We start from the raw sequence: 57,671 nt of genomic DNA, 5'->3' as shown, positions 1-57,671 counted from the left end.
TGTGGGTCCCAATGACACTTTCGTATGTGATGGGAGTATAACCATAGGCAAAAGAACCATACACTGCTGGAAGACTTCAGGACATGGAGTACAGACTTTTGAAGATATACTGAAAAATTCCTGCAATGTGGGGTTTGCTGAACTGGGAAAGAAAATAGGAAAAGAAAAGCTGAATGATTATATACACAAATTTGGTTTTGGTGAAAAAACCGGTATAGATCTGCCTGGTGAAGCAAAAGGAATAGTTAAGAAAACTCAGGACATAAGCGATGTGGATCTGGCCACTATTTCATTTGGTCAGGCCAATACGGTAACTGCAGTCCAATATCTGAGAGCTTTTAATGCAGTGGCAAACGGAGGAAATCTAATTACTCCACATGTGATGAAGGAGATAAAACATTATGATGAAAACAGCGGCAAAGAAATTGTAGATAAAACCTATGATGTTAAAGCCAATACCAAGAAGATATTGGATTCAAGTAAAGCCGCACAGCTCAGAGGGTACCTGGAAACGGTAGTTTCCAAGGGAGGTGGAAAAAACGCATTTATAGATGGATATCATATAGCCGGCAAAACAGGAACAGCGCAGAAAGCCGGAGTTGGAGGGTATCAGCCGGGAAAATATGTGTCCTCCTTTGTGGGCATGGCACCGGCAAATGATCCTCAGATAACAGTTCTGGTATCTATAGATGAGCCGGATCCGTCCAATTACTATGCTGCACAGACGGCTGCCCCAACGGCAAAACAGGTTTTTACAGATTTATTTAATTATCTTGCAATAAAAGGTGATCCAGTACCTCAGGATACCACTCAAAGTGGTGCTCAAGATACATATGATGTAAATCAGGATGATTAAATTTTACTTTACATCGGATATCTTAAAAATTATAATAGAATAAGTAAAATTGATTGTTGGTAAAAATTTAACCCAGGGCATGCAATATTATTATGGATTTATGGTGTTGCATGCCAATGCTATGTGTAGAACCTGTGTATTTTGTATATAATTTATAGCTAGGGAGTTGATATTGTGAATTTAAAAGAATTATTGAACAATGTAGAATATAGAACTTTAAGAGGAAATGATCAGCTGGACATAAGGGAAGTGCAGTATGATTCGAGAGAAGTGAAAAAAGGGGATGTTTTTGTATGTATACAGGGGTATGTTACCGATGGCCACAAATATATAGACAGTGCCTGTAAAAACGGAGCTTCGGCAATTGTATTGAGTGAAGATGTAAAGCATGTTCCTGAATGTACAATTATAAAGGTAAAAGACACCAGGAAGGCACTGGCTGTAATGGCTTCAAATTATTATGGCAATCCTTCAAAGAAGATGAAAGTGATAGGTATAACAGGCACCAACGGCAAGACTACATCTGCCTTTATGATAAAATCCATATTGGAAACTGCAGGCTACAAGGTGGGGCTTATAGGAACTATATCCAATTACATAGGAAATAAAAAGATACCTTCCCACAGAACTACTCCGGAATCTCTGGAACTTCAGAAGTTATTCGGAAAAATGGCGGATGAATCCGTGGACTGTTGTGTTATGGAGACTTCTTCCCATTCCCTCTATCTGGATAGAACTTATGGAATAAAATTTTCTCAGGCGGTATTTACCAATTTGACAAGGGATCATCTAGATTTTCATAAAACTTTCGAAAATTACTATAAAGCTAAGCTTATTTTATTCCAAAATACTCTCAATTCCGTGGTGAACATGGATGATAAATACGGAGAGAAAATATACAGGGATGCTCCGGGAACCAAGGTGACATATGCAGTAGACAGAGAGGCCGATGTGAGAGGCAGCGGATTGAATGTTCACTCCAGGGGAATAAATTTCAATATAAGTTATGAGGGAAAAACGGAATCCGTGAACCTGGGTATACCCGGCAAATACAATGCCATGAATGCGTTGGGAAGTGCGGCAGCCTGCTTGTGTGAGGGAATAGACCTAAGAACTGTGAAAAAAGGGCTTGAGTCCATGGAAGCTGTGCCTGGACGATGTGAAATAGTTACCAGGGGATATGATCTGGGATATGAAGTGGTGGTGGATTTTGCCCATACTCCTGACGGACTGCAGAATATATTAAAGACTGCCAGGGAATTTACAAAGGGGAGACTCATCTGTGTATTCGGCTGCGGCGGTGACAGGGATAATACCAAAAGGCCCATAATGGGGAAAATAGGTACTGAACTTTCCGATTTTGCAGTCATAACTTCAGACAATCCCAGAACGGAAGAACCCATGTCCATAATAGATGAAATAGTGTCCGGGGTTGAAAAGCATAATTACACCGTAGTTGAGAATAGAAGAGAGGCAATAAAGAAAGCCATGGAAATGGCGGAAAAGGGTGATGTAGTAGTTGTGGCGGGAAAAGGCCATGAAAGCTATCAGATCCTGAAGGATAAAACCATACATTTTGATGAAAGGGAAGTAGTGGCAGACATTATAAGAGAATTGACAATGAACAATTGAGAATTGACAGTGTACAATTGCTGGGATTTGTAAATTGTGTATTATAAAAGAATTGTCAATAGTCAACTGTAAGATGTTCATTGTGAATTGTGAATTGAAAAGAGGGGTGTCGTCTTTGGAGTATATGAGTTTTGAGGAAATAGTAAGTGCTGTAAGGGGCAGGGTCATATTGAAAGGAAAATATGGCGGATATAAAAATGTGAGTACGGATACGAGAAAACTGGAGCAGGGTGATATATTCATTGCCCTAAAAGGAGAAAATTTTAATGGGAATGAATATGCAGCTGCAGCGAGTAAAAAAGGAGCGGCTATTTGCATCGTGGATGAAGTCAAATTCCGCAAAGATGAAATAGATGGATGTACCACTGTAGTTCAGGTGGAAAATGGAGGTAAGGCACTGCTGGATCTGGCTGGATTTTACAGGAGCAAACTCCATGTAAAAATAATAGGGATAACGGGTTCTGCAGGTAAAACCACCACCAAGGATATAATTGCATCTGTGCTGGGTGCCAAATTCAAGGTATTCAAGACGGAGGGAAATTTCAACAACCAGATAGGACTACCTCATATGCTTTTTAAGTTGGACAATGGCTATGAAGTGGCAGTTCTGGAAATGGGAATGAACAGTGCCGGGGAAATACACAATATGGCTGAGGCTGCAAAACCGGATATGGCAGTGATAACCAATGTGCTCAGGGCACACATAGGCATTCTGGGAAGCAGGGAAAATATATTAAAGGCAAAGCTGGAAATAACGGATTTCTTTTCAAGGGACAATATTCTGGTGATAAATTCAGATAATGATCTTCTGGGGAAATTAAAAGGCGGAAGATTTCAGCTAAAGAGAGTCGGACTGGAAAAACCTGCGGATATTTCCGCCTGTGATGTGGTGGTAAATGAAGATTCTGTTGGATTCAAGGTATGTGAAAATGGAGTTGGAACAGGGGAGAGCTTTGTGGTGAATTTACCGGGAAAGTACAACATAGTGAATTCACTGCTGGCGGTTGCCTGTGGAAGACTTTTGAATATGACTTATGAAGAGATAAGAAAGGGATTTAAAAACATAGAAACCACTGCACTCAGAATGGATATATGCAAGGGCGAAAAATACAGCGTGATAGATGACAGCTATAATGCCAATCCTGAATCCATGGAAGCTGCAATAGATGTTTTAAAAAATTTCAAATCCCGCAGAAGGATAGTTGTGTTTGGAACTATGAGAGAACTTGGAGATGCAGCTTGTGAGATGCACGAAGAAGTTGGAAGATATGCGGCTGAAAATAATGTGGATCTTTTTATAGCATTGGGAGAGCACAGCAGGGACTTTGAAAGAGGATTTGATTCCAGAAACAAAAATGGAAAATTTATGTTTTTTAATAAACAAGAAGAAGTTCTGGATTTCCTTTTAAATAAATATATTAAAGTAGGGGATACAATACTTGTAAAAGCTTCAAGGCTTATGAAATTTGAGGTCATAGCAGAAGCACTAAAGAAAAACAGCAGTTACTAGGAGGTGAAAGCTCTGTTGATTCAGAGTGGATATAGTTATGAATAGACTTGTATATTCTGTTCTAATAGCATTTTTAATATCAATTTTAGAAGGTCCGATTTTAATACCAATTCTCCATAAGTTCAAATTTGGACAGAGCATAAGAGAAGAGGGGCCTAAAAGTCATCTAAAAAAAGCAGGAACGCCCACCATGGGGGGGATAATATTTATATTGGCAGCTTTTATTACCATGGCAATACTGGTAAAAAACCCTTCAGATGAAGCCATGATAGCTCTATATGCCTTTGTGGCATTTGGAATAATTGGAGCCGTTGATGATATTTTGAAAATAATAAAAAAAAGGAATCTGGGTCTTAGAGCCTATCAGAAAATGATACTTCTTCTTATAACATCTGCGATATTTGCCTGTTATTCTGCGACTAATCCGGATATAGGTACATCTATAATAGTGCCTTTTTTACATAGAACCTGGGATTTGGGGAAATTTTATATTCCATTTATAATAGTATATTTTGCAGCTACCACCAATGCTGTAAATCTCACGGATGGTCTGGATGGGCTGGCTACCTCTGTCACTTTGCTGGTGATGACTTTTTTGGCATTGGTGAGTTTCGCTATGGGACATATAACTTTAGCTGTATTCTGTGCGGTTTTGGCAGGAGCTCTGCTGGGATTTTTAAGATATAATGCTTTTCCTGCAAAAGTTTTTATGGGGGACACGGGTTCTCTGGCACTGGGAGGGGCAGTAGCTGCTGTGGCCATGATATTAAAACTTCCATTATTGGTTATAATAATTGGTGGAATATATGTGATTGAGGCGTTGTCGGTTATACTTCAGGTAGCTTCCTTCAAGCTTACAGGTAAGAGGATTTTTAAAATGTCACCTATACACCATCATTTTGAACTTTCAGGCTGGCATGAGACTAAGGTGGTTTCTATATTTTGTATAATTACAGTGATATTGTGTTTATTTGGATTTTTAGCTCTGTAGTTAAAAATTATGAGTGATTGAGATATGAAACATGATGTGCTTTTGCCAGCCCCGGCAGTAATAATCTAGGAGGATTTTTATGAAAATTAGCAAGTCAAAGACTAAAATGGGCTCTATAGACTTCATACTGTTCTCGACTATAATGTTATTGGTAGCCATTGGAGTGGTGATGGTCTACAGCGCCAGTTCTTACATGGCATTTTTTGATAAAAGTATACAGGATAGCATGTTTTTTCTGAAAAGACAGGGATTATGGGCGGTAATAGGGACGGTTTTAATGTTCTTTACTATAAAATTTGATTATAGGATTATAAAGAAGTATACGAAACTTCTTATGATAATATCTGTAATATTATTGCTTGCAGTATTTGCCTTTGAGTCAACGAAAGGTGCCCAGAGATGGATAAGAGTAGGTTCTATTGGATTCCAGCCTTCTGAAATAGCTAAGTACATTGTGGTGTTGTATATGGCTAAAAGTATAGAAGTAAAGGGCGGCAGAAAAATAGGAACACTGCTCTATGGAGTTATACCATATCTTCTGGTTTCAGGGTTTTATGCGGGTTTGGTATTTGCAGAGAAAAATTTAAGTATAGCTGCTGTAATAATGATAGTTACGATGATAGTTCTCTATGTTTCCGGAGCCAGAATTACCCATATGATTGGAGTGGTGGGTCTGGTGGCTCTGGCAGGGATAGCGGGAATAATTTTTGAGCCTTATAGAATGGCCAGATTCACAAGTTTCTTAAATCCTTGGGCGGATCCCAAAGACAGCGGCTACCAGCTGATTCAGTCTCTTTTGGCCCTGGGCTCCGGAGGAATATGGGGAGTAGGGCTTGGCAGATCAAGACAAAAGTGCTATTACATTCCAGAACCTCACAATGATTTTATATTTTCCATTATAGGAGAAGAGCTGGGACTTATAGGGTGTACAGTTATTGTTATACTGTTTATAGTTATTGTATGGAGAGGTGTTGTAGTTGCCGTAAAAGCAAGGGATACTTATGGAACACTTCTGGCTACAGGGATAACCTCGGTTATTGCAGTGCAGGCCATAATAAATATAGCAGTTGTAACAGGATCCATGCCGGTAACAGGCGTGCCGCTGCCCTTTATAAGTTATGGCGGATCATCACTTGTAATTAACATGGTGGCAATGGGTGTGCTGCTGAACATATCAAGACAAAGTGAATATGGATAAAACATAGCATTGCATAAGTGTAATGCTATGTTTATTTGGAGATGGATTATTAATATTACTGTAAGAAAAAATATATAAAAAATTAATGATTATTTTAATGAAATTAATTTTGTTAAGTGTTAATATATATATATCTTATAGAATTTTACATTTAAATTAAAAGGTGAGTTGGTAGGGGATGGGTGGAACTTCAACAAAAATGGATAACCAGATGATTGCAGAAAGACGAAAGAAAAGGAGACTGCGAAGAATTCTTATTTTTTTGTTGTTTCTACTGGCACTATTTTTTACACTTTGTTTAAAACTTCCGTATTTCAATATACAGCGTATTGAAGTACATGGAAATAAAAATGTTTTGAGCAGGGATATTATAGACAATTCCAACATACGTGTGGGAAATAATATATTTTATGTTAATCTGAAGGATGCGAGTAACAGGATATTGAGTAATCCATACATAGGAGATGTAGTTATAAGCAGACAACTTCCTACCATTGTCAATATAAATGTTAAAGAAAGGGAAGCAGTATTTTACTGTGAAAGCTATAAAAAGTATTATATCATAGATAAAAATGGTATCTTACTTCAGAAAATAGATAATATAAACAATATGCATCTTATTAAATTGGATGGAATTGATTATACTAAGACGGATATGGGTAAAACCGCAGGCAGCGGGAAAGATGAGAGAAAGGTAAAAATTGTGACTTCTCTGGGAAACATAATTGTTAATAATAATATGCCTCTTCCAATTACTTATGCAGATGTGAGTAATCCGCTGGATATAAAGGTGTATTTTAGCGATATGTGTGTAAAGCTTGGAAGTGGAAAAAATATGGACGTGAAGATGAACAAAGCACTTAATATATTGCTTCAAGAAAAACTAAATGGTGCCAAGGGATACATAGATGTAAGATTTAATGGTAATCCGGTATATAAGGTAGGAGGATAAGATAAAATGCGTAAATTTGCCTCACAGATTAGTGTTGCTCTAGTGTGCTGCATACTCGGATTTATGGTTGCCTATCAATTTAAGGTGTTGATGAAGCAGGAGAATACTTTGAATTTAGGCAATCAAAGCAATACAGATGTTACGGTGACAATAGAACAGTATAAAAAGGAAAAGAAAGCACTGGAGACGAAGGTGAATGAACTTCAAAATAAAGTGAAAGGTTATGAAGATGCGGCAGCAGGCAGAAGCGATTCTACGAAAAATCTTTTGCAGCAGCTGGATGATACCAGGGTACTTACGGGAGCAGTGGATGTAAATGGGCCTGGAATAGTTATATATCTTACCCCTAATAATAAAAACCTTTTTGGAGGAACTGCTGGTGTGGACAATAATATAACCGACAAGGATTTGGTCTACCTGGTGAATGAACTTAAATTTGCAGGAGCCGAAGCCATATCCATAAACGATATAAGGATTGTTTCTAGGACGGGCATAAGAACTGCGGGAAATTATATATTGATAAATGATGAAAAGATATCTCCTTCCAGAAAGATAACCATACAAGCTATAGGAGATAAGAATTTACTGTACAGTGCTATGAGTTTTCCAGAAGTATTTGCAGATATAAAAAATATATGTGATGTCAAATTTGACAAGGTGAATAATATAACTATAAAAAAGTATAATGGAGCATATAAATTTGAGTATGCTAAACCTATAAAGGAATAATTTAAAGGTGTGATAAAAACATGATAGCATTTATCGGTCTTATATTTGGAATAATTATAGGAGTGATTTGGAATGTGAATATTCCAGATAAATTTTCACCCTATATGTCAGTGGCGATTTTAGCTTGCCTGGATTCCGTGTTTGGAGCCATAAGAGCCAATCTGTCAAAAAGTTTTCGAACGGACATTTTTATATCTGGCTTTTTTGGAAATGCAGTACTTGCTGCGGGACTTGCCTATCTGGGTGATAAACTGGGAGTGCCCATATATCTGGCAGCAGTTATAGTTTTTGGCGGGAGAATATTTGATAATTTTGCAATTATAAGGAGACTATTGCTGGAAAAGAACAAATTACATCTATGGGGTGAGAAAAATGAAAAGCAATGAAGCTAATATTTTTGTTTTTATAGCTTCGGTGATTATAGGTGTATTGATATCCATGAATATCAGCCTCGTAGATGACGGCACCAATAAGAGGGTGTTTTTAAGTGCAAAACAATATCAGGATGCCTATAACTATAAAAATCAACTGCATAATCAGATATTGGCACTGTCCCAGCAATATAGTGATAATTACAACAAATTGAAAAAATATGAAGACAATGAAGAAAATGAAGCTCAGGTGGTAGCGGAGATAAAACAGGAGTTAAATCAGAATAACATGGAACTTGGCAAGATGCCTGTACAAGGACAGGGAATAAAAATATTTTTAAATGATGCTGCTATGGAAGATGGATTGAATGCATTTCAATATCAGATGAGACTTGTACATAATACTGACGTGATACAGGTAATGAATGACTTAAAAAATGCAGGAGCAGAGGCTATTTCCATAAATGGACACAGGATGGTTGATACTTCCGAAATCTATTGCAGTGGTCCATTTTTAAGGGTAAATGGGATAAAAATTGCCTCGCCCTTTTCTATTTATGCCATCGGGAATAAAGATGTGCTCTACAATTATATGATGTCGAATGAAAATTATTTAAAAGTGATGATGACAAGAAAAATAGTGGCAGTAGTTACCAAATCCGATAGTATAAAAGTGCCGGCATACAGTGGGGATTACAAAGTGGAGTTTATGAAAAATAAGGATTAGAGTGCTTTTTACAATTTATATCATTAAATTGTATTGAATTAGTTAAATTAATTAAAAAAATAATTAATTTTTGAAGGAATTTTGATTTCTATGAAGAATAATAACTTATATGTATAATTGTGTTTAACAATAAAGGAGACGGTATTATTGTCAATTGAAGAAAATTTAAATAATATAGAAGAGAATTTAAATAGAAAAAAAGTTGTATTAGTAGCCGTTTCAAAGACCAAGCCTGTAAAAGATATACAAAGTGCATATGATGTGGGTATTAGAGATTTTGGCGAAAACAAGGTACAGGAACTTATAAATAAAGAGCCTGAACTTCCCAAGGACATAAGGTGGCATTTGATAGGCCATCTGCAGAGGAACAAGGTAAAATATATAGTTGGCAAGGTTTACCTCATTCATTCATTGGATAGTGTAAGGCTGCTCAATGAGCTGGAGAAGCATTATAGTGCAGAGAAGTTGACTGCAAATACTTTAATTCAGATAAATATAGGGCGTGAGGAAAGCAAAACTGGCATATATGAGGAAAACTTAGAAGGCTTACTGGAGGCCTGTGAAAGCTGTACAAGTGTTGTGGTAAAAGGATTGATGGCTGTAATTCCAAAGGGAAATGAAGAGAGCTGTAGGTTTTATTTTAAAAAAATGAAGTCTATTTTTGACAACTTGAAAAAAAGAGAGTTTAAAAATATAAGCATGGATGTATTGTCTATGGGAATGACTCATGATTATAAAATTGCAGTTGAAGAAGGGGCAAATTTAGTTAGAATTGGAGAAGGCATATTTGGGAAAAGAAATTATAATAAATAGGAGGTATTTTTATGGCTGGCAAAATGATAAACAAGATGATGGGATTTCTAGGTCTTGAAGATGATCTGGAAGAAGATGAAGATTTAGAGGAAATAGAAGATGACAGGGAGAGAAAAAATACGAATAATTTTGAAACAGTGGAACCTATTGTAAATTCTAAAAGGCAGAATAAAGTTGTAAGTATACATACTACTATATCCGCTAAAGTGAGAATAGTTAAGCCGACTACTTATGAAGAGGCAGCAGATATATGTGATGAACTCAAAAATAGAAAAATTGTAGTTATAAATACTACAGGCCTTGAAACCAGAATAGCTCAAAGGCTGCTTGATTTTATGGGCGGTGCTAGTTATGCCCTGGGCGGAGATTTGGAAGAAATAGAAAAAGGTGTATACATACTTTCACCTTCCAGTGTGGAAGTGAGCAGTGATTTAAAAAATGAGCTGTCGGGAAAGGGAATATTTGGCTGGAAGTAGACAATAATATAGATATACCATATTTAAAATAAGTATTTTTGGAGGCAAAAATGATAAGCAATACCTTAGCTTTGGCATTATCTCTCTTATTTAGATTTTTGGAAATTGCTATTATCGCAGATGTTATTTTATCATGGGTTATGCCTGGAAGAGGTAATGCATTGACAGATCTTATACATGTATTTACCGAACCTCTTATGAGGCCTGGAAGAATTCTTCAGCAAAAACTTATGCCGGGGCTTCCCCTGGATTTTTCACCGATAATAGCTTTTGTTATGATAGATATAGTAAGAGGAATTGTATTTTCTATACTTTAAAAATGACATAGATATGAGCAGGGAAGATCATGAAAAAGAAAAATTTTGTAGATAGATTTTATTTTTGTAAGGAAAATAGTGTATTGCCCATATATGACAAGGTAATTTTAGCACAAAAAAGCCATAGGGTCATCTATATGCCGGAATTTTATGCTCCTGTCATATGGAATACCCTGTATGAACTCAGTGAAGAAATCAAATTGAAGGTATATAGTTATGGTATATTTAAGGATGCAGAGAGGAGAATGGTGGCATTTTCAGAATATCCTGTAGAATGTAATTATCCTGTAAAATTACTGGAAATACATTGTAAATCCAAATTTGCAGAGTTACAGCACAGCGATTATCTGGGAAGTCTGATGTCTCTTGGAATCAAAAGAGAAAAATTTGGGGATCTGATACTCAAAAAAGGTGATCTGTGTTATTTAGCTGCTTGTGGAGATATAAGCGATTATGTGAAGATAAATCTGAATAGTGTGGGAAGTTGTCCCTGTGAAGTGAATGAGGTGGATACCCATACAGGTGAAATTCCCAACTACAGCTTTAAAAACTATGTTTTAAATGTCTCTTCTTTTAGAATGGATTGTATGGTAAGTTCCCTGTGCAATTTATCCAGAAACAAATCGGGAGAAGCAATTAAACAGGGAAAAGTTCTTCTTGACTATCTGCCTGTGGACAGAAAGGATAAATTGGCGAAAGACTATTGTACAATAACGGTGAAAGGTCATGGAAAGTTTAAAATTGCGGGAGAGATTGGACTTACTGGAAGCGGTAGGTATAAACTCCTTGTAAAAAAATTTAGTTGATTTGAGGTGTCAGAAATGCATATAAATGCTGTAGAAATAACGAATAAGGAATTTAAAAAAAGCCTTAGAGGGTATAATATAGATGAAGTAGATGAATTTTTGGATAAGATAGCAGAGGATTATGAATCACTGCAAAAGGAGAATTCTTTTATAAAGGAAAAGCTTCAATCTGTAGAGGACAAGATAAATCACTACAATAAAATGGAAAATACCATACAAAATACTCTTTTGTTAGCTCAGAATGCTTCCGAGCAGGCCAAGGAGAATGCTAAAAGGGAAAGTGAATTTATACTTAAAAATGCCAATGATGCAGCTCAGAAGATAATAGACAAAGCCCATAGCGATGTTATTCAAATAAATGATGAATTTGAGAGAGTAAAACAGGAATTTGGCAAATTTAGAACCAAGTTTAGAAATTTCATGAAAACCCAATTGGAAATGTTTGATGATATGGAAAAAGATTTTGTAAAAAGTTATGATATAGGCTATGAATTGAATGAATATGTTTCAAAGGATCGTTCTCCTAAAGCTGATTCCATAAAGGAGAAAGAAATAGAAAAAGCAGATCAAAATGATGGAGATACTTCTTTAGAGATTAAGAAGGATAATCCAGAGGGAAAGAATGAAGAAGAGGATGAGCTGGAGAAACACAAAGATGATATTTTGACGGATGAGAACGAGCTAAATGAAATCAAGAATTTTTTTGTTAAAGGTTAAAAAAAGCCACTCTAAGATATGGAGTGGTTTTTTACATGTAGAAGGTGAGAGTATGCCATGCTGAAAATTGAAAAAGTTGACAATTGTCATTGATTTATATATGCTATTAATATGTGTTATTGAGGTTATATGATTTTACAAAATACAGGAGGTAATTTTTATGACCATAGGAATTATTGGAGCCATGGATGAAGAAGTGGAAATACTTTTATCACAGCTGAAGCTGGAAAGGGTCCAGGTGAAAGCCAATATGAAATTTAATTTCGGACAACTTTATAACAGCAAGGCGGTAGTAGTGAGAAGTGGAATAGGAAAGGTGAATTCAGCTGTTTGTGCACAGATACTCATAGATGACTTCAATGCTGATACTATAATAAATGTAGGAGTTGCAGGAGGTACTGCAGATAATGTATATCCAGGGGACGTGGTTATAGCAGACAGTTTGGTACAACATGATGTGGATACATCTGCCTTTGGTGATAAAATAGGTCAGATACCTAGAATGGATACATATGATTTCAAATGTGATAGAGCTCTTGTGGAAAAGGCTCAAGATGCATGCAAGAAAATAGAAAATATAAATAGTTTTGTAGGAAGAATTGTTACTGGAGATCAGTTTATCTCCAGTGCTGAAAAAATAAAACACCTAAACAGGGATTTCAATGCACTTGCCTGTGAGATGGAAGGTGGAAGCATTGCCCAGGTAGCTTATCTAAATGATATACCTTTTGTAATAATAAGATCCATATCTGATAATGCCAATAATGGCGCCAGCATGGATTATAAAAAATTTGCCCCTATTGCCATTAGAAATTCTACTGAAATATTGAAAAACATGCTCATTAATTTATAATTTATACACCGGGAGGAAATGAATGGAAATATCTATAATACTAGTGGGAATTTTAATAGACAGAATATCTAAGATATGGGCGGCTCAAAATTTGGCTCAGGTTTCCCAGGTTATTATCATAAAAGATGTATTTTCATTTTTTTATCTGGAGAACAGAGGTGCGGCTTTTGGAATACTGCAGAACAAGGTTTATTTCTTGACATTTATTACAGTGCCAGTGGTTGCAGGCATGATATACTATATGTTGAGGTATAGGCCGAAATCTGTTTTAGTCAGGGTGAGCCTTTCACTTATAGTGGGCGGGGCATTGGGAAATTTAATAGACAGACTGTTTTATAAATATGTAGTTGATTTCATTTTAGTTCACTTTAAGGATATCTATTATTTTCCTGTATTCAATGTGGCAGATGTTCTGGTGGTAGTGGGGACTATACTGCTGATATTTTATTTGTTAAAGGAAGAAAAATATGGATGTTAAAGAACTTTTAGTATGCAGTGAAGAGGAAGAGATGAGGCTTGATCTGTTTTTATGCAGGCATTTTCCAGACAAATCCAGAAATCATATTCAAAATATAATAGAGCGTGGACAAGTGCATGTGAATGGAAAGACAAAAAAGAGCAATTATAAAGTGAAATGCAGTGACAATGTGGTCGTTACACTGCCAGATCCGGTGAATGCAAGTATAAGAGCTGAGAATATTCCTATTGATGTTCTGTATGAGGATAAGGATCTGATTGTGGTAAATAAACCCCAGGGAATGATAGTACATCCTGTAGCTGGAATATATACCGGTACACTGGTGAATGCTCTTTTGAATCACTGCAGTGATCTGTCCGGTATAAATGGAGTTATGAGACCGGGCATAGTGCATAGAATAGACAAGGACACCTCCGGTGTACTTGTAGTTGCCAAAAATGATTATGCCCATAATAAGCTGGCAGCACAATTGAAGGATCACTCTATGACCAGAGAATATGTAGCACTGGTGGAACAGATTATAAAAGAAGAAAATGGTACTGTAAACATGCCCCTTGCCAGGCATCCTAAAGACAAGATAAAAATGGCAGTGGTTCCGGGGGGCAGGGAGGCAGTAACTCATTATGAAGTTATTGAAAGGTTTAAGAGCAATACTTTGATTAAATGTGTCCTGGAAACAGGAAGAACGCATCAGATAAGGGTTCACATGGCGTACATCGGTCATCCCGTGGTAGGGGATCCGGTATATGGGTATAAAAAACAGAGATTTAACTTGAAAGGACAGCTGCTTCATGCCAGAAAATTGGGATTTATACATCCTGTGACGGGAAAATACATGGAGTTTGAAACAGAAGTACCGGATTATTTTAAAAGGATAATAGAGATATTGAGAAAAAAATGAAGAATATTTTACATTTTCCCTTTCCGGTACTCTCTTAAACTAGGATTCTATTTCAAGCATGACAGGGCAGTGATCGGAACCTGTAACATCAGTTAATATGACGGATTTTTTTACTCTTTTAAGCATGTTGTTTGAAACAAAGTGGTAATCTATTCTCCAGCCTGCATTTCTTTCCCGGGCCTTGAATCTATAGCTCCACCAGGAGTATTCTATTTTTCCCGGATTCATATATCTGTAGGTATCCGTATATCCGTTTTCTATGAATTTGTCTATCCACTGCCTTTCTATGGGAAGAAATCCTGAGTTCTTTTCATTGGCCTTTGCATTTTTTATATCCATTTCCGTATGTGCAGTGTTGTAGTCACCGCATATTATAAGTTCTTTGTCCTGGGATACAAGAAGGTTGCAGTAATCCAGTATTGCATCATAAAATTTCATCTTGTATTCTAATCTGTCATCACTCATCTGGCCGTTTGGAAAATATATATTTAGTAAGGTGAAATCAGCAAATTCAAGTATCAGTATCCTGCCTTCACTGTCAAAGCTGTCTATGCCGATACCGTGCCCGACATGCAGTGGTTTGAACTTTGTATATACTGCTACGCCGCTGTAACCTTTTTTTTCAGCAAAACTGAAATATGAATGATATTCTTTTATGTTTTTTATTTTATCCTCCAGGGTTGCTTCCTGGAGCTTGGTTTCCTGAAGACATAATATGTCAGGATTTTCTTCCTCTATCCATTTAAAAAAGTTTTTCTTTGCAATGGCTCTCAGGCCATTTACATTCCAAGAATATATTTTCATGTATGAATCCTCCTTTATGGAAAAACATCATCCGCTAATTACATTTAAAAAGGATCTGCGTTTTCAGCAAATGAGTTATTTGACTCGGCAGCACCTTTTTCAGGCAGTATTAAATTCAATACTATTCCTATGATAGATGCCAGGGCAACTCCCGATATCTGTACAGGTGATCCTCCTACGTTGAAGTTCAAGGAAGCGCCTCCAATTCCTATTACTATTATTACAGAAGAAAGTATCAGATTCCTGTTTCTGCTGAAATCTATTTTTTCTTCTACCAATACTCTGAATCCTGAAGAAGCTATTATGCCGAAGAGCAGTATACTTACCCCGCCTATTACGGGAATGGGCATATTTTCAATAATTGAAGCTACAGGACCTATGAAGGAGAGCAGAATGGCTATTATTGCAGCCCCTCCTATAACCCAGACACTGTAGATTTTGGTTATGGCCATAACACCTATATTTTCACCATAAGTTGTAGTTGGAGGGCCGCCGGTAAATCCTGCAAGTATTGTGGCCAATCCATCTCCAAGTATGGATCTGTGGAGACCTGGATCCTTTGTAAAATCACGTCCAACCACATTATTTGTTACATAGATGTGACCTATGTGTTCCGCCAGAGTTACAAAGGAAATCGGAGCCATGAGTATCATGGCATTTAAATTGAATTTCGGAAACATGAAAGAGGGCAGTTTAAAAAAGGAAGTATTTGCGATGGACTTTAAAGCTTGTTCAGGTATAACTCCTAAAATTACTGCAGATATATATCCTACTATAATAGCTATTAATATAGGTATTACTCCAAGGAAACCTTTAAAGTACATACTTCCTATTACGGCCACCGCCAATGTTATTCCGGAAACTGACATCCAGGCCCACCTGGGTACGCTTTGCATCTGATCCGTTGTGTAAGCCGGATTAAATCCGGACCAATTTATTGCCGTGGTGGCAAGACCAAGTCCTATTACAATCACTATGGATCCGACTACTACAGGAGGAAGAGCTCTGTTGAGCCAGTTTACTCCGCAAAATTTTATTATGGCAGCTACTATCACATATACCAGCCCGGCGGCTATTACTCCGGAGAGCATGGCCGAGGGACCATAGCTTTTGGAGGCTATGAGTATGGGGCTTATAAATGCAAAAGAAGAGCCCAGGTAAGCGGGCAGTTTAGCTTTAGTACATATTATGTATAAAATAGTTCCCATACCACTGCAGAACAGTGCTATGGATGGACTCATGCCTGTAAGTATGGGAACCAGTATTGTGGAACCCACCATGGCAAATAAATGCTGAAAACTCAGCGGAAGAGTGGTTGCTACAGGCAATTTATCCTCGACGTCTATAAAATCCTTCATTTATGACACTCCTTTTTTAGTCTCTCAGGACTATTTTAAAAGTTTACAGTTCATATATTTTTACTGAATCACTTTTATCTATTTCTGAAATTTCTACAGATATTATTTCTTCATGGGAAGTAGGTATATTTTTGCCCACATAATCAGCTCTTATGGGAAGTTCCCTGTGACCTCTGTCAATTAAAACCGCCAGTTGTATTAATTTCGGTCTGCCCGAGTGGATAATTGCATCTATGGCTGCTCTGGCTGTCCTCCCGGTATAGATTACATCGTCCACCAGTATGATTTTTTTGTTTTCCACGTCGGTAGCGCCAAATTCTTTTATTACAGGCTGTTCTGAAAGAGTGCTCAAATCGTCTCTATAGAGACTTATGTCCACACATTTGACCTCCAAATTTACACCTTCGATTTTGTAGATATTTTCTGCTATTCTCTTAGCCAGTGGATATCCCCTTCTCTTTATACCTACAAGAATTATGTCTTCTGTACCCTTGTTCTTTTCTATTATCTCGTGGGATATTCTAGTTAAGGTTCTGTCCATGGCTTTTTTATCTAAAATAAGTGCTTTTAGCTTCAAAACGTCACCCCCTTAGTAGCTAAAAGTTAATGGTAAATGAATTTTCCGTATTAAATAACGGATATCAAGTGATTTCTGAGTTCAGATGTAGCTTGGATGAAAAAAAGCCCTTCTCCAGGCGAGAGGGCGTAAAATCATTTACAAGATTACCTTCCTGATCTCACTGGATCACTTTAAAGGATAATAAATTCTAATTTATTATAGAATAGTTCCAACTATATTTCAAGTTTTTTTAAAAAGACTATTCAATCTGTTTTATAGCTGGAAATGAAGAGTCCACATACAGGGTCTTATTGGTGTAGTATATCACCATACCTGGTTTAGCCCCGTTTGGCTTGTGGATGTTTTTCACGGCGGTATAATCAACAGCTACTTTGGGAGAACCTTTGGCTTTGCTGTAATAGGCTGCCAGCATGGCTGCCTCTTCCAGGGTTTTGTCAGAAACACTGCCGAAATTTTTTATTATTACGTGTGAACCCGGAATTTTTTTTGTATGGAGCCACAGGTCCCTCTTATCTGCAAATTTAAGGGTCAGATAGTCATTTTGAAGATTGTTTTTGCCAACATATATCTCTATACCGTCACTGGAGAGAAATTTCATAGGCCTGGAATTCTTTGTTCTATTTTTGGCGCTTGACTTTTTTAATTTAATATATCCTGTGGACATGAGCTCTCTTTTTATTGCTTCAATATCATCATAATTGTCCGAATTCTTTATATTGGTCATCACTGAGTTCAAATACTCCAGCTCCTCCTCTGCCATTTTTAATTGCTCTTTTGCTGCTTTTTCTGTCTTTTTTAATTTGTTGTATTTTTTAAAATATCGCTGAATATTTTCAGAAGGAGTTTTATTTTCATCGATTTTTATATCTATATATTCATTGCTGCTGTAATAGTTCTGGACCTTTATATGGGAACAGCCTTTTTTTATATTGTAGATATTGGAGGTGAGAAGCTCTCCATAAATTCTGTAAATATCTTTATTCTCGGCGTTCTCGATATCCTGATTCAAGATCTTTATCTTTTTATTACAGCGCTCCAGATTTACATTTATAAGTTTTTGCAGATCGGAGCTTCTGCTGTTCAGCCTATCTGCTTTGTCTTTTTCATAGTAGAATTCTTCTACGAGCTTGGAAGGTGAGGGATAATGAGTTTCTGTATAATTGTTTAAATAAGTCAATTTTTCACAGTAGAAATCCTTCACTACAGCATTTTTTTTATAGGAAACAAAATAGAACTCACATTTTTTCAGCTCATCAAAGGTTTTACTGGTAAAACTGTATAAAATTGTTATGCTTGTTTCGTCGAAAATGGTAAGACTGCTGAGCAGATTTAGGTCCTCCAGCCTTTGAAACAGCTCTTTTGAAAAGGAACTGCTTACACCTGTAAATACTGTGGAAAAAAATTTCTTATCTATATATTTCATGCGGTTTTGTATAAAGGTTTTAAATTCATTTTTGGAAAAACAAAAGGGATTGAGCTTGTTTGAAGTTGGCGGAAATATATATTTAATTCCTGGAAACAGGGATCTGACAGTATTTATTTCAGGTGTTATATGTTTTATGCTGTCCATGATTAAATTGTCCCTCTGGCGGATAAGTGTAATATTGCTGTGCCTGCCCATTATCTCCACTACCAGAGTGTACACGCTGTTGAATCCCAATTCATCGGAACTTTCAAAATCTAAAAATACAACCCGGTCCGTGTCCAATTGCCTCAAATCAATCAATTTTGAGGAATTAAGGTATTTTCGCAGCACCATGCAAAATATGGGGGGCTGCAGTGGATTTGATTTGTTTTTATCTGTAATGTGAATTTTGGGATATGTGGAACTGGAGCTTATCAGAAGCTTAAAATTTTGTCTGTTGTTTTTTATATTTATTAATACCTCATCCTTTTCAGGCTGGTTGATCTTTTCAACCCGGCCTCCCAGTAACTTGCATTTCAATTCCTCTAGAATGCTGTATATAAAAATACCGTCTAATGCCATAATATCATCCTTTCTATACAATCTGATAAATGCATATTAATCAATTATATCATCTAAAATTTATTAAATAAAGTCACCTGGCATAAACAGGTAATTGTTTTGGCAGCAGAATTATCATTGATAAAAAATTATTACAGTAGTAAACTAAATTTGAGTATGTAGAATTTTACGAAAGGGTGAAATTTTTAAAATGAAGTTTACCAAAATGCAGGGAAGCGGAAATGATTTTGTAGTAATTGATGATAGAAAAAATGAATTTTTAGGCAGGGAAAATGAGCTTGGAGTCAAGCTTTGCAATAGACATTTCGGTATAGGGGGAGATGGTATATTAATAATTAGGGAAAGTAAAATTGCACAGATTAAGATGGTAATAATCAATTCTGATGGTTCTTATGCATCCATGTGTGGAAATGGAATAAGGTGTTTTGCAAAGTATGTGCGGGAAAATGGCCTGGCAGAAGGTTCCAGGATAAAAATAGAGACGGGGGATGGAATAAAAGAAGCTTTTCTAAATATAGCTGAGGGTGAAGTTACAGAAGTTACTGTGGATATGGGGACTCCATTTTTTAAACCTCAGGAAATTCCAGCTGATTTTAAAGATGAAATTGTAAATGAAAAAATAGAAGTCAACGGGAAAATCTATGAGATTACTTCGCTGCTCATGGGTGTACCTCATACGGTTATATTCGGAGATCTTGAAAAATATCAGGTGAAGGAGGGGAAGAGTATAGAAAAATATGCTGCATTCCCCCAGGGAACAAATGTGAACTTCTGTGAAGTTGTAGATAAAAACAGCGTGAAAGTAAAGACATGGGAGAGAGGGGCTGGTCCTACACTGGCCTGCGGTACTGGAAGCTGTGCCTGCGTGGTAGCTGCAAACAAGCTCCATCTTACAGATAAAAAAGTTAGGGTTACTGTACCGGGAGGAAATATTTTTGTGGAGATAAAAGGGAATAATGTGTTCATGACAGGTCCTGCAGCGGTTTCTTTTAAAGGGGAATACAGTATTTAATGAAAGTTTTCATAAGAATAATATTTTATGCAGCTGCATTTTTGAATATTTTTACTTTAAGCGGGTGCAGTGTCAAGAACAAGTATAAAAATGAAAATATAAAAATGCCCAGTTATGCTCAGGTTACAGCTGTTGAAAACAAGGGGGATAAAGAGGAGATATTTAATGTAAACAGCAGTGGACTGATTCAAAATGAAAGTGTCCATAACCTATGGGAAATGAAATACAATAGTAAAAATTCTGTTTTTGTTTATCTAATGGGTGCAGGTGAAAATTGGGAAAACGGAAGTAAAATAGTGGTATTGCAGAAAAATACTAAAAGTGAAATCAAGGATTTCTTTGCTGCATCGGATGTAAAGATGAATTTTTCAGGAGATAAGATTGCATACAGGACATTTAAAGATTCTTCTATGGGAAGTGCCCAGGGCATGAAAGTATATGACCTGAAAAATAAAAAGCAGATTCAGCTTAAATCCAGGGTTTTGGTGTCAGGAAATTTGTATGAATGGCTGGATGATCACAGAATAATATATTATGGAAGTGTGGAAGGAGAAAAAAATTCTGACAAAATATATCTGTATGATTTCAGTAAGGATAGAGAACAGGTGTATTTGGACGGCATCCGGGGATATTGTACTTATTTTGTTCCTATAGGTAATAATTTACTTATTTTATCCCGGGATCAAGATGAAGTGAATTTGTATTATTATAATTACAGGGCTGGAAAGTTTGTATTTTTAGATGATAAATTTCAGCAAATATATGATCCTATGGTGAACAGAAAAAATGGCAGTGTATTTTTTGTTGGGAAGGATGCTGAAGATAGAAGTTCTCTTTATGAATTCACAGAAAATAATGGCAAGCTCAGCAGGATAACTTACGATTTCCCTGGAGAAATTTCAGAATCCAGTGGTATGGCCCAGGATAAAGCAGGAAATGTGTATTTTGTTGGCATGGAAAATACAGGAGATGGTCAGAATGTATTTATGTATGACATCAATGAAAAGTCCATAAATATCATATCCGATCATCAGGGTAAGTATAATATTTATGGAGAAAACTAGGCAGAAAATTATAGTGTGTGTTGTCAGTAATATAATGATATATCATGGAATTTACATTTAAATGTAGATTTCATGATATTTTTTTACATCTGATGATTAAAAAATACTTGAGCAGGATATAATCTTAGATACCAAAGTTCAGGGTTCAGTTATCAGATAAGGAGAGAAATATAAAATGTTTTCCACTAAACTGCAGGAAATAAACATGGAAGAAATTTCATTGAAACCGGATATAGTAAAAAAAATACCTGAGGAAATAGCCAGAAACAACTGTTTGATTGCAGTTAAACAGGCTCATGGCCGGATTATTATAGCTACTGACAAAACCCCAGGTGTTGCTCTAGTGGAAGATCTAAAATTTTTATTGGGTATCCAGTTGAAATTTGTCAAAACCAGCAGAGAGAAAATATATGAATTGATAAATAAATATTACTGCAGGGAAAATTTAGATCATGCGCTGGAAGATATAAAATTGAATGAGAATATTTTACAGATGACTGCAGAAAACATTTCGGATATGAATAAACTTCAGAGTTCACCGGTGGTAAAAGCGGCCAACTACATAATAGACAAAGCCATAGATGAAAGAGCCAGTGATCTGCACATAGAGCCTTTTCAACAAAATGTTACTATACGTATGAGAATAGACGGTATTATACATGAATACATGAAAATACCTAAAAATATATATCCTCTTCTATGTACAAGAATAAAAATAATGGCCCGGATGGATATAGCCGAGAAAAGGCTGCCTCAGGACGGAAAGATAAAATATGTTAAACGAAATTCTAATTATGACATCAGGGCGTCCACCCTGCCCACTATATACGGCGAAAAAATAGTGCTCAGGATTTTATATAAAGATAATAGAATAAAGGACTTGAATATGCTTGGCTTTTTGAAAAAAGATGAAGAAAAAATAAAAAAAATGTTAAAAAAGAGCGTTGGACTCATATTAATTACCGGTCCGACCGGATCTGGGAAAACCACCACCCTTTATTCCATGATAAGCAATATAAATGCCGCAGAAAAGAACATAGTGAGCATAGAAGATCCCGTGGAATATACCCTGGAAAATGTAAATCAGGTAAACGTAAATGTGAAAATAGGGCTGGATTTTGTCCGGGGGCTTAGAAGTATTCTTCGGCAGGATCCAGATGTCATAATGCTTGGTGAAATAAGAGATGAAGAGACGGCACATATAGCTGTAAGGGCGGCAGTGACAGGTCATCTTGTCATAAGTACACTGCACACAAACAATTCTCTCGAATCCATAGTGAGACTTAAAGATATGGGTCTTCCGGAATATCTGATACAGGATGCACTTATAGGCGTGATATCTCAGAGATTGGTCAGGAAGATATGCCCCTACTGCAGGACCAGGTATAGAGCATCCCCGGAGGAGACTGTAAAATTGAATTTAAATTCCACACAGTTTTTGTATAGAGGTAGAGGGTGTACAAAGTGCAATTATAAGGGATATAGGGGCAGAACTGTTATATATGAAATTGCATACGGGGAGCACAGCAATAAAGATATTTATATGGACAGTAAATCAAGTCTTGAAGACAGTATAAAAAAATCCAATGAAATTTTCATGGAGGAAAACTGTATACAGCTTGTCAAATCAGGTATCACCACATATGAGGAATTTCTGAGAGTATGTTACAGATAGAAGGAGTGATTTGTATAATAAAGTACTGGGCTGTAGATATCAATGGTAAAAAAATTAAGGGTACATGTGAAAAGCACGAATTTGCACAATTGGAAAAATCCTTGAGGGAGAGACGGTACTACATATATAGAGATATCTGTATAAAAAAGTACAGTGAAATATTTCTTAAAAAACCCAATATGATGGATATAAGTATACTGTGCAGCCAGCTCAGCATTATGCTAAGTGCAGGGATAACTGTTTCCAGGGCACTTTATGATTTGGAAAAACAGTGCAGTAAAAACTCGCTTAAAAAGGCTATTGGAATTATAAGAGAAGAAGTGACAAAAGGGAAAGACCTCTATGAAAGTATGAGTATGTTTAAAAATATATTTCCTGAGTTTATGATAGAGATGATCAAAGTAGGGGAGGAAGCAGGAGGGCTGGAAAAAGTATTTGAAAAATTATCTGAATATTATGAAAAGAATTACAAGATCATATCATCCATAAAGATTTCACTTGTATATCCTATAACTGTATTGATAACATCAATATTTGTCATTTTGTTTTTAATGATAAACATAGTACCTCAATTCAACAATATTATAGTTTCAAGCGGAGGGAGAGTTCCTGCACTTACCAAACTGGTTATGTACAGCTGTGAATTTCTTAAAAATAATTTTATACAGATATTGGCAGCAATGATTTTCATGTGGACAATATTTTATAGATTTTGTAAAAAGCATAAAGTCATGAGAATGATGGAGAATATAAAGTTTAAGATACCCTGTTTGAATAAGATTTACAGTGATCTTATGATTTTCAAGATGTGTTCCTCCATGTCAATGCTTGTTAAATCCGGAGTCAATACAATTAGAGCTCTTAAAATTACAGGCAGAGTTGTAGAAAATGAAATCATGCAGGAGAAGATAGAGGAATCCATAAAATATGTAGAAGAAGGTGAAAGTATATGTGAGGCACTGGAAAAGGCAAAGATAAATGACAGATTGTTTTTATCCCTGATCTCCGTCGGAGAAAATACAGGAAATATGGATAATATGTTTTTGAAGCTGGAGCAGTTGTTTGGGAACAAAGTGGATAGATGTTTGAAAAAAATGAGCAAGGTGGTGGAACCTGCCATAATAATATTATTGTCATTGTTTGTGGGAATATTTATTATATCGGCCCTTATGCCGATCTTTACTATAATGGATTCTACATTGTAATATCAAAATAAAAAAATTGAAAGGAAGAATTTAAATATGAAAAAAATATACAGATATAGGAGAAAAAAGGGTTTTACTCTTATAGAGCTCATGCTGGTGGTGGCTATAATTCTTGTACTTTTGGGCTTTATGGTACCAAAATTTTCCGCTTATCAAAATAAAGTCAAGACAACAAAGGCAGTAAATACGGCCAAACAGATAGAGACGGCAGCTATGGCCAGTTACAGCGATAATGGTGGGAAATTCGTTCAGGGGGACGTACAGGACTGCATATCAACATTGACCTCTGCAGAAGCTTCAACTGTAGGGGGAGACAGTGGAGACCAGCTCCTCAATATAAATTATAAAAGTGACGATGATACATACACTGTGGAAATCAATGCTGAAAATAATTCCTGTATAGTAAGAAAAGGAAATGAACAGGTATTTCCTAAAGAATAATTATGGAGGAAAAGAGAGGCCTTATGATCTTCACAGTTAAAAGGAGAGGATTTACTTTATTGGAACTTCTTCTGGTCATAAGTGTGTTTTCTGTACTTTTAAGCTTCAGTTTGATTAACTCAGGGCTTTTCAGCAAAATTGTGAATGATATAGATGTGGACTTGACCAACAATAACATCATAGATTTTATAAATAGATCAAAAATATACTGTAGAGATAATAAAAAGGAGGGAGGGTATATTTATTTTGATGGCAGCAGTGAAAGTATAACTTTTAATATGGGCCTGGATGAGATATTCAGTATGAAACTGCCGGAAGGATTTATTTTAGACAAAGTTAGAGATGATAACAAGATAAAAATAGATAACCGGGGGATAACTGAAGATGCCTGTAGCATAAAGTTTAAAGACAGAAGGGGAAAAATTCACTGCCTCACCATGTGTGTGGGCACTGCTTACGTGGAAATCAAGTATTGATGGTTAAAATGTTGATAAACAATGAGGATAGATCCGGAACTAATAGTAGAGGATTCACTTTAATAGAAGTATTGTGCAGCGTAGCAATTTTTTCAGTGCTTTTTATGTCTGCGTTTTTTATACAGTTAAATGTGCTTAAGGTAAAAGACTATAATGAAGAGATAAACAGGTGTACCTTAATTATGGAACATGTTAAAAACAATATCATATACAATTTTGATTATGAGGATGTATTGAAGCTGTATAAAGACAGCAAAATATATATAAACTGCAGTAATTTGAACATTGAAGATATAGAAAATACAGGAGCAGATGAGTTGTTTTCAGATGTGAAGCCTGCAAAAGAACCTTATGTTATTTTAAATGTAACAGAAGGAAAGGTTTTGAAGATAAATTTGAGGCTTTATAGAAATACATACAGGAGAATTGTGGTGGATGAGTGTGAATTTTATAAAGGGAATTATAGAACACAGAATGAAAATTAAAAGAGGATTTACAATTATAGAAATGCTTATAGTCGTATCAATGGTTGCAGCTATAACCACAATGCAGATAAGGGCTGTCTCAAAATATATGGAACTTCACAGAAAGGAGATAAATTACAGCAGGGAAAGCTTTTATGTAAATGAGGCATTTATGATAATAGAGAATCAGGTGATAAATGCAAAATATATAGATATAAAGGACAATATGATTGTGTTAAAACGATATGACAATAAAGGGTATGATTATATAAAAAAACATAAAAATAATTGTATTGTTATTTCCTATGGTTCCAGTAATTCTTCAACCTTGAATAATATATTGAAGGGAATAAAGGATTTTAAGGTAAAGAGACTGGGCAGGGTGTTTTATGTATCAATAAATATGGAGAAAGGCAATTTGTATAAGAGATGTTTTGCAATAGAAAGAGAAAAGCTGACAGAGGATTTATACTGATATATGTACTTCTTATAGGATGTATATGCATTTTTATTTCCCTTGGATGCTTTAATATGGAAATGAATGTTAGATTCAATAATTTAAACGATTATAAGAAATGTCTTAAAATGGACGTAACTGAAAAGTATAGAGAATACCTTCTAACTGAATTGAATAGGTATTTAAATGAGAATATATCTTTTAAGGAAGGCAAATTAAATGAAAATATGAGTTCTTTGAATAATCTCAGAATATATTTTGAAGAATGCTATATATATTATGATGAAAAAAATGATTGCTTTAAAGCGGAGTATGTGTTTAACGGGAAGTTTTATAAGGAAGAGGTGTACGAATATCAATTCGGAGAAAATGGACTTGTGTACAGCTGCGTGGATTATTCACTTGATGAAGGAGGATAGGTGAAATGCGCAAAAAGGTATTTTTAGAAGTAAAGGGCACAAGTATGGTCTGCAGGGAAAGTTTTAATAAAAATTCTATATTCAATATATTTAATAAGAATGAAATCAATAAAAATGTGACTTCCATAGAGGATATTAAAGTGGAACTGAAAAATAGAAATTTAATTATTTTGGTTCATGGAAAAGAGATATATGTAGTGTATATGGAATTGCCCAGAATGAATAGAAAATCCCTTTATAGAGCCATAAAAGAAGAACTTAAAAATAAATTTAAAGAAATGGACAATATAATGTTTTCATATGAAATAATCAGATATAATAAACACAGCGTGGAAGCAGCGGTATTTTGTATGAAATGGCATAATATGAAACTGCTGGAGAAATGTAATGGACTGGGGGCTCGTGTCAAGGGAATAGTTCCAATTCAATTTTATATGTGGCACTGCTGCAGAACTAAAATAAAAAGTGAAAATCACATGTTTATTTTGGTTGAGGATGACAATTTTTACTTTATAGCAGGTCACAAGGATAAAATTGTATTTAACAATGTATTTAAAAATATGAAAAAACAAGATTTTCTTGATATGTTTGAACAATTCAGGGTCAAATTGAGTATATTGATACCTAATTTCAAATTTGCTCATATATATTTTCTGGATTTTCCCTACAAGGATATAATTGAGAAACTGGCTGAAACCTATGTGTGCAAAGAGCTTAAGGGATTCAGCATGAAATCATGACTGTAGATTAATATGCATTTTACATAAATACGGATAATATTTAATTGAGAGGTAGCTTTATTTTGAAAAATTTATATTTTTTACCTGAGTGGTATATAGAAAAGACAAGTTCAGAAAAAAATAAAAGATTTAAGCTTATAATTATAGTGCTTTTGATAATAAATCTTGTATTTATGAATATGTTTATGTTAAATAAAAGTAAACTCAATGACGCCAGTGATAAATTGGAAAAGTCCACTTCCGTGGAAAAATCGGTTTATCATAAAAGCACTGCATTTGAATGTCTTATGGATTTTTATGAATACATATGGAGCAAAAGAGATGTTAAAAATATAGATATAAGAGATAGAGATTTGAATTTCAATGTAGAGGATGGGGAAAACTGCCTGTCTTTAATTAAAAGTATAGAAACATCAGATAAATTTATAATAGAGGATTTAAAATGTATGGATATTGTAGAAGGGAAAAATAAAATTTGGGAGATCAATTTGAAATTAAAATAGATTCAAAATGATTTAAGTAAGAGAGATAAATTTACCGAGGGTGGAATATTAATAATGGAAAGATCAAATAATATAAATAGAAGTATTGCGATATTTCTAATTTGCAGTTGTGGATTTTTTATATGGGAAAATTATGTTGTCATTAAAGAGCTAAATGCAAAGAACAGCTTGTTCCAGCTGCAGAAAAGTCAAATGGAAAGAAATGATGAAAAGAGTAATGAAATAAGCTGCGGTGATGTTTTACAGAGATTAAGGGACATAGATGGAATGGAAATACTTAATTTTGCAGGGGATGGGAAGGGAAAAATAATTGTACATGTTGAAATAAAGGGAGATAAAGCTGAAATTTTAAGTGCTTTTAAAAAAGTGGAAAGTAAAAAGAATTTTTACAGTATGGACAATATTAGAATGGAACAGGACAAAGACAAAAATATAAAGGCAGCAGCGGATATAAATTTTATACCATAATATATATTTTAAGTTTGCAAATAATCACAAATTTTGATAAAATAACATTGTTTGATTATAGTCATATATACAGCTTTATCGAGATTTCTAACAAATTTGATTTTGAATTCAACTGAATGCCGTACTGTAAATTGTTATGTTTTATTGGTGGGGGGATTATACAGTGTTTAAAAAAAGAATTGCAAAATTAAGGGAACATATGGGTGAAAAAAACTTGGATGCAGTTTTGCTTATTGGAGATGCAAATAGAAATTATTTAAGTGGATTTACAGGAAATGAGAGTTTTTCACTTATAACAAAGGATGCAGCTTTTTTCATAACTGATTCAAGATTTACTGAACAGGCCATGAATCAAGTCAAGGATTATGAAGTCCTGGAATACAGCAAAGGCACTTCCTTTGTGGATTTTCTATCGAATTTAGTAGACAGAAATCGTATTGAGAAGCTTGGATTTGAAGAAAATATAGTTTCTTACAGTCAATATATGCTTTATAATGACAAATTGAATTGTCAGCTTGTTCCTATGGGGGGAATGGTAGAGAAAATAAGAATAGTAAAAGACAATGAGGAGATAAAATTAATAGAAGCTGCAGCTGCAATTGCCGATAAGGCATTTGCGCATATGGTGAAGTTTATAAAACCAGGTATGACAGAAAGAGAAATTGGGTTGGAGTTGGAATTCTATATGAAAAAACTGGGGGCCAGTGACCTTTCATTTCCGTCCATAATTGCTTCGGGAGTAAGATCAAGCCTTCCTCATGGAGAAGCTACAGACAAGATTGTAAACAGAGGAGAATTTTTAACACTGGATTTTGGCTGTGTTTACAGAGAATATTGTTCTGATATGACAAGAACAGTTGTTATAGGCGAGCCCTCAAAGAAAATGGTTGAAGTATACAATATAGTTTTAGAAGCTGAACAATTGGCTTTGAAGGAGTATAAGCCGGGTGTGCCTGCACTGGAAGTTGATGCTGTTGCAAGAAATTATATAGATAAAATGGGATATGGGAATAATTTTGGTCACAGCTTGGGGCATGGAGTGGGCAGAGAGATTCATGAGGCACCTGTAATTGGCTATAGAAATGATAAGAAACTTCAGTCAGGAATGGTAGTAAGTGATGAGCCTGGAATATATGTACCGGGTTTTGGCGGAGTGAGGATAGAGGATCTGCTTGTGGTCACCGAAAGTGGTGGAAGAGCTTTGTCAAGATCACCTAAAAATTTGATATGTATAGATTAACATGGTATTAATATGGTTAAATTATATTTAATGATATTATAATATTAAATGGATAAAATAGGTCTAATAAAGAATGAGAAAGGGGTTAAAGCCGTTATTTCAATGCTGTTTTAATTTGCATTGAAGCTGTAGGGTGAATTTATATCCGAATTTACGTCCCTGGAGTGTGAGACCAAACGAAAAAATAGCCTCAGAGCTAGATTTCGGACACTATGAATGGGAAAATAAGCTTAAATTTATTGAAAATTATAAGTTCTCCATTTCAATGGAGCAGCAGTTCACAAATAAAAGCTTATATAACGGTACACAGGAAATGATATCAGCAGGAGATTTAAGAAAAGGAACTACTTTTGAACAAGATGGACAAGTGTATACAGTAGTGGATTTTCTTCATGTAAAACCAGGTAAAGGAGCGGCATTTGTAAGAACAAAACTTAGAAATGTTATTACAGGAGCAGTTACTGAGACCACTTTTAATCCAACTGCAAAATTACAGGAAGCAGTTATAGAAAGAAAAGAAATGCAGTACTTGTATTCAGATGGCCAATTATATTATTTTATGGATCAGGAGACTTTTGAGCAGATACCTTTAGAGTATGAAAAAGTTCAGGATGCAATAAAATTCTTAAAGGAAAACATGTTTGCCATAATAAAATTCTATAAAGGAGAGGCTTTTTCAGTAGAAGCTCCTAATTTTGTTGAATTGCAGGTAACTCATACCGAACCGGGAGTTAAGGGGAACACAGCTACTAATGTTTTAAAACCAGCTACTGTGGAAACTGGAGCAGTTGTATCAGTTCCAATATTTGTAAATGAAGGTGAAACTATAAGAATTGATACAAGAACGGGAGAATATATGGAAAGAGTTTAGAAAATACTAAGAGTGAAATAATATTGAGGAAGTGATATCATGGATTCCATTAAATCTAAAGTATCCTATATTAACGGGCTGATGGATGGATTAAAAATTGACACGGGAACCAATGAGGGAAAAGTCCTTTTGGAAATTTTAGGTGTACTGAAGGATATAGCAGATGAGATAGAAAATATATCTGAAGCTCAAAAAAATATGGGAGATTACATGAATGCAATGGATGAAGACCTGGCGTATTTACAGGATGGTCTCTATGACGAAGATTATGAGACATGTAGAGACATGGAGGAAAATTTTGAGGAGATTAATTGCCCGAATTGCAATGACACAGTATACGTGGATAAGGATGCACTGAGTCAGAAGAAGAATTTAACTTGTCCTAATTGCCATGAGGATATAGCACTTAAAGATATTAAGCACTCTTTGGAATAAGTAGAGATCAACAAAATAAAAAGTTCCATTAAAGTCGAATGACTTTAATGGAACTTTTTATTTTATTTTTATTTATATGGAATAATTCTTTAAAAATGAAAATAGGAATTAATATAAAGAAAGGAGATGAGAGAGATATATACTAAGGAGATTTTAAATATTTTACCTGAAAATTTAAAGACTGCCATAGGAGATTTGATAAAATCACCTTATTTGCAGGAAATAAGGATAAGGGTCAATAGATCCCTGATACTTCAAGTGGGTTCAAAAGAAGTGGTGTGTGGATATATACCCAAATTGGAGGATTTGAAAATAATAATTCAGAGGATGAGTAATTATTCAATATATGCCTTTGAAGAAGAGATAAAACAGGGATATATAACCATTAAAGGCGGACACAGAGTGGGGATATGTGGAAGGTGCATTATTGAAAGAGGAGAAATTAAGACCATAAAAGATATTGCGTCTATAAATATCAGAATATGCAGGGAGATTATAAGCTGCTCTGATCCAATTATGAAATTTTTGATAAATGGAGATGAAATAATAAATACTATAATAATTTCACCTCCTAAAGCTGGGAAAACTACTCTTATAAGAGATATTGTGAGAAATATATCCGGAGGTATGCAGGGCCTGGATCTTACAGGCAAAAAGGTATGTGTGATAGATGAAAGAAGTGAGATTGGTGCCTGCTTTAATGGGGTGCCGCAGATGAATGTGGGGGTTAGAACCGATGTATTGGATGGGTGTCCTAAAAGTCAAGGCATAATTATGGCTATAAGGAGCATGTCACCGGATGTTATAGTTTGCGATGAAATTGGAACTTATAGTGATATGGACAGTATATTGGGAGCATTGAATTCCGGAATAAGTCTGATTACCAGCATTCATGGATATGGTATAGAAGATCTTTATGGAAGGCCGGTTTTCAAAGAAATAGTAGATAACAAGATATTTAAGAGAGCAATAGTATTGAGCAGCAGGAAAGGTCCCGGAACGGTAGAGTATGTCTACGATTTTACTGATGGTTTGAAAATATGGGGGGGATAAAATGCTGAAATTTTTAGGGTGTATTATGATAATATTTGCTTCCACCGGAATAGGATTTATCTGCGGAGAAAGTTTCAAAAAAAGGGTGGAACAATTGAGAGAAATACAAAGATGTGTTCATCAGCTTCAAAATGAAATCATATATACACATACCCCGCTGCCCGCTGCCATCTTAAATACGGCGTTAAAAAGCAAAAAACCTGTTGGAGATGTTCTCGGAGATATATCATCTATGTTGGAAAAAAACTCTGTTGACAATGTATATGAAGCTTTTAGAAGTGCCTTTATGGATAAAAAAGAAAGCCTGAGTTTAAAAGCTGAAGATATAAATACCATACTGGATTTATCAAAAACTCTGGGGGAATCAGATATAGGCGGGCAGAAAAGGATGTTTTCACTTACCTTGGATAACATAAAAAATCAAATTGAAATTTCAAAAATTGCCATGAGTAAAAATTTAAAGATGTACAGATGTCTTGGATTTTCACTGGGGGCTATAATAGTTATAATTTCAATTTAGATGTGAATATATGTATTTAAGTAAATTACTTAAAGAAATGAAAAGGGGAGAAAATCAAATGATGGACATAAGTTTAATTTTTAAAATAGCCGGAGTAGGTATAATTGTTATACTTATAAATAAAGTGCTGGAGGCCAGTGGCAAGGGTGATTATGCGGTGCTTACAAATCTGACGGGAATTTTAATTGTGCTGATGATGGTTATAAATTTGGTAAACAAGTTATTTAACACCGTGAGAACTATGTTTCAGCTTTAGGAGAAGATTATGGAGATAATTAAAATAGTAGCTTTTGCCTTTATTGCACTGTTTATAACTTTACTGTTCAAGGGAAAAAGAGATGATATAGCAGTTTACATAAGCATAGTTGCTGGAATTATCATATTTTTATTTATGATAACTAAAATAACGGCTATACTCCAGTTCATTCAACAATTGGCAGTAAAGGCAAATATAGATTTTGTTTATTTAACTACTGTGTTTAAAATACTTGCCATTGCGTATCTTGCTTCTTTCTGCAGTGAAATATGTAAAGATGCGGGGCAGGGAAACCTAGGAGCAAAAGTTGAATTTGCAGGTAAAATTTTGATTTTAGTACTTGCAATTCCTATACTTATGGCTGTATTACAGTCAATTTTAAAAATTATGTAGGTGTTAATATGAAAAATATTATAGTGAGCTTATTTGTGTGTTTGCTGATGAGCTTATCAATAGGCTTTAATGTACAAGCTTTTGACAGCAGTGCCGCAGATACAGATACCAGTGTAAAAAGTAATGTCCAATTGGATAACAGCGGTTTGCAAAACGGAGGAGAAAACCAGGAAAGTAAGGCCCAGGAACAACAAATTGAAAATTTTTATGATTATATATCCAATATGAAGACAAAAAATGAGCTGCTGAAGGATATGGATGCAAAAGACTATGTGAAAAATTTTATAAAAAGCGGGGATGGAGGAATATCTCTGAAAAAAATTGCGGATATACTGACGTCCTATGGATTGAGAGAGATCACAGCCTGCTTGAAGCTTTTAGTGCTTATTATAGTGATTGCCCTTATATGTGCACTGCTTACGAATTTGCAGCGGGCCTTTAATGGGGAAGGACTGTCCAATATAGCATATTTTGCCTGTTATTCTCTCATAATAATAATAATGGCAAGAAGTTTTTATATAGGTGTGGATGTGGCCAGATCCACCATAAAAGAGATGACGGATTTCATGGTGGCACTGATACCTGTGCTTATAACGCTGATAGCGGCTGCAGGTGGATTTATAGAAGCATCTATTATGGATCCCATTATATTAGGATCCATAACTGTAAGTGCAAACTTATTTATGGATGTTATAATACCAATAATATCCATGTCATTTGTACTTCAATTTGTAAATAATCTGTCTTCAGAATATAAAATAGATAAACTCACCAAACTTTTGAATCAATGTGCACTTTGGGCTCAGGGAATTATAATGACTGTATTTATAGGTATTATGACTGTAAGGGGAATGACTTCAAAGAGCATTGACGAGGTTACTGCAAAAACCGCCAAGTTTGCAGTGGATAATTTTGTGCCCATAGTTGGCAAGAGCCTTTCAGATGCAGTAGCCACTGTGGCGGGGTATTCCTTTTTACTTAAAAATGCCTTGAGCAGTTTGGGGTTTGTAATTGTGGTAGTGATATTGCTTTTCCCCATAATAAAATTGATTGTCATGATAATTTTATATAAATTAACTGCAGCTCTCATAGAGCCCATAAGTGATGCAAGATTGGTGAATTGTATAAATTCCGCAGGGGATTCTCTTGTACTTGTAATGGCTTGTTTAATATGTGTGTCCGTAATGTTTTTTATAATGATAGCCATACTGGCATCAGCGGGAAAAGTTATGCTGTGAAAGAAGGTGTAAATATATGATTCAATCCTTGAGGGAATGGCTTACAGGTATATGCACAGCCGTATTTTTCATAATAGCAGTGGAGATGATTCTGCCGGAAAACAGCATGAAGAAATACTGTAAATTTGTATTGGGGCTGATTTTGATTACAGTGTTTATAAACCCCATAATAAAAGTTTTCAACAGGGATTTTAACATAACCAGCTATACTGAAAAAGCCATGGAAAGTTTTGAGAGAGATTTTGGCACTAAAAAATCTTCCAGTGAGTTTGATGAATACAAAAAGAAGAATATCTCAGATACCATAGATACTTTTGAGACAAATTTGAAGACTAGCTGTGAAAAAAATCTTGAAGAAAAATATCCTGGAGAAAAGTATGAAGTTAAGGTGGGAGCAGAATATGATGAAGAAAACAATACGGTATGTATAAAAAACATAGATGTGAGAGTTCAAGATGGGACTGTGGAAAAAGTGAAAAAAGTTGAGATAGGGAATGATACTGCAGCTGTAGACAACGTGAAGCCTGAGAACAGTGAAAAGGCTTCGAAGATAAAAACCTATTTAAGCCAGGAATTAAATGTATCTGAAGATATCATACATGTAAATTCTTAGTAGGAGGTAAATCCATGAATTTAAAAAAATGGTTTAACAAAATTGTTAAAGAAGGCGATCATAAAAGTCACACTGATAAAAAAAATATAGTGAATTTGGCCATAGTATTTTTGGTAGGAGTACTTATAGTTTCAGCAGTCAGTATCTTTGGCGGTTATGGCAAAAATACCAGCAGTAGCGAAATAAGCAGTGATAATAGTCAAAACAACAGTGCAGTAAACAGCGGCAATGGTCAAAACAGCAGTGGGCAGTCTGGGAGCGGGAGCGAAACTTCGGGAAATACTTCCAGTGATTATGAAAAATCTGTACAGGAAAACTTGAAAAATACCCTGGAACAGATAGAGGGGGTGGGAAAGGTGGAAGTCATGGTGAGCTTTGAAGGTGGAGAAGAGAATGTTCCGGCAGTTAATATAAATGATTCAACCAATACTACGGAGGAAAAAGACAATGAGGGCGGAACAAGGAACACCACCCAGAAAAATAACGGTAGTACAGTGGTTACCACAAATGACGGCAGCAAATCAGAGCCACTTATATTAAAAACCTATAATCCCAAGGTAATGGGAGTGTGTGTTGTAGCTGAAGGAGCTCAAGACAAGGTAACTGAACTCAGAATATCAAAAGCTGTTACAGATTTGTTTGGAATATCCCAGGATAAGGTAAATGTGTATCCTATGAAAAAATAGTATATAAATATATCTTTGTGCATATAATTTTTTTAGAAGGTAGATAGGGGGAATTAAAAATGAATAAAAAGCAGGCTGTTATTATTGTGACTCTTTTAGCACTTATTATTTGTGTGGGAGTTGTTGCTACAAAATTAAATAGTCCTATAAACTATGTAAATGGAGTGGATAATGGAAATGGGAAAAGTACAATATCTCTTAATGACAATACTACCAATAAGGCAACACAAACTCAGGCTAAATCACAGTTCTTTGAGGAAACCAGGCTTACCAGAGATCAGAAAAATGCTGAAACTCTCCAAACTTTGAAAAGTCTCATAGATGATACCAATGCATCCCAGGAAAATAGGGCAGAGGCTGAGAAAAAGTATACTCAACTTGCTATGGCCACTAATTATGAGATGAAAATAGAAAATACTTTAAAGAGTAAGGGATATGAAGATGCCATATGCTCCATAGAAAATGAAAAAGCCAGGGTGATAATTAAGGGGAAAGACAAGTTAACTGATAAGGATACAAGAGTAATAAAGGATATAGTTATGAGTGTATCCCAGATTCAAGATGTGGAGATACAGGTTAAACAGAGTTAAAGAGCTTTAAGGTGTTACATAAAATAAGTAATTGTAAAAAAAGTATTCGTTTGCTATAATAAATGTAATGTAAGTCTTTCGCTGATGTGAAATCCAGGAGGTGCGACAATGGAAGAAAATACAAACAACGAAATTGACATGGGTATTGTGAAGATATCTGATGAAGTCGTAGGTGTAATTGCAGGTCTTGCCACTACTGAGATAAATGGAATAGTTGGAATGAGTGCCAGCCTTGTGGGTGGAATTACTCAGATACTATCAGGCAAAAAAAATTTATCAAAAGGCGTTAAAGTGAATGTAGGAGAAAATAGTGCAACTATAGATTTGTATGTAGTAGTGGAATATGGGATCAGAATTCCGGATGTAGCTTTAAAGGTTCAGGAAAATGTAAAAAGGGCAGTTGAATCCATGACGGGATTGGAAGTTTCATCCATAAACATACATGTGCAAAATGTTATGATTCCGAAAACGGAAGAAAGCAATGATGAGCTAGAAGAGTAAAATAGGCAGTGCACCCTCTTATTTAGAGGGTGCATTGTTTTATAAATATTAGAGTTCAAATATTAAATTTGGTTTATTTTCGGCCAAGACCGAAAATCTTCATTATTTAATATTTCTTCTTTGTATTTTGAACTTTGTTATAAGCTTGAACTAGTATATCAGTTTAAGTATAATTATATCTGAAATGACAATAATTATTTTTAGAAACTACATTTAAGTAGGAGGAAAAGATGAACAGAAAAAAATCCAGAGAATTAGCGATGAAATTATTATTCCAAATGATTATAAATAAAGAAGAGGCTGTTAATGTAATAACTAATTTAAAAGAAAATTCTGCAGGTGAAGAGGAAAATCTAGGGGGAAATAATAGAGAAGAATTTTACGGGGAAAAAAATGAGAATTTGAAAGATGTGGACATAGAATATGTGGCTAGAGTTTTAAAGGGGATAGAAGAAAATGAGAAGGTTATTGATGGACAAATAGAGAAGTATCTGAGAAAATGGAATTTGAACAGATTGTCTAAGGTAGATGTAGCAATTTTAAGAATTTGTACTTATGAGTTTTTATATGAAGACAGCATACCGGAGAGGGTATCTATAAATGAGGCTATAGAGATGGCTAAAAAGTATTCTTCGGATAAATCAGCATCCTTTATAAATGGAGTGCTTGGGAACATGATAAGGGGTAAATAATAAGAGTAGAGAAGAATAAGGTATTGTGAGGTTAAATACTATGTATATTAAGACATTGACTGTATCTGATATCAATAAATACATAAAAAAGGCATTTGACAGTGACTTTATACTTGCCAACTGTTCTATTAAAGGAGAAATTTCCAATTTCAAGTATCACAGCAGTGGACATATGTATTTTTCTTTAAAGGATGAATACAGCAGAATAAAATGTATTATGTTTAAAGATTCAGTCAGGAAACTGACTTTTCTGCCTGAGGATGGAATGAGGGTTATAGTAAAAGGAAGAATATCTGTATATGAAAAAGAAGGAGCATATCAGCTTTACTGTAGTGAAATGAAGCCGGAGGGAATGGGTGAATTGTATCTGGCTTTTGAAAAATTGAAGACTAAACTGAATGCAGGAGGACTGTTTGATGAGCAGCATAAAAAAGAAATACCTGTGTATGCGGCCAAGATAGGGATTGTCACTTCTCCCACAGGAGCAGCTGTGAGGGATATAATAAATGTCACAAGAAGAAGAAACAGCAAGGTTCAGCTTTTAATCTATCCTTCACTGGTACAGGGGGTAAATGCCAGCGAGGATATAATAAAGGGCATTAATAGATTGAATTCCATTGAAGATGTAGATCTTATAATTGTAGCCAGAGGAGGCGGATCCATAGAAGATCTATGGTGTTTCAATGATGAAAAGCTGGCAGAAGCCATATATGATTCTGAAAAACCCATAATAACGGGAATAGGACATGAGATTGACTATACCATAGCGGACTTTGTATCGGACAGAAGGGCGCCCACTCCCTCTGCAGCAGCTGAAATTGCAGTGTTTAATATGAACGAGTTTTTACAGAGAATATTAAGTTATAAAAATATGATGTCCAATTGTATTGACAACAGGATAAACGGGGAAAAAAATAAACTGCTTCTCATGAAAAAAAGATTAAAATCCTATAACCCAATGATGTATATAACAAATCAATATGAAGCTGTAGATAAGCTTAAACAAATGCTTAATTTAAAGATAAATACAAGGATTCAAGAGAAAAGAGAGCAGCTTGCCGGTGTAAATTCTCTGCTTTCAGCACATAACCCTTTAAATGTGTTAAATAGAGGATATTCCATAATAGAGGACGAACGTAGTGATATAATAGGCAGTATAAAAGAACTGGATAAAAAGGATAAAGTTAAAATCATAATGAAGGACGGGAATGGCAAATTTAAGCTTGTTCATATTTGATTAAGGAGGGTTGTTATGCCTAGAAAAAGGGAAAGTTATGAAGATGTGATGTTGGAATTGGAGAATATAGTAAACTCAATGGATACGGGGGGACTGTCCCTGGAAAAAAGTATGAAGAGCTATGAAGAGGGAATAAAATTATGCAATAAGTTATATAAAATGCTGAATGAAGCCGAGGGCAGAATAAAGATTTTGACAGAGGAAGGAGAAAAAAATTTTGACAGCAGCCAGGAAACAAATTAGTATGCAGGAGTGAGGAGAGGTTTATTATGGAGGCCGATAATATAGTTAAAAAATTGAAGGGTGAATTGGATGAGTATTTGAAAAATTACATGCAGGGGAAGGGGTCTTATAACAGGAGAGTATATGAAGCTATGCAGTATAGTTTAAATGCAGGAGGGAAGAGAATAAGACCCATATTGTTTCTGCTGACCTATAAACTCTACAGGGATGATTACAGTGAGGTTATGGATATAGCTGCTGCCATAGAAATGATACATACTTATTCTTTAATTCATGATGATTTGCCGGCTATGGACAATGATGATTTAAGAAGAGGTAAACCTACAAATCACAAGGTATTTGGCGAGGCTATAGCAGTACTGGCAGGGGATGGACTTTTAAATGAAGCCATGAATATCATGTTCAGGCACTGTATTGGGGAAGGACAAAATTCCGTAAAGGCCTGCAGCATTATTTCTGAAAGCTCCGGTGCTGAAGGAATGGTAGGGGGTCAGACAGTGGATATATTGAGTGAAAATACTAGAATACCTATAGATCAGCTCTATTATATGCACAGTAAAAAAACAGGAGCCCTCATAAAAGGATCTATAGTTTCAGCGGCAGTATATGCAGCTGCTGATGAAAAAGAAATAGAGAAACTGGAATACTACGGCCAGAAGTTGGGATTGGCCTTTCAGATAAAGGATGATATATTGGATGTAGTGGGAGACACTGCTGTTTTAGGTAAAAAAGTGAAAAGTGATTTAAATAACAATAAAACCACGTTTATAACTGCCTATGGATTGGATAAATGCAGGGAAATGTGCAATTCCATTACAAATGAATGCATGGATGTGCTTCAAGAGATAAAAAAGGATACTTCTCAGCTTCAGGAGCTGACGTTATTCCTTCTGAATCGTGAAAAATGACTTCTATGTCAGGATGGTTAGTGTGGGACCTAGTAATAAAAATAAGTAAGCTGTATAAAAAGGATAGATGAAAATGCTTAGTTTGTTGGATAAATATAAAGATATTAATGATATAAAAAAAATGACGCTGAGTCAGAAAAAACAATTTGCTGGAGAAATCAGGAAATTTTTAATTGACAAGGTGTCAAGGACGGGAGGACATCTCGCTTCCAATCTGGGTGTTGTAGAACTTACATTGAGTTTATTTACCGTATTTGATTTAAATCAGGATAAACTTATCTGGGATGTGGGACATCAGTCCTATGTGCATAAAATACTTACGGGAAGAAAGGAAAAGTTTGATACTTTGAGGCAATTTGGAGGAATAAGCGGATTTCCCAAAAGATGTGAGAGTATATACGATTTTTTTGAAACAGGACACAGCAGTACCTCCATATCTGCAGCTCTTGGAATGGCGAGAGCCAGGGATCTGGAACACAAGCATTACAATGTAGTTGCAGTCATAGGGGATGGAGCACTAACAGGGGGAATGGCACTAGAAGCTCTAAATGACGTGGGGTACAGAAAGACAAAGCTTATAATAGTGTTAAATGACAATCAGATGTCCATAGCGAAAAATGTAGGGGGTCTATCCAAATATTTGAATAGACTCAGGGTGGATCCCAAATATGACAGACTAAAAAAAAGAGTGGAAAATAAACTAAAGAAGATACCCAATATAGGGCAGGGAATGGCAAAATATCTGGAGAGATTTAAAAATGGAATAAAACAGATGGTGGTTCCCGGAATGTTTTTTGAAGATATGGGAATAAAGTATTTAGGACCTATAGATGGACATAATATAAAAGAGCTTACAGAAGTTCTCAATGCAGCTAAAAAAGTGAATAACCCGGTTATTATACATATAATAACCAAAAAGGGCAAAGGATATGAATTTGCAGAGAAAAATCCAGGTAAGTTTCACGGCATAGGCCCATTTAACTGCGGCAGTGGAGAGCTTGTGAAGACTTCAATCAATACATATTCTAAAACCTTTGGAGCTGAAATGTGCAGACTGGCAGAGAAAGATAAAAAGATAGTGTCAATAACAGCTGCAATGAGAGATGGTACAGGACTTAAAGATTTTGCAGAGAAGTTTCCAGAAAGGTTTTTTGATGTGGGTATTGCAGAGCAGCATGCGGTTACTCTTGCCGCAGGAATGGCAAGAGCAGGTTTAAAGCCGGTTTTTGCAGTGTATTCAACTTTTCTTCAGCGGGCTTATGATCAACTGCTTCATGATGTATGCATGCAGAAACTTCCTGTGGTTTTTGCCATAGACAGGGCCGGAATTGTAGGGGAGGATGGAGAGACCCATCAGGGTATATTTGATCTGTCATATTTAACTGAAATGCCAAATATGACTGTTATGGCACCTAAATGTATGGGAGAATTGCCTTACATGATTAAATGGGCGCTGGAACAAAATTCTCCTGTGGCTATAAGATATCCACGAGGAGGAGATGATATACCCCTTAAACCGCTAAAAAATTTCAATACTGGAAGCTGGGAATATATATCGGGAAGAGGCAAAATAGCACTGGTGGCTGAGGGAAAGATGGTACAGCATGCAGCATTGGCGGCACAAAGACTTAAAGATAAGTTTATAGATGTCAAAATTATAAGCACCTGTTTTGTAAAACCTATTGATAAAATCATGCTCGACAAGTTGATAGATGAAGGGTCAACCATTATAACCATCGAAGACAATGTAGTGAGAGGGGGCTTGGGCTCTTATATACTGGAATATGTAAATAGCACAGGCAAGAAAACCAGAGTGATAAATTTAGGATTTAAAGATGAATTTGTGCAGCACGGGAAAACTGATATTTTATATAAATTGTATGGGCTGGATGCCAGGGGAATTGAAAATATTGTACTTAAAGTAGGGGATTTGAGTCGTACATTTTAAAGATGTGAGGAGTTTATTATGTCAGAATCAAAAGAGAGACTGGATGTGCTTTTAGTAGATAAAGGTATATTTCCTTCCAGAGAAAGAGCTAGAGCCAGTATCATGGCTGGAGAGATATTTGTGGATGGAAAGATGGTTGATAAATGTGGACAAAAAGTAAAAAAAATCTCTAATATAGAATTTAAGGGGGAAAAGCTTCCCTTTGTAAGTCGTGGAGGATTAAAATTACAAAAGGCCATAGAAAAATTTCACATAAACTTAAAGGATAAAGTGTGTATGGACATAGGTGCATCTACAGGTGGATTTACCGACTGCATGCTTCAAAGCGGAGCTAAGAAAGTTTTTTCCATAGATGTGGGATATGGACAGTTTGCATGGAAACTGAGAATAGATAAAAGGGTAGTCTGCATGGAAAGGACCAACATACGGTATGTAACCTCTGATGATATAGGGGAGCATGCTGATTTTGCCAGCATAGATGTGTCTTTTATATCACTTAAGAAGGTTATACCCACAGTTGTGAATTTATTGAAGGACAATGGAAGCATAGTGGCACTCATAAAGCCGCAGTTTGAAGCAGGAAGAGAAAAAGTTGGAAAAAAAGGAGTGGTCAGGGAAGAGTCCACTCATATAGAAGTTATAGAAGATATTGTAGCTTTTTTAAAAGAGAATGATATGAGAATAAATTCACTGGACTATTCTCCCATAAAGGGTCCGCAGGGAAACATAGAATATCTTATATATTTTAATAAAATAAATGAACACAATGAAGCATTCAAATACGAAAATATAGTTCAAGTAGTAGAAGCATCGCATGGTGAGCTCAATGGGAGGAAACTATGAAAAATATAGGTATCAATGTCAATACAACGAAAAACTTGAATAAAAAAATGTTAAATTTTATAATAAAAAATATACGCAGTATAGATGATAATGTTAATATAAAAGTATATGAAGATTGCAGGGGCTTGGACGAAAGTGAAAGCAACAAACTGGACATAATTATAGTATTAGGCGGAGATGGCACCATACTTAATACATCTAAAAACGTGCTCAGCTCAAAAACACCTATACTTGGAATAAATATAGGACATCTGGGATTTTTAGCTCAAGTGGAAATAAGTAACGTTAAAAGAGCTTTAAACAGGCTGTTCAGGGGAGAGTATGCAATTGAAGAAAGAGATATGCTTCAGTGCAGTTATGATGATGGAAATGAAATTAAAAGGTATGATGGCTTGAATGATGTGGTATTGTGCAGGAAAATAAATTCCAGAATACAGAAATATGATGTCTACATAAATGACATTTTTTACAACGAATTCAACGGGGATGGAATTATTGTATGCACATCCACAGGTTCTACCGGCTATAATTTGTCGGCAGGAGGACCCATAATTCACCCGTCTTTGAATGCACTGTGTCTGACACCCATGTATTCACAATCCTTAACTGCAAGAACTATTATACTGGACAGCAAGTCCTGCATAAACATAGCATCAGAAAAAAAATTTGAAAATGTATATTTATCCATAGACGGGCAGCGGTGTATTGAGATTGACGGACTGAAGTCCGTGAAAATAAGTATGTCTGAAAATAAAAGAAAACTTATTAAATTTGACAACAATGATTATTTTAATACACTTAAGGAGAAAATTACATTTAAGGTAAAAGGATGTGAACATAAAACATATGAAGGTAACTAGGCATGCTAAGATATTGGAGATCATCAATTCAAATGATATCGAAACCCAGGAGGAGCTTGCGGAAAAGCTTAAAAAAAGCGGAATGAATGTAACCCAGGCAACTGTTTCAAGAGATATAAAGGAATTAAAACTCATAAAGGTATTGTCTGATAGTGGGAGATATAAATATGCTACTATAGCACATACGGAAAATGTTCTATCAAATAAACTTATAAACATATTTGCTCAGACAGTTACAGGTGTTGAAAATGTAAATAATTTTGTAGTGATAAAAACTATTTCAGGTTCTGCATCAGCGGCAGCGGAGGCTATTGACTCGCTGAATTTTATTGGAATAGCTGGAACTTTAGCTGGAGACAATACCATATTTGTCATGGCAAGAGACAATGAAAAAGCTCAGAATATAACTCAGAGGATGAAAAAAATGATTTCTGAATAGGAGGGTTGCTCATGTTACTCCAATTGAACATAAAAAATTTTGCACTTATAGAAAATTTGAGTATATCTTTTGAATCAGGTTTTAATGTGCTGTCTGGAGAAACAGGAGCTGGTAAATCCATACTTATTGATGCTATAAATTATGTTTTGGGTGGAAAGTTCAATAAGGATTTAATAAGGGCCGGTGAAAATAAGACTTTTGTTGAAGCCGTTTTTACTATAGAAAATTCCAAGACCCTGGAGGTCCTGAGTGAGGAAGAAATTGATTCTGATGAAAATTTAGTTATAATGAGCAGAGAATCCTTTCAATCCGGAAGAACAGTGGCAAAAGTCAATGGAAAATCAATTCTAATGGCCAATCTAAAGCATATAAGCAGTACCTTAATTGACATACATGGTCAGCATGACAATCAAAATTTGCTTTCAGAAGAAAATCACATACAGTATCTGGATTATTATGGAGAAAATTCTCTTTCCAGTATTTTGAAGGACTATGGAAAATATTATAGAAACTTGGCTTCGATAAAAAATAAAATATATGAGCTTTCAGGAAAAAGTGAAGATAGAGAAAAACTTGTTGATTTTTTAAAATACCAGATAAATGAAATTGATTCCGCTGATTTAAAGCAGGGAGAAGAAGAGAAATTAGATGAAAAATTCAAGGTGCTTTCAAATGCTGAAAAAATAAGCGATACAGTAAATAATTGTTATATAGAGCTTTATAGCGGCGGAGAAGACAAAAAATCCATATATGACAATTTAGGCATAGTTATAAAAAAGCTGGATTCCATAGAAGATATTGCTCCAGGAATAAAAAATATATGTAATTCTTTGAAAGACAGTTATTACAATATAGAAGGCAGCATAGAAGATATACGTAATATAAAAGATGATTTTTATTATGATGGAAGAGAACTGGAAAGTATAAACAGTAGAATATATAGAATAAATAACTTGAAGAAGAAATATGGCAGCAGCATAAAGGATATATTGAATTACAGGGACAAAATAGGTGCACAATATGAAGAGATGAAAGATGCTTCTCAGGTAATAGAAAACTTAAATCTGGAGAAGCTAAAGCTAGAAGATAAGATGAAACAAAAAGGAAAGCGTCTTCATGAGTTAAGGCGAAAGATAGCTGGGAAATTGGAAAAAAATATAAAAAATGAGCTGGAATTTGTAGGACTTGGAAAGAGTGTATTTAAAATAGAAGTAAAATTGGAGGATAGATTTAATGCAAAGGGTATGGATAAAGTAACCTTTTATATATCCACTAATCCTGGAGAACCTTTAAAACCACTTCGAAAAATTGTATCAGGAGGAGAACTGTCAAGGATAATGCTGGCATTGAAGACTGTATTTTTGGATAAGGATCATATTCCATCTGTTATATTTGATGAGATAGACACGGGAATAAGTGGAAGAATAGCACAGCGTGTAGCGGAAAAAATGTATAATATATCAAAAAAACACCAGGTATTTTGTGTAACCCACCTGCCTCAAATTGCATCCATGTCTGATACTCACTATTGGGTTTCAAAAAAAGTTTTTAAAAATAAAACCTATACTAAAGTAAAGAAAATGGATAAACAGGAGAAACAATATGAGGTGGCCAGAATGATAGGAGGAGCTGAAGTTACAACACTTACTTTGGAACATGCAAAAGAACTCGTCAAAATGGCGGATCTGAAAAAAATTGCAAAATGAAATTGGAAAAGTTACCTCCAGGACAGCTAAAGTAAATTTTTACTTAAGTATTGTTTAAAAGGTGGCTTTTAACTTTTTGTATAAATTTATATTTAAAAACAATTCATTAACTATAGATGCAACTATATAATAGCATAATAACATATTTAAAAGGGCAACTTAATCCTAGAAAAAGCAGTGTAAGACGGGAGGTAAAAGCATGAGCAAAAAAGTAAAAATCACATTGCGTTGGATGTTAATTCCCATCCTTTTCATGATGTTAAATGCTTATTGTAAAGTTGAGGATATAGATATAGTTAGTAATTTGTCTCAGACATTTAAAGCAAAGTCAACATTTAAAACAGCTCAAGCCAGCGATATAACCGTATATCCCGGAGGTCAGCCTATTGGAATAAAGTTAAATACTAAAGGAGTGCTTGTAGTAGCTCTTTCAGATATAGAGACGGCTCAAGGAAAGGTCAGCAGTCCAGCTGCACTGGCTGGCATACGAATAGGAGATAATATAGTAAAAGTAAATGATACTGTTGTAAAAAATGCTGAACAAACGCAGACTGAAATAAATAGAACAAAAGGAAAAGATGTAAAGATAGTGGTGGAGAGAAATGGCAGCCAAATTGAGAAGATAGTCAGAGCTGTAAATGGAATAGAAGATAATAATTACAAAATAGGACTCTGGATAAGAGATTCCACTGCAGGAATTGGAACTTTAACCTTTTATGATGAAAAAAGCGGTATGTTTGCCGCACTGGGTCATCCTATAGTGGATATGGATACAGGAACCAAATTGAATATAAATTCAGGCGATATAATTGATTCCTCCATAATAGCCATCAAAAAGGGAATTAAGGGAAATCCCGGCGAATTGAAGGGCATATTTGTAAATGAGGAACTCAAATTAGGTGATATAAGCAAGAATACCGAATGTGGAATTTTCGGCAGGGGAAATGTGGTAATAAAAAATAGAAAATGTAAGCCCATTAAGGTGGGTATGAGAAATGAAATAAGAGAGGGACCTGCTAAAATTATTACTACTATATCAGGAGAGACACCTGAATACTATGATATAGAGATAGAAAAGCTGCTGGCTCAGGATTCGCCCGGACCTAAAAGCATGGTTATAAGAGTCACGGACAAAAGGTTATTGGATAAAACAGGCGGTATAGTTCAGGGAATGAGCGGAAGCCCTATAATTCAAAACAACAAATTGGTAGGTGCTGTCACCCACGTACTGATAAATAAACCGGAAGTTGGATATGGAATTTATATAGACTGGATGTTGAAAGATGCGAATATTCTACTAAAATAAAAAATTTAGAATTTAGGATGAAGAAAAACTTAAAAAAGTATATAAAATATGTTAAAATAATCATATAGTCATAAAGGTAGCATTTTAGATGTTATCTTTATAGCTATATAAAAGATATAATCTACTTGTTTGAAGGAATCCTAAAAATTGGCATATAAATGTAAAAATTTTTATATAAAAAAGAAGGAATTAAAATTCCTTTGTCGAATCTATTATTTGTTAAGATATGGCAATTAATTAAAAAGGAGAGTAGAATATGGAGGATTCAAAAATAAGTGTAATTATAGCAGATGATAACAAAGAATTTTGTAACATTCTAAATGATTATCTTCTGAATCAAAAGGATATAATAGTTACGGGCATTGCTAAGGATGGATTGGAAGCTCTTAAACTGATTGAAGAAAAAAAACCAAATTTAGTAGTACTGGATATAATAATGCCTCATCTTGATGGATTAGGTGTTTTAGAAAGACTTAACGCCATGAATATAGATCCAATGCCCAGAATAATAGTTTTATCTGCAGTAGGACAAGATAAGATAACTCAGAGAGCCATAACTTTAGGTGCGGATTATTATGTTATTAAACCTTTTGATATGAATGTGCTTACAAGAAGAATAAGACAGATGTTCAACAATACTATAATAAGCGGAGATGAAGTCAAGAAAACCATATCATTTATGGACAATGAGGAAACGGGATTTTCAAAAGACAGCCCTGCCGATTTAAAGCAGGAAATAACAAATATAATACACGAAATAGGTGTTCCTGCCCATATAAAGGGATACATGTATTTGAGAGAAGCTATAACTATGGTGGTAAATAATATGGAACTTCTTTCAGCAGTCACAAAAGAATTATATCCATCTATAGCTAAAAAATATAATACTACTGCAAGTAGAGTAGAAAGAGCCATAAGACATGCTATTGAAGTTGCATGGTCAAGAGGTCAGGTTGAGACCATAAATAAAATTTTTGGTTATACCATACATAATGATAAAGGTAAGCCAACCAATTCCGAATTCATTGCCATGGTGGCTGACAAGCTGAGGCTTAAAAACAAGGTTAGTTAATTTAAAAACTTCCGTTCATTTTAGATGAATGGAAGTTTTTGCAAAGGAGGACTTATTATATGAAAATAGAATTGGAATTAGAGGAAATAAAGAATATACAGAATTTGATCATAAGCAGGATAAATGAGCTCAGGGAGAAAGTATCAAATGATTCAGACAGGGAAGAGGAATTAAAAGGAATTATAAGATATTATAAAAAACTGTTAGAAAAAATAGAAAATCAGATATGATTGACAATTATAGAGGTAAAGTATAAAATTTAAAACGATAATTGATCTAGGCTTTATCCAAGAGAACCTTAAATAATATAATTTTGTATTGGAAGTGTGTGTATGAATTTTTCTGAAAAAACTATAAAAAAAGATACAATATATAACGGCAAAATTATCGAAGTAAATCTGCATACTGTAAGGCTGCCCAATGGAAGAGAAAGTAAAAGAGAGATAGTAAATCATCCTGGAGGTGTTGCAATACTGGCTTATAAGGACAGTGACACCATATTTATGGTAGAACAGTTTAGAAAGCCTATAGAGAGAAGTATTCTTGAAATACCTGCAGGCAAAATTGAAAAAAATGAGGATATAGAAACTTGTGGAATCAGGGAACTGGAGGAGGAGATAGGCTATAAAGCAGGAAAATTTGAATATATAGGTAAGGTAGTTACAAGTCCTGGATTTTGTGATGAATATATATATATATTTAAAGCTGAAGATCTATATAAGGGAAGAGATGATATAGGTGATGAGGATGAATTTATAGATGTGAAAGAAGTTAAATTGAGCAGAGTCAAGGATATGATAAAAAAAGGTGAAATAATAGATGCAAAGACCATATGTGCTTTTATGATGGTATAACAATGTAGTCATATAACTCTTTTGTAAGTCATAGATTATTTAAAGAAGATGATTAACAAAAGGGGGATGAAATTATGCTGGGAAATAAACTCTCAACTTTGATAAATAAACATGTCAAGAATAATTTCTGGCTGTATGTTATAAGTCTGCTGTGTGTTTTTACGGGTATAGTGATGGGTATATACAGTGTTAGATATATGGGTGGATTTGAGAAAAGTGATCTTGTCAGCTATTTCAACAATTTTACAACTACTGTAAATTCGGGAAGTGTAAATTATAAATCCATATTACTTCAGACTTTAAAAAATAATGTGCCTGTAATTCTGGCTGTCTGGTTTTTAGGACTTACCATGATAGGAATACCCATAATACTCATTATAGATGTAATAAAGGGATTTACTATAGGATTTTCCATAAGTTTTATAATAAGCCAGATGGGAATTAAGGGAGTATGGATTTCACTACTTGGCGTACTTCCCCAGAACATAATATACATACCTTGTATAATATTTTTTTCTGTACTTGCCATGGAATTTTCACTTATGATATTCAAGGATAGATCCAGAATTCAATGGAAGTCACATATTTTGGTGAGCATTACATCTTATTCTATATCATTTCTAATGGTAGCTATGGTAATGTGTATAGGCTTTTTTATGGAAACTTATCTGACTCCCGCTATGATTAAGCTTGTTGCAGCAAGATTTCAGGGGATACTGCTATGATATTAAATGAAAAAGAATATAATTTTATCATAGGAGTATTGAAATGTTTTTTTATATTGATATTTTTTGGAATGTTTCTTCCAAGATGTATAGACCTTATTTTATACAATTTTATTGTCAAACCTCATTCCTATGACAACAGCATATTTGTAAATAGTATATTTAGTAGAAATATAGACCTGATATATAATTATATCAATATTTTTAATGAGTTTTTGAAGTTTTAAGATTATAATGCTAAAGAGCAGGTGATAATTTTGAATGGCCTTTTATTGGCTTATACAAAAGAATTGGAAAAGAAACATATGAGCAAAAATACTATGGACGCATATGTTAGAGATGTAGATAAATTTTATAATTTTATAAAGGATAGAAAAGAAAGTATAGAGGGAGTTGAGGTTATATCCATAATGGCCTATGTGCAGTATCTTCAAAAAGCGGGAAAAGCCATCTCCTCGATAGTGAGAAATATTGTGTCACTTAGAAACTTTTACAAGTATCTTACGCTGAAGGGAATTGTAAATGAAAATCCAATTTTGTACTACCAGATTCCCAAGGTGGAACACAGTGTGCCTGAAATACTTACCGTAAAAGAAGTAGACAAGCTTCTTTCTTCTCCGGATTTGAGCACTGACAAGGGAATAAGGGATAAGGCCATGCTGGAAGTTATGTACGCTGCAGGAATGAAGGTAATGGAGCTTTTAAACTTGACAATATACGATATAGATCTAAAATTGTCCTATATAAGGTGTAGTAATTCCAGAAGTAAGGAGAGAATAGTTCCTATAGGATCTGTAGCTGTAAAGTATTTAAAAAATTACTTAAGAATAAGGCCGGAACTAAATTTATATAATTTGGATACTCTGTTTTTAAATCTAAAAGGTGTGAAAATGAGCCGTCAAGGTTTTTGGAAGATAGTAAAATATTATGCTGGGGAATCTAAAATAGACAAGAACATAAATGCCTTTACTTTAAGACATTCTTTTGCGGTACATCTGCTTGAAAATGGAGCGGATATTAAATCTGTTCAGGAACTTCTGGGTCATAAAGATCTTTCTGCCACCCAGGTTTATTCTTCGGTCTTAAAAAGAAATAAAATTGCTGAAATATATAAAAAATCACATCCCAGAGCATAGTCAGCAATTGCATTCAAATATCAAAGTGCAGAGTTTAAATATTGAATTTAGTGAATTTTCGGTACAGCCGAAAATCTTCACTAATTGTGAACTGTTAATTATTAGTTGTTAATTGAAAAAATACATCAGTATCAAAATATTTTGATACTGATGTATTTTTTTATTATATTTGTGTGATAATATTAATACTTCGGAAAAATATGTTTTAAAGGAAGGAGAAATATAATATGAAAAAAAAGCAGAAAGTATTAACTTTAACAAGTATAATATTGAGTTTATTCTTTTTAATGGGATTGTGTAATATATCTGTTAAAGCTGAACCTTTAACTAAATCCGATAGGGCAGAGATTAAAGCTATAAAATCAGATTTGAATATAGATGCCAAGTCAGCATTGCTTATAGAGCCCTCCAGTGGTAAAGTAATATTTGAAAAAAATTCTCATGAAAAACTGGAGCCAGCTTCTGTTACAAAAATAATGACTATGCTTTTAAGCATGGAAGCTGTGGACTCAGGAAAGATATCCCTGTCAGACAAGGTCACTGTCAGTGAGAATGCCAAGAAAATGGGTGGAAGTTCTATGCTGCTGGACACAGGAGAGGTCAGAACTGTAGAGGATCTATTAAAGGGAATAGGAATAGCCTCTGGGAATGATGCGGCAGTTGCCATGGCAGAATATTTGAGCGGCAGTGAAGAGAGCTTTGTGGATCTGATGAATAAAAAAGCACAGCAGCTGGGAATGAAGGATACGGTATTTAAAAATTGCACCGGGCTCAGTGCAGAAGGACATTATACCACTGCCTATGATATAGGAATCATGTCCAGAGAGCTTTTAAAACATCCCACTATATTGAAGTATACTGGAACATATATGGAGACCATATCTGAAGGGAGAAAAAGTCCTATAGAACTGGTAAATCATAATAAGTTGGTGAGATTTTTCAATGGATGTGATGGGCTTAAGACGGGATTCACCAGCTCGGCAAAGTATTGCATATCCGCTACGTCTGTTAGAGATGGAGTAAGAATGCTGGCAATAGTTATGGGTTCTCCTACGTATAAAGTTAGAAACAAAGATGCAAGCATGCTCATGAATTATGGCTTTTCAAAATATTCATCCAAAAATGTCTTTAAAAAGGGAGATGAAGTGGAGAGGGTCAATTTGAGTAAAAGTGGAAACAGATATTTTATTGCAAAGGCTTCAGCTGATTTAAACGTTGTATTTGAAAAGGGAAAAGACAATAAGGTAACTTATAGATCTGTTATAGACAAAAATAAGAAGGAGTATAGAAAGAACCAGAAAGTGGGATATTGTGATGTATATGTAAATGGAGAATTGGCAGGAAAAGTTGATTTGAGCAGTGATAGAAATGTAAAAAAACCAGGAGTATTTTGGAATCTAAAAGACAATATTAGGAATGTTTTTCCTCAGGGAATATAATATATGTTTTTAGGATAGACAATATATAGTATAATAGAGGAAGAAAATTTAACTGGATCAAGTGATCTTTAGGCTTATAGCAAATTTGATCATATTTGTAGGAGAAAATATGATATGGATATTTTGAAGGCATTTACCGGAGCTGAAGTGGACAGCATAAACTCAATAAAAAATTTGTGCAGCTTAAAAGGGATAAAGCCGTACATAGTTGGGGGTGCTGTTAGAGATGCTATTTTAGGAAATAAAATAAAAGATATTGACATATGTGTGGAAGGTGATCCAAATGTTATTTTAAATGAACTGAGAAATTTAAAACAATGTGAGTATCACAGTAGATTTCAAACTGCCTCTTTGGCATTTAAAAATGGTGTTGTCATAGACCTTATAAGATGTAGAAAGGAATATTATTGTAGAGATGGGGCACTTCCTGATGTATTTCCGTCACATATTCATGAAGATCTGTACAGAAGGGATTTTACTGTAAATGCATTGGCCTATGACATTGAAGAAAAAAAAATTATAGATATCTATGGGGGAATGGTGGATTTAAAGAACAAGGTTTTAAGAAAGATACATTCAGGCAGCTATAGTGAAGATCCAACTAGAATATTTAGAGCTGTAAAATATGCTGTCAGATATAACTTCAAGTTGAAAGACGAAGATGAAATAAAGGCATGTATTGAAAAAAATGTGCTTGATCTTGTAAGCAGTGATAGAATAATAAAGGAAATATACCTTTTGTGTTGTGAAGATGACTGGATAAGAAATATTTGTCTGTGTGCTGATTTGAAAATATTCGACGTGGATAAAAATAAACTGTGGAGTGATTCTCTGAACAGCAGTATAAGTGAAATTTGTGGTTGTACAACAGTAGATGTGAAAATTCTTAGACTGTTTTATTCTCTAAAAGATGAAAAATATGCTAAAATATTAGCTAAAAACTCAATCTTAAATGGAAAATTGAGAAATACCATTGATTATTTCAATAAAAATTCCAGTGAAATAGTTAAATCTCTAATGAATATAATGGATAATTGCAGGTTATATATTCTTCTTAGAAAAATAGATGTTTACGGACTTTTACTTTTAAGCTGGAATTATAAGTTAAGATATAAAATTTATAATTATGTTTATAATTTGTGTAATTATAGATCCTCTTTAAATGGAGAAAATATTGTTTCAGCTGGAGTAAAAGATGGAAAATCCATAGGAAGGATCTTAAAACTCGTAAACAGGGTTGAATTGAATACAGGAATAAAATGTGGACAAAAATTTTTAACTGAAAATTTAGGAGAGAATATCTAGATGTCTTTGAATATAAAAATAGAAAATTTTGAAGGCCCTTTTGATGTATTGCTTCATCTTATAAAAAAAAATAAAATGAATATATACGATATAAAAATTTATGAAATTACTGAACAGTATTTAAAGTATATAAATGACATGAGAGATATGGATTTAGACATAGCTTCCGAGTTTATAGTGATAGCGGCTTCTCTTATAGAGATAAAATCCAAAACACTGCTTCCAAAAGTAAATTTAAAAGATTACGGTGAGGATGAAGGAGAAGATCCTAGAAAAGAATTAGTAGACAAGCTACTTCAGTATAAAAAATTTAAAGCAGCTGCTGAATTTTTTAAAAAACGATGTGGTAAAATAGGTAAAATGTATGGGAAAAAACCTGAAATAATTGAAGTAAAGCACAAAAATGTGTCGGAGATTTTAAAAGGTATAACTATGTTGGACATGTATCATAATTATATCAGACTTATGGAAGAGTATGAAAGTAAATTTAACAATGGAATTATTCTGGACAAAAAAATATCTATGGATAAATTTAAATTAGAAGATAAGATAATTTATGTGAAAGATCTAGTTTTTAAAAGCAAAAAGGTGAAATTTTCAACTATTATAAAAGATTGTCCCTTTAAAATGGAAAAAATAGTTACATTTCTAGCACTGTTAGAACTTATAAAACTTAAAACCGTATTTGTAGTACAAAATGAAAATTTTAGTGAAATTTATATAGAGAGGGTAATTGAAAATGAAAAATAGTGATGATAGAAGTAATTATTTTTCTATAATAGAATCCCTGTTATTTGTCTCTGGAGAATCTCTTGATATTAAACAAATTGCTTCAATAATAAAGTGTGATGTAAAGTTCACCAAAAATCTGCTTGATGATATGATGATTACATATAAAAAAGATTGCAGGGGCATAGAGATTATGAAAGATAATGACAGGTACAGCTTTGTTACAAAATCTAAAAACAGCAGTTATGTTGAGAAACTTCTTGGAAAAAATTCAAGACAGTCCTTATCCCAGGCCTCATTAGAAACTTTAGCTATTATTGCATATAAGCAGCCTATAACCAGAATAGATATAGACGAGATAAGAGGGGTAAAAAGCGATAGAGCAATATCAACATTGATTGAAAAAAGACTTATAAGAGAAAATGGAAAATTAAATGTGCCGGGAAAACCAATTTTATATGGTACTACAGAAGAATTCCTGAAACATTTTGGGATTCAAGATTTGGGTAATATTCCTGATTTGAATTCATTGATTGTATAATATTGATAAAGTTAAAATTTAAGAGTTAAAAGTTTTTGCCATTTTTGCTTATCAGAACTTTTAACTCTTAAGTATTAATCATTGACCGGTAATAGCTAGCTGTCATAGGAGGGACTATCTTCACTATGATCTTTTTCTCTTTCATCTGCAGACTTATGATGAGATGATGTCTTGTCTTTCTTATTTTTTGAACATATCATTCCTCGGAGCAAATCCATTATTTGAGGAATTGAATCTATCACTTTCTCACAGGCATTATTTTGATCTAGGGACATCAGTCTTATGGATTCACCTTTTGTAACCAAAAAAGCTACTGGTTTTACTGTGACACCAGCTCCTGAGCCTCCACCAAAGGGATATTCCGGTTTAGACATATCTTCATGCTGAAGGTTAAATTCACTTCCGCCTGATGCAAAGCCAAAAGATACCTTTGAAATTGGTATTACAAGAGAACCGTCTTTTGACTCAACTGCATCTCCTACAATGGTATTTACATCGATCATTTCTTTTAAATTTTCCATGGTGCTCTTTAATAAATTTTCTATTGGATGACCATCCATAAAAATTCCTCCTTATAAATATAAAATTTGTATCATGCAGAATTACTTCTCATTGGTTTGTTTAATTTTTTATAATTAGATAATTTTCTATACATATAAATAATTTTAACTAAATTTATATAAATTATACCTGTAACTTCTAATTCAAAAATAGGATTATTGAAATCGGGTTCTATGATCAGGTTATATTTTTTTATGGAAAACACCTTTTTTAACATGTTAAAGATAAGAACTTTTAATGATGACAGGGCTCCGTACGTAATTGCTGTATATGCGGCATCATTGAGACCATAATGGAATTTTATATTCATTTTGAGCGGAAATTTTGTATTTATTTCGTTAAAATTTAACGACTTAAGTTCTTTTATAAAAGCAAAAAGTGGATTTTTCCCTGAAGGATTTTTAAGAGAAGATTTGTTTAATTTAATTCTGTTTGTAATGTTTAAACTGTATAGCTTGACGGTAAGTTTGCCATCCTTATACTTTATATTTATCCTCAATGGTGTGGGAAGAAATAAAACAGTAAATAACAGTAAAACAAGCAAAATGTATAATATGTTCATTCTGCATCCTCCAGATTCAAAATTATTTATCCGAATGTTACTATTGCTAATACTCCAAACTTAGTAAAAGGAGATAGATACTGCTGTGTGCCTGGATAATGTGATTCTTAGGTTTGAAGTGATTTGCTTATGGAAAAAATTTTTTTAAGGATCTTAGAATCACTTGACTCCATAATAAGTATTTCCTTTAATAGTAAATTATATACTGATTTGGAATAAGTTTTAATAGTAATATATTTATTTATGGAAAAAATATTGTTAGAAGTATATTCAGCAGAGGAAGGAGCGGCTTTAAAATATGATGAAATTAAAAAAAATTTTACTATATATTATATTGTTTTTTATTGTGATTAACATGTTTCCGAACAATGCGCTATCAGAAGATGGAAAAGGATCTTCCGGTAAAATTAATGTAGATGCCAGATGTGCAGTGGCTATAGACAGCAACTCCAGAATTGTACTCTATGAAAAAAATGCCTATGAGCTGGTTCCAATGGCAAGTACTACTAAGATAATGACCACGCTGGTGGCTTTAAAATACGGGAAATTGGATGAAAAAATAGAGATTTCTGCTAAATCCGCTGGGGTAAAAGGATCTACTGTAGGATATAAAAAAGGTGAAAATATAACTTTAAGAGAACTCCTATATGGGCTTATGATGAGATCGGGAAATGATGCTGCTGTGGCAATAGCAGAAGGCATAGGAGGCAGTATAGAAGGTTTTGCAGAGCTTATGAATGAGTATGCAGGTGAAATAGGAATAATCAACACCCATTTTGAGACTCCTCATGGGCTTGATAGGGAAGAACACTATTCCACTGCTTATGATCTGGCTATAGCTACTTCTGTAGCGAAGAAAAATGCTGTATTCAGTGAAATCGTAAATTCCAGAGATGTGGATGGAAAGGAAAAAGGGTTTACTAGAAGTTATCATAACATAAATAAAATTCTCTGGAAAATTCCGGATGCAAATGGAGTGAAAACCGGGTATACAGGGAAAGCAGGAAAATGTCTCGTGACCTCTGCACCTGTTCAGGGAAATGATATTATAATGGTAGTTCTCAATTGTCCCGGAAGGTGGAGCGAAACTGAGAAGATATATGAATACGTAAATAAAAATTATGATTTTAAGAAATTATTTTCAAAGGGTGATACTGCGGCAGAAGTAAAAGTAAACGGAAAGGATTTAAAACTTCAATATGAAAGTGATGTTATAGTTCCTGTGAAAGAAGGATGCAAATATACCACAAAAATTATAAAACCTGAAAAGATAGGTTATACGGTAAACAAAGGTGAGAAAATTGGAATGATCTGCATATATGAAAATGGTAAAAAAATATACAGCAGCCCTCTTAAGGCTTCCAATACCGTTAAAGTGAGAAGATTCTTAAATTGGACATTTTGACAATTCACAATTTAAAATATAAAATTTAGAAATAGAGAGAAAAATGCAGTGCAAAGTTCAAAGTGCAGGTGTCAAAAGGTATGATATTTCATATTTGAACTTTGCACTTTATGATAAGTGACTTCAATGACAGTAAAATAGATTTTCTTTTTTGGAATCTTCAATTAAGGTGAATCTTTTAACAAATTCTAAATTATTATTTTGTATTTTTTCAAGTGAATTTTTTAAAAATTGCTCACTAAATTTAACTTGAGAATCAACAACTAATTCTTCTTGCATTATATAGTCTATATGGGGAGGTATATTATCCAATATATAAATAGGAAAAAGGTGACCTATAGCTTTGTTTGTAAGAGCGTATTCGTATATGGAAGCATCTATTATGCTGCCATTATATATATTAAAGCAGTGGGCGAAACTTCTAATGTAGTTTTCATTTATCTGTACACGCAGTATTCCGCGTATTACTGGAACATCCATATCTGCATATTTACACAGCTGGCATATGAGAGAAGGTATTAAAGGTCCACTGCTTAAAAGCGTGTATTTTCCTATACAATATTTACATATGTTTTCAAAAAGAATTTTTTCATTTTTTCTCATCTATCTTTCTCCTTAAAAAATGTCTTGAATACAAGATGTACAAATATATTATAATATCTTTTTAAAATGAATGCCATATGGACGGTTATAAAAAAATTATAAAGGTTTGCTGAAATTATTTTCTTAAAATTGGGATTATTATGAAAATACTTAATTATGAATATTAAAAAAATAATAATGC

At 34.4% G+C, this 57,671-nt stretch carries 68 protein-coding genes (1 of these 68 running past the window's edge); 61 read left to right on the top strand and 7 right to left on the bottom strand.

Features of this window, described 5'->3' with window-relative positions; genetic code table 11:
- The 17 genes from CLLU_RS01955 to CLLU_RS01875 form a co-directional block, all read left to right on the top strand.
- Positions 1-856, top strand: the end of a protein-coding gene (locus CLLU_RS01955) for a stage V sporulation protein D (protein ID WP_106007987.1). It extends 986 nt beyond the left edge of the window; only the last 856 of its 1,842 coding nucleotides appear in the window; its start codon lies off the left edge, out of view; the stop codon is at positions 854-856.
- 174 nt (positions 857-1,030) lie between these two features.
- The gene (locus CLLU_RS01950) at positions 1,031-2,488 is read left to right on the top strand and encodes a UDP-N-acetylmuramoyl-L-alanyl-D-glutamate--2,6-diaminopimelate ligase (protein ID WP_106007890.1); all 1,458 of its coding nucleotides are present in this window, start codon (positions 1,031-1,033) and stop codon (positions 2,486-2,488) included.
- A 115-nt stretch (positions 2,489-2,603) separates the two neighbouring features.
- Positions 2,604-3,998, top strand: a complete 1,395-nt coding sequence (locus CLLU_RS01945; RefSeq protein WP_106007889.1) for a UDP-N-acetylmuramoyl-tripeptide--D-alanyl-D-alanine ligase — start codon at positions 2,604-2,606, stop codon at positions 3,996-3,998.
- A 37-nt stretch (positions 3,999-4,035) separates the two neighbouring features.
- On the top strand, positions 4,036-4,989 hold the full coding sequence (gene mraY / locus CLLU_RS01940; RefSeq protein WP_106007888.1) for a phospho-N-acetylmuramoyl-pentapeptide-transferase: 954 nt from the start codon (positions 4,036-4,038) through the stop codon (positions 4,987-4,989).
- Positions 4,990-5,074: 85 nt separating this feature from the next.
- Positions 5,075-6,187, top strand: coding sequence for a stage V sporulation protein E (gene spoVE, locus CLLU_RS01935; protein ID WP_207655933.1), 1,113 nt, complete (start codon positions 5,075-5,077; stop codon positions 6,185-6,187).
- A 178-nt stretch (positions 6,188-6,365) separates the two neighbouring features.
- On the top strand, positions 6,366-7,139 hold the full coding sequence (locus tag CLLU_RS01930) for a cell division protein FtsQ/DivIB (protein ID WP_106007886.1): 774 nt from the start codon (positions 6,366-6,368) through the stop codon (positions 7,137-7,139).
- A 6-nt stretch (positions 7,140-7,145) separates the two neighbouring features.
- Positions 7,146-7,868, top strand: coding sequence for a DUF881 domain-containing protein (locus tag CLLU_RS01925; RefSeq protein WP_106007885.1), 723 nt, complete (start codon positions 7,146-7,148; stop codon positions 7,866-7,868).
- A gap of 20 nt (positions 7,869-7,888) precedes the next feature.
- Positions 7,889-8,254, top strand: a complete 366-nt coding sequence (locus tag CLLU_RS01920) for a small basic family protein (protein WP_106007884.1) — start codon at positions 7,889-7,891, stop codon at positions 8,252-8,254.
- Positions 8,241-8,966 carry a DUF881 domain-containing protein gene (locus CLLU_RS01915; RefSeq protein WP_106007883.1) on the top strand — a complete coding sequence of 242 codons (726 nt, stop codon included), beginning with the start codon at positions 8,241-8,243 and terminating at the stop codon, positions 8,964-8,966. Before CLLU_RS01920 ends, CLLU_RS01915 begins: the two co-directional genes overlap by 14 nt.
- Positions 8,967-9,113: 147 nt before the next feature.
- Positions 9,114-9,779: a YggS family pyridoxal phosphate-dependent enzyme gene (locus CLLU_RS01910; protein ID WP_106007882.1), complete on the top strand. Its 666-nt coding sequence runs from the start codon at positions 9,114-9,116 to the stop codon at positions 9,777-9,779.
- Positions 9,780-9,790: 11 nt separating this feature from the next.
- Positions 9,791-10,255: a cell division protein SepF gene (locus CLLU_RS01905; protein ID WP_106007881.1), complete on the top strand. Its 465-nt coding sequence runs from the start codon at positions 9,791-9,793 to the stop codon at positions 10,253-10,255.
- 50 nt (positions 10,256-10,305) lie between these two features.
- Positions 10,306-10,572 carry a YggT family protein gene (locus tag CLLU_RS01900; protein WP_106007880.1) on the top strand — a complete coding sequence of 89 codons (267 nt, stop codon included), beginning with the start codon at positions 10,306-10,308 and terminating at the stop codon, positions 10,570-10,572.
- Between the two features lie 29 nt (positions 10,573-10,601).
- Positions 10,602-11,378: a YlmH/Sll1252 family protein gene (locus tag CLLU_RS01895; RefSeq protein WP_106007879.1), complete on the top strand. Its 777-nt coding sequence runs from the start codon at positions 10,602-10,604 to the stop codon at positions 11,376-11,378.
- 15 nt (positions 11,379-11,393) lie between these two features.
- The gene (locus CLLU_RS01890; protein ID WP_106007878.1) at positions 11,394-12,095 is read left to right on the top strand and encodes a DivIVA domain-containing protein; all 702 of its coding nucleotides are present in this window, start codon (positions 11,394-11,396) and stop codon (positions 12,093-12,095) included.
- 160 nt (positions 12,096-12,255) lie between these two features.
- Positions 12,256-12,948, top strand: a complete 693-nt coding sequence (locus CLLU_RS01885) for a 5'-methylthioadenosine/adenosylhomocysteine nucleosidase (protein ID WP_106007877.1) — start codon at positions 12,256-12,258, stop codon at positions 12,946-12,948.
- Positions 12,949-12,970: 22 nt separating this feature from the next.
- A complete protein-coding gene (gene lspA / locus CLLU_RS01880; protein WP_106007876.1) occupies positions 12,971-13,426 on the top strand; it encodes a signal peptidase II in 456 nt (151 codons plus the stop codon).
- Positions 13,416-14,327, top strand: coding sequence for an RluA family pseudouridine synthase (locus CLLU_RS01875; RefSeq protein ID WP_106007875.1), 912 nt, complete (start codon positions 13,416-13,418; stop codon positions 14,325-14,327). Before lspA ends, CLLU_RS01875 begins: the two co-directional genes overlap by 11 nt.
- 39 nt (positions 14,328-14,366) lie before the next feature.
- Here the strand turns inward: CLLU_RS01875 and CLLU_RS01870 are convergent, their stop codons facing one another.
- The 4 genes from CLLU_RS01870 to CLLU_RS01855 all read right to left on the bottom strand — a co-directional run bounded on the left by CLLU_RS01870 (position 14,367) and on the right by CLLU_RS01855 (position 19,056).
- On the bottom strand, positions 14,367-15,131 hold the full coding sequence (locus CLLU_RS01870) for an exodeoxyribonuclease III (RefSeq protein WP_106007874.1): 765 nt from the start codon (positions 15,129-15,131) through the stop codon (positions 14,367-14,369).
- A gap of 44 nt (positions 15,132-15,175) precedes the next feature.
- The gene (gene uraA / locus CLLU_RS01865; protein WP_106007873.1) at positions 15,176-16,489 is read right to left on the bottom strand and encodes a uracil permease; all 1,314 of its coding nucleotides are present in this window, start codon (positions 16,487-16,489) and stop codon (positions 15,176-15,178) included.
- 43 nt (positions 16,490-16,532) lie between these two features.
- Positions 16,533-17,066, bottom strand: coding sequence for a bifunctional pyr operon transcriptional regulator/uracil phosphoribosyltransferase PyrR (gene pyrR / locus CLLU_RS01860; protein WP_106007872.1), 534 nt, complete (start codon positions 17,064-17,066; stop codon positions 16,533-16,535).
- Positions 17,067-17,307: 241 nt separating this feature from the next.
- The gene (locus CLLU_RS01855; RefSeq protein ID WP_106007871.1) at positions 17,308-19,056 is read right to left on the bottom strand and encodes an Rqc2 family fibronectin-binding protein; all 1,749 of its coding nucleotides are present in this window, start codon (positions 19,054-19,056) and stop codon (positions 17,308-17,310) included.
- A 190-nt stretch (positions 19,057-19,246) separates the two neighbouring features.
- Here CLLU_RS01855 and dapF point away from each other — a divergent pair, with 190 nt between their 5' ends.
- The 43 genes from dapF to scpB all read left to right on the top strand — a co-directional run bounded on the left by dapF (position 19,247) and on the right by scpB (position 54,359).
- On the top strand, positions 19,247-20,068 hold the full coding sequence (dapF, locus tag CLLU_RS01850; RefSeq protein WP_106007870.1) for a diaminopimelate epimerase: 822 nt from the start codon (positions 19,247-19,249) through the stop codon (positions 20,066-20,068).
- Positions 20,068-21,132 (top strand): beta-propeller domain-containing protein, encoded by a 1,065-nt coding sequence (locus CLLU_RS01845; protein WP_106007869.1) that lies wholly within the window; start codon positions 20,068-20,070, stop codon positions 21,130-21,132. The genes dapF and CLLU_RS01845 overlap by 1 nt, the downstream gene beginning before the upstream one ends.
- A 175-nt stretch (positions 21,133-21,307) precedes the next feature.
- The gene (locus tag CLLU_RS01840; protein ID WP_106007868.1) at positions 21,308-22,807 is read left to right on the top strand and encodes a GspE/PulE family protein; all 1,500 of its coding nucleotides are present in this window, start codon (positions 21,308-21,310) and stop codon (positions 22,805-22,807) included.
- Positions 22,795-24,012, top strand: a complete 1,218-nt coding sequence (locus CLLU_RS01835) for a type II secretion system F family protein (RefSeq protein ID WP_242977453.1) — start codon at positions 22,795-22,797, stop codon at positions 24,010-24,012. The genes CLLU_RS01840 and CLLU_RS01835 overlap by 13 nt, the downstream gene beginning before the upstream one ends.
- Before the next feature lie 36 nt (positions 24,013-24,048).
- The gene (locus CLLU_RS01830; protein ID WP_106007867.1) at positions 24,049-24,453 is read left to right on the top strand and encodes a type II secretion system protein; all 405 of its coding nucleotides are present in this window, start codon (positions 24,049-24,051) and stop codon (positions 24,451-24,453) included.
- Between the two features lie 23 nt (positions 24,454-24,476).
- Positions 24,477-24,929 (top strand): type II secretion system protein, encoded by a 453-nt coding sequence (locus tag CLLU_RS01825; protein WP_242977452.1) that lies wholly within the window; start codon positions 24,477-24,479, stop codon positions 24,927-24,929.
- On the top strand, positions 24,929-25,414 hold the full coding sequence (locus tag CLLU_RS01820; protein ID WP_242977459.1) for a prepilin-type N-terminal cleavage/methylation domain-containing protein: 486 nt from the start codon (positions 24,929-24,931) through the stop codon (positions 25,412-25,414). The genes CLLU_RS01825 and CLLU_RS01820 overlap by 1 nt, the downstream gene beginning before the upstream one ends.
- Positions 25,365-25,868 (top strand): type II secretion system protein, encoded by a 504-nt coding sequence (locus CLLU_RS01815; protein ID WP_207655929.1) that lies wholly within the window; start codon positions 25,365-25,367, stop codon positions 25,866-25,868. The genes CLLU_RS01820 and CLLU_RS01815 overlap by 50 nt, the downstream gene beginning before the upstream one ends.
- Positions 25,869-25,924: 56 nt before the next feature.
- Entirely contained in the window at positions 25,925-26,269 is a 345-nt protein-coding gene (locus CLLU_RS01810) for a hypothetical protein (protein WP_242977451.1), read from the top strand.
- Between the two features lie 5 nt (positions 26,270-26,274).
- Entirely contained in the window at positions 26,275-27,009 is a 735-nt protein-coding gene (locus CLLU_RS01805) for a hypothetical protein (protein WP_106007866.1), read from the top strand.
- 62 nt (positions 27,010-27,071) lie between these two features.
- Positions 27,072-27,512 (top strand): hypothetical protein, encoded by a 441-nt coding sequence (locus tag CLLU_RS01800; RefSeq protein WP_106007865.1) that lies wholly within the window; start codon positions 27,072-27,074, stop codon positions 27,510-27,512.
- Between the two features lie 54 nt (positions 27,513-27,566).
- Complete coding sequence (locus CLLU_RS01795) at positions 27,567-27,980, top strand: hypothetical protein (RefSeq protein ID WP_106007864.1); 414 nt, start codon at positions 27,567-27,569, stop codon at positions 27,978-27,980.
- A gap of 163 nt (positions 27,981-28,143) precedes the next feature.
- On the top strand, positions 28,144-29,220 hold the full coding sequence (locus CLLU_RS01790) for a M24 family metallopeptidase (RefSeq protein ID WP_106007863.1): 1,077 nt from the start codon (positions 28,144-28,146) through the stop codon (positions 29,218-29,220).
- Positions 29,221-29,533: 313 nt separating this feature from the next.
- The gene (gene efp, locus CLLU_RS01785; RefSeq protein WP_106007981.1) at positions 29,534-30,091 is read left to right on the top strand and encodes an elongation factor P; all 558 of its coding nucleotides are present in this window, start codon (positions 29,534-29,536) and stop codon (positions 30,089-30,091) included.
- Positions 30,092-30,130: 39 nt separating this feature from the next.
- Positions 30,131-30,526 (top strand): CD1247 N-terminal domain-containing protein, encoded by a 396-nt coding sequence (locus CLLU_RS01780; protein WP_106007862.1) that lies wholly within the window; start codon positions 30,131-30,133, stop codon positions 30,524-30,526.
- 135 nt (positions 30,527-30,661) lie between these two features.
- Complete coding sequence (gene spoIIIAA, locus CLLU_RS01775) at positions 30,662-31,579, top strand: stage III sporulation protein AA (protein ID WP_207655932.1); 918 nt, start codon at positions 30,662-30,664, stop codon at positions 31,577-31,579.
- A gap of 1 nt (position 31,580) precedes the next feature.
- Positions 31,581-32,099, top strand: coding sequence for a stage III sporulation protein SpoIIIAB (spoIIIAB, locus tag CLLU_RS01770; RefSeq protein WP_106007860.1), 519 nt, complete (start codon positions 31,581-31,583; stop codon positions 32,097-32,099).
- Between the two features lie 58 nt (positions 32,100-32,157).
- Positions 32,158-32,355, top strand: coding sequence for a stage III sporulation protein AC (spoIIIAC, locus tag CLLU_RS01765; protein WP_106007859.1), 198 nt, complete (start codon positions 32,158-32,160; stop codon positions 32,353-32,355).
- Positions 32,356-32,364: 9 nt separating this feature from the next.
- Positions 32,365-32,748, top strand: coding sequence for a stage III sporulation protein AD (spoIIIAD, locus tag CLLU_RS01760; RefSeq protein ID WP_106007858.1), 384 nt, complete (start codon positions 32,365-32,367; stop codon positions 32,746-32,748).
- A gap of 8 nt (positions 32,749-32,756) precedes the next feature.
- Positions 32,757-33,986, top strand: coding sequence for a stage III sporulation protein AE (spoIIIAE, locus tag CLLU_RS01755; protein WP_106007857.1), 1,230 nt, complete (start codon positions 32,757-32,759; stop codon positions 33,984-33,986).
- 16 nt (positions 33,987-34,002) lie between these two features.
- Positions 34,003-34,599 carry a stage III sporulation protein AF gene (gene spoIIIAF / locus CLLU_RS01750; RefSeq protein ID WP_106007856.1) on the top strand — a complete coding sequence of 199 codons (597 nt, stop codon included), beginning with the start codon at positions 34,003-34,005 and terminating at the stop codon, positions 34,597-34,599.
- A gap of 14 nt (positions 34,600-34,613) precedes the next feature.
- Positions 34,614-35,285 carry a stage III sporulation protein AG gene (spoIIIAG, locus tag CLLU_RS01745; RefSeq protein ID WP_106007855.1) on the top strand — a complete coding sequence of 224 codons (672 nt, stop codon included), beginning with the start codon at positions 34,614-34,616 and terminating at the stop codon, positions 35,283-35,285.
- 59 nt (positions 35,286-35,344) lie between these two features.
- Positions 35,345-35,875, top strand: a complete 531-nt coding sequence (locus CLLU_RS01740; protein WP_106007854.1) for a SpoIIIAH-like family protein — start codon at positions 35,345-35,347, stop codon at positions 35,873-35,875.
- A 108-nt stretch (positions 35,876-35,983) separates the two neighbouring features.
- Positions 35,984-36,376, top strand: a complete 393-nt coding sequence (locus CLLU_RS01735) for an Asp23/Gls24 family envelope stress response protein (protein ID WP_106007853.1) — start codon at positions 35,984-35,986, stop codon at positions 36,374-36,376.
- A 230-nt stretch (positions 36,377-36,606) separates the two neighbouring features.
- Positions 36,607-37,068, top strand: coding sequence for a transcription antitermination factor NusB (gene nusB, locus CLLU_RS01730; protein ID WP_106007852.1), 462 nt, complete (start codon positions 36,607-36,609; stop codon positions 37,066-37,068).
- Positions 37,069-37,108: 40 nt separating this feature from the next.
- Positions 37,109-38,305 carry an exodeoxyribonuclease VII large subunit gene (gene xseA / locus CLLU_RS01725; RefSeq protein WP_106007851.1) on the top strand — a complete coding sequence of 399 codons (1,197 nt, stop codon included), beginning with the start codon at positions 37,109-37,111 and terminating at the stop codon, positions 38,303-38,305.
- A 15-nt stretch (positions 38,306-38,320) separates the two neighbouring features.
- Positions 38,321-38,548, top strand: coding sequence for an exodeoxyribonuclease VII small subunit (locus CLLU_RS01720; protein ID WP_106007850.1), 228 nt, complete (start codon positions 38,321-38,323; stop codon positions 38,546-38,548).
- 26 nt (positions 38,549-38,574) lie between these two features.
- On the top strand, positions 38,575-39,456 hold the full coding sequence (locus CLLU_RS01715; protein WP_106007849.1) for a polyprenyl synthetase family protein: 882 nt from the start codon (positions 38,575-38,577) through the stop codon (positions 39,454-39,456).
- A gap of 73 nt (positions 39,457-39,529) precedes the next feature.
- Entirely contained in the window at positions 39,530-41,404 is a 1,875-nt protein-coding gene (gene dxs, locus CLLU_RS01710) for a 1-deoxy-D-xylulose-5-phosphate synthase (protein ID WP_106007848.1), read from the top strand.
- Positions 41,405-41,422: 18 nt separating this feature from the next.
- On the top strand, positions 41,423-42,247 hold the full coding sequence (locus tag CLLU_RS01705) for a TlyA family RNA methyltransferase (protein WP_106007847.1): 825 nt from the start codon (positions 41,423-41,425) through the stop codon (positions 42,245-42,247).
- Positions 42,244-43,107 (top strand): NAD(+)/NADH kinase, encoded by an 864-nt coding sequence (locus CLLU_RS01700; RefSeq protein ID WP_106007846.1) that lies wholly within the window; start codon positions 42,244-42,246, stop codon positions 43,105-43,107. The genes CLLU_RS01705 and CLLU_RS01700 overlap by 4 nt, the downstream gene beginning before the upstream one ends.
- Positions 43,094-43,546, top strand: a complete 453-nt coding sequence (locus tag CLLU_RS01695; RefSeq protein WP_106007845.1) for an arginine repressor — start codon at positions 43,094-43,096, stop codon at positions 43,544-43,546. Before CLLU_RS01700 ends, CLLU_RS01695 begins: the two co-directional genes overlap by 14 nt.
- A gap of 11 nt (positions 43,547-43,557) precedes the next feature.
- The gene (gene recN, locus CLLU_RS01690) at positions 43,558-45,252 is read left to right on the top strand and encodes a DNA repair protein RecN (protein ID WP_106007844.1); all 1,695 of its coding nucleotides are present in this window, start codon (positions 43,558-43,560) and stop codon (positions 45,250-45,252) included.
- Positions 45,253-45,451: 199 nt separating this feature from the next.
- Positions 45,452-46,558, top strand: a complete 1,107-nt coding sequence (gene spoIVB, locus CLLU_RS01685) for a SpoIVB peptidase (RefSeq protein ID WP_106007843.1) — start codon at positions 45,452-45,454, stop codon at positions 46,556-46,558.
- A 256-nt stretch (positions 46,559-46,814) separates the two neighbouring features.
- Entirely contained in the window at positions 46,815-47,630 is an 816-nt protein-coding gene (gene spo0A, locus CLLU_RS01680) for a sporulation transcription factor Spo0A (RefSeq protein WP_106007842.1), read from the top strand.
- Positions 47,631-47,689: 59 nt separating this feature from the next.
- Complete coding sequence (locus CLLU_RS18820; RefSeq protein ID WP_170065720.1) at positions 47,690-47,860, top strand: hypothetical protein; 171 nt, start codon at positions 47,690-47,692, stop codon at positions 47,858-47,860.
- A 102-nt stretch (positions 47,861-47,962) separates the two neighbouring features.
- Complete coding sequence (locus CLLU_RS01675) at positions 47,963-48,484, top strand: NUDIX hydrolase (protein ID WP_106007841.1); 522 nt, start codon at positions 47,963-47,965, stop codon at positions 48,482-48,484.
- Between the two features lie 74 nt (positions 48,485-48,558).
- A complete protein-coding gene (gene spoIIM, locus CLLU_RS01670) occupies positions 48,559-49,209 on the top strand; it encodes a stage II sporulation protein M (protein WP_106007840.1) in 651 nt (216 codons plus the stop codon).
- Between the two features lie 257 nt (positions 49,210-49,466).
- Positions 49,467-50,345 (top strand): site-specific tyrosine recombinase, encoded by an 879-nt coding sequence (locus CLLU_RS01660; RefSeq protein ID WP_106007838.1) that lies wholly within the window; start codon positions 49,467-49,469, stop codon positions 50,343-50,345.
- A 227-nt stretch (positions 50,346-50,572) separates the two neighbouring features.
- Entirely contained in the window at positions 50,573-51,784 is a 1,212-nt protein-coding gene (locus tag CLLU_RS01655; RefSeq protein WP_106007837.1) for a D-alanyl-D-alanine carboxypeptidase family protein, read from the top strand.
- Between the two features lie 114 nt (positions 51,785-51,898).
- Positions 51,899-53,089: a tRNA nucleotidyltransferase/poly(A) polymerase family protein gene (locus tag CLLU_RS01650; RefSeq protein WP_106007836.1), complete on the top strand. Its 1,191-nt coding sequence runs from the start codon at positions 51,899-51,901 to the stop codon at positions 53,087-53,089.
- Entirely contained in the window at positions 53,090-53,839 is a 750-nt protein-coding gene (locus CLLU_RS01645) for a segregation/condensation protein A (RefSeq protein WP_106007835.1), read from the top strand.
- On the top strand, positions 53,829-54,359 hold the full coding sequence (gene scpB, locus CLLU_RS01640; protein ID WP_106007834.1) for an SMC-Scp complex subunit ScpB: 531 nt from the start codon (positions 53,829-53,831) through the stop codon (positions 54,357-54,359). Before CLLU_RS01645 ends, scpB begins: the two co-directional genes overlap by 11 nt.
- A 95-nt stretch (positions 54,360-54,454) precedes the next feature.
- Here the strand turns inward: scpB and ytfJ are convergent, their stop codons facing one another.
- Positions 54,455-54,919, bottom strand: a complete 465-nt coding sequence (gene ytfJ, locus CLLU_RS01635) for a GerW family sporulation protein (protein WP_106007833.1) — start codon at positions 54,917-54,919, stop codon at positions 54,455-54,457.
- A 32-nt stretch (positions 54,920-54,951) separates the two neighbouring features.
- Positions 54,952-55,482 carry a DUF2953 domain-containing protein gene (locus CLLU_RS01630; RefSeq protein ID WP_106007832.1) on the bottom strand — a complete coding sequence of 177 codons (531 nt, stop codon included), beginning with the start codon at positions 55,480-55,482 and terminating at the stop codon, positions 54,952-54,954.
- 301 nt (positions 55,483-55,783) lie between these two features.
- Between CLLU_RS01630 and CLLU_RS01625 the strand changes: the two genes are divergently transcribed.
- Positions 55,784-56,887 (top strand): D-alanyl-D-alanine carboxypeptidase family protein, encoded by a 1,104-nt coding sequence (locus CLLU_RS01625; RefSeq protein WP_106007980.1) that lies wholly within the window; start codon positions 55,784-55,786, stop codon positions 56,885-56,887.
- Positions 56,888-57,010: 123 nt separating this feature from the next.
- Here CLLU_RS01625 and CLLU_RS01620 read toward each other — a convergent pair whose 3' ends face one another.
- Entirely contained in the window at positions 57,011-57,490 is a 480-nt protein-coding gene (locus tag CLLU_RS01620) for a hypothetical protein (protein ID WP_106007831.1), read from the bottom strand.
- Positions 57,491-57,671: the final 181 nt, after the last annotated feature.

The sequence above is a fragment of the Clostridium luticellarii genome (genome assembly GCF_002995845.1).
Taxonomy (GTDB): Bacteria; Bacillota; Clostridia; order Clostridiales; family Clostridiaceae; genus Clostridium_B; species Clostridium_B luticellarii.
Note: the sequence above shows the minus strand (reverse complement) of the source record. Positions and strands in the feature narration are given on the sequence as shown.

Excerpts from the sequence above, each read along its gene's own strand:
- ytfJ (WP_106007833.1), bottom strand. The coding sequence starts at position 54,919 with ATGGATGGTCATCCAATAGAAAATTTATTAAAGAGCACCATGGAAAAT.
- xseA (WP_106007851.1), top strand. The coding sequence starts at position 37,109 with ATGTATATTAAGACATTGACTGTATCTGATATCAATAAATACATAAAA.
- CLLU_RS01820 (WP_242977459.1), top strand. The coding sequence starts at position 24,929 with ATGGTTAAAATGTTGATAAACAATGAGGATAGATCCGGAACTAATAGT.
- spoIIIAG (WP_106007855.1), top strand. The coding sequence starts at position 34,614 with ATGAATTTAAAAAAATGGTTTAACAAAATTGTTAAAGAAGGCGATCAT.
- CLLU_RS01870 (WP_106007874.1), bottom strand. The coding sequence starts at position 15,131 with ATGAAAATATATTCTTGGAATGTAAATGGCCTGAGAGCCATTGCAAAG.
- CLLU_RS01915 (WP_106007883.1), top strand. The coding sequence starts at position 8,241 with ATGAAAAGCAATGAAGCTAATATTTTTGTTTTTATAGCTTCGGTGATT.
- CLLU_RS01810 (WP_242977451.1), top strand. The coding sequence starts at position 25,925 with ATGGAAATGAATGTTAGATTCAATAATTTAAACGATTATAAGAAATGT.
- CLLU_RS01925 (WP_106007885.1), top strand. The coding sequence starts at position 7,146 with ATGCGTAAATTTGCCTCACAGATTAGTGTTGCTCTAGTGTGCTGCATA.
- spoIIIAF (WP_106007856.1), top strand. The coding sequence starts at position 34,003 with ATGATTCAATCCTTGAGGGAATGGCTTACAGGTATATGCACAGCCGTA.
- spoIIM (WP_106007840.1), top strand. The coding sequence starts at position 48,559 with ATGCTGGGAAATAAACTCTCAACTTTGATAAATAAACATGTCAAGAAT.
- dapF (WP_106007870.1), top strand. The coding sequence starts at position 19,247 with ATGAAGTTTACCAAAATGCAGGGAAGCGGAAATGATTTTGTAGTAATT.
- spoIIIAE (WP_106007857.1), top strand. The coding sequence starts at position 32,757 with ATGAAAAATATTATAGTGAGCTTATTTGTGTGTTTGCTGATGAGCTTA.
- CLLU_RS01655 (WP_106007837.1), top strand. The coding sequence starts at position 50,573 with ATGAAAAAAAAGCAGAAAGTATTAACTTTAACAAGTATAATATTGAGT.
- CLLU_RS01620 (WP_106007831.1), bottom strand. The coding sequence starts at position 57,490 with ATGAGAAAAAATGAAAAAATTCTTTTTGAAAACATATGTAAATATTGT.
- CLLU_RS01900 (WP_106007880.1), top strand. The coding sequence starts at position 10,306 with ATGATAAGCAATACCTTAGCTTTGGCATTATCTCTCTTATTTAGATTT.
- CLLU_RS01695 (WP_106007845.1), top strand. The coding sequence starts at position 43,094 with ATGAAGGTAACTAGGCATGCTAAGATATTGGAGATCATCAATTCAAAT.
- CLLU_RS01855 (WP_106007871.1), bottom strand. The coding sequence starts at position 19,056 with ATGGCATTAGACGGTATTTTTATATACAGCATTCTAGAGGAATTGAAA.
- CLLU_RS01795 (WP_106007864.1), top strand. The coding sequence starts at position 27,567 with ATGGAAAGATCAAATAATATAAATAGAAGTATTGCGATATTTCTAATT.
- lspA (WP_106007876.1), top strand. The coding sequence starts at position 12,971 with ATGGAAATATCTATAATACTAGTGGGAATTTTAATAGACAGAATATCT.
- uraA (WP_106007873.1), bottom strand. The coding sequence starts at position 16,489 with ATGAAGGATTTTATAGACGTCGAGGATAAATTGCCTGTAGCAACCACT.
- CLLU_RS01700 (WP_106007846.1), top strand. The coding sequence starts at position 42,244 with ATGAAAAATATAGGTATCAATGTCAATACAACGAAAAACTTGAATAAA.
- CLLU_RS01890 (WP_106007878.1), top strand. The coding sequence starts at position 11,394 with ATGCATATAAATGCTGTAGAAATAACGAATAAGGAATTTAAAAAAAGC.
- spoIIIAC (WP_106007859.1), top strand. The coding sequence starts at position 32,158 with ATGATGGACATAAGTTTAATTTTTAAAATAGCCGGAGTAGGTATAATT.
- CLLU_RS01930 (WP_106007886.1), top strand. The coding sequence starts at position 6,366 with ATGGGTGGAACTTCAACAAAAATGGATAACCAGATGATTGCAGAAAGA.
- CLLU_RS18820 (WP_170065720.1), top strand. The coding sequence starts at position 47,690 with ATGAAAATAGAATTGGAATTAGAGGAAATAAAGAATATACAGAATTTG.
- CLLU_RS01825 (WP_242977452.1), top strand. The coding sequence starts at position 24,477 with ATGATCTTCACAGTTAAAAGGAGAGGATTTACTTTATTGGAACTTCTT.
- CLLU_RS01830 (WP_106007867.1), top strand. The coding sequence starts at position 24,049 with ATGAAAAAAATATACAGATATAGGAGAAAAAAGGGTTTTACTCTTATA.
- nusB (WP_106007852.1), top strand. The coding sequence starts at position 36,607 with ATGAACAGAAAAAAATCCAGAGAATTAGCGATGAAATTATTATTCCAA.
- CLLU_RS01735 (WP_106007853.1), top strand. The coding sequence starts at position 35,984 with ATGGAAGAAAATACAAACAACGAAATTGACATGGGTATTGTGAAGATA.
- CLLU_RS01840 (WP_106007868.1), top strand. The coding sequence starts at position 21,308 with ATGTTTTCCACTAAACTGCAGGAAATAAACATGGAAGAAATTTCATTG.
- spoIIIAB (WP_106007860.1), top strand. The coding sequence starts at position 31,581 with ATGCTGAAATTTTTAGGGTGTATTATGATAATATTTGCTTCCACCGGA.
- CLLU_RS01905 (WP_106007881.1), top strand. The coding sequence starts at position 9,791 with ATGGCTGGCAAAATGATAAACAAGATGATGGGATTTCTAGGTCTTGAA.
- CLLU_RS01740 (WP_106007854.1), top strand. The coding sequence starts at position 35,345 with ATGAATAAAAAGCAGGCTGTTATTATTGTGACTCTTTTAGCACTTATT.
- CLLU_RS01715 (WP_106007849.1), top strand. The coding sequence starts at position 38,575 with ATGGAGGCCGATAATATAGTTAAAAAATTGAAGGGTGAATTGGATGAG.
- CLLU_RS01805 (WP_106007866.1), top strand. The coding sequence starts at position 26,275 with ATGCGCAAAAAGGTATTTTTAGAAGTAAAGGGCACAAGTATGGTCTGC.
- spo0A (WP_106007842.1), top strand. The coding sequence starts at position 46,815 with ATGGAGGATTCAAAAATAAGTGTAATTATAGCAGATGATAACAAAGAA.
- CLLU_RS01675 (WP_106007841.1), top strand. The coding sequence starts at position 47,963 with ATGAATTTTTCTGAAAAAACTATAAAAAAAGATACAATATATAACGGC.
- CLLU_RS01895 (WP_106007879.1), top strand. The coding sequence starts at position 10,602 with ATGAAAAAGAAAAATTTTGTAGATAGATTTTATTTTTGTAAGGAAAAT.
- mraY (WP_106007888.1), top strand. The coding sequence starts at position 4,036 with ATGAATAGACTTGTATATTCTGTTCTAATAGCATTTTTAATATCAATT.
- CLLU_RS01650 (WP_106007836.1), top strand. The coding sequence starts at position 51,899 with ATGGATATTTTGAAGGCATTTACCGGAGCTGAAGTGGACAGCATAAAC.
- CLLU_RS01835 (WP_242977453.1), top strand. The coding sequence starts at position 22,795 with ATGTTACAGATAGAAGGAGTGATTTGTATAATAAAGTACTGGGCTGTA.
- efp (WP_106007981.1), top strand. The coding sequence starts at position 29,534 with ATGATATCAGCAGGAGATTTAAGAAAAGGAACTACTTTTGAACAAGAT.
- CLLU_RS01625 (WP_106007980.1), top strand. The coding sequence starts at position 55,784 with ATGAAATTAAAAAAAATTTTACTATATATTATATTGTTTTTTATTGTG.
- CLLU_RS01780 (WP_106007862.1), top strand. The coding sequence starts at position 30,131 with ATGGATTCCATTAAATCTAAAGTATCCTATATTAACGGGCTGATGGAT.
- spoIIIAD (WP_106007858.1), top strand. The coding sequence starts at position 32,365 with ATGGAGATAATTAAAATAGTAGCTTTTGCCTTTATTGCACTGTTTATA.
- recN (WP_106007844.1), top strand. The coding sequence starts at position 43,558 with ATGTTACTCCAATTGAACATAAAAAATTTTGCACTTATAGAAAATTTG.
- CLLU_RS01630 (WP_106007832.1), bottom strand. The coding sequence starts at position 55,482 with ATGAACATATTATACATTTTGCTTGTTTTACTGTTATTTACTGTTTTA.
- spoIVB (WP_106007843.1), top strand. The coding sequence starts at position 45,452 with ATGAGCAAAAAAGTAAAAATCACATTGCGTTGGATGTTAATTCCCATC.
- CLLU_RS01705 (WP_106007847.1), top strand. The coding sequence starts at position 41,423 with ATGTCAGAATCAAAAGAGAGACTGGATGTGCTTTTAGTAGATAAAGGT.
- CLLU_RS01815 (WP_207655929.1), top strand. The coding sequence starts at position 25,365 with ATGAGTGTGAATTTTATAAAGGGAATTATAGAACACAGAATGAAAATT.
- CLLU_RS01720 (WP_106007850.1), top strand. The coding sequence starts at position 38,321 with ATGCCTAGAAAAAGGGAAAGTTATGAAGATGTGATGTTGGAATTGGAG.
- CLLU_RS01885 (WP_106007877.1), top strand. The coding sequence starts at position 12,256 with ATGACCATAGGAATTATTGGAGCCATGGATGAAGAAGTGGAAATACTT.
- CLLU_RS01845 (WP_106007869.1), top strand. The coding sequence starts at position 20,068 with ATGAAAGTTTTCATAAGAATAATATTTTATGCAGCTGCATTTTTGAAT.
- CLLU_RS01920 (WP_106007884.1), top strand. The coding sequence starts at position 7,889 with ATGATAGCATTTATCGGTCTTATATTTGGAATAATTATAGGAGTGATT.
- CLLU_RS01645 (WP_106007835.1), top strand. The coding sequence starts at position 53,090 with ATGTCTTTGAATATAAAAATAGAAAATTTTGAAGGCCCTTTTGATGTA.
- CLLU_RS01875 (WP_106007875.1), top strand. The coding sequence starts at position 13,416 with ATGGATGTTAAAGAACTTTTAGTATGCAGTGAAGAGGAAGAGATGAGG.
- dxs (WP_106007848.1), top strand. The coding sequence starts at position 39,530 with ATGCTTAGTTTGTTGGATAAATATAAAGATATTAATGATATAAAAAAA.
- scpB (WP_106007834.1), top strand. The coding sequence starts at position 53,829 with ATGAAAAATAGTGATGATAGAAGTAATTATTTTTCTATAATAGAATCC.